Raw genomic sequence first — 57671 nt, forward strand, 5'->3', positions numbered from 1 at the left:
CTGTACCGCCCCGACTGCACCAACGGATCCGACTGGAACATCTACAGCACCCACACCAACACCCACCTCCGCTCCGGCCTCAAATACGGCGGCTGCAACGCCATCCCCGCCCCCGGCGACTACAACGCCGACGGCGCCACCGACCTGGCCCTGTACCGCCCCGACTGCACCAACGGATCCGACTGGAACATCTACAGCACCCACACCAACACCCACCTCCGCTCCGGCCTCAAATACGGCGGCTGCAACGCCATCCCCGCCCCCGGCGACTACAACGCCGACGGCGCCACCGACCTGGCCCTGTACCGCCCCGACTGCACCAACGGATCCGACTGGAACATCTACAGCACCCACACCAACACCCACCTCCGCTCCGCCCACAGGTACGGCGGCTGCGGCGACATCCCCGCCGCCAGCAACCCCGCCACCATCTGACAACGGCGAGTGGCGCCGGCCCCTTCGGGCCGGCGTCACCGCCGCCTCCACGGCGAACTCCTCGTCGTCCTGGGGGTGAAGGTCGCGTCCTCCACCGTCTGGGAGATCCTCCAGCAGGCCGGTATCGACCCGGCACCCCAGCGCACCGCCCCCAGCTGGGCGACGTTCCTGCGTTCGCAGGCGCAGCCCATCATCGCCGCCGACTCCTTCGAGACGTCAACGTTGGCCGGCGCCAGGCTGTACGTCCTTGCCCATGCGCGCCTCGACTTCATGTCCCAACGCGGGCCGGAGAGCGTGGATCTGGCGCATACCTCAGGCCCGAACGCCTGACGAAGAGGGCAACTTCTGAGGTGTATCCGGTGTCGAAGTCTGTACGCGGGTGCGACCGCGCAGCCGAAGCTCAGGCGGAGGCTGTCGACCTTCGCCGGTGCCGCGCATGTATCCGGCAACGAGGACGGCGCCGGGGGCGGCCCGAGGCCACGGTCGAGCTGCTATCGCCATGGCCTTTTCCCATGACGCACAGGAGGATTCGTGACACAGCCTGGACATCGAATCAGAAGAGGGGTGGCAGGCCTAGCCGCGCTCATCGTCGCGCTACCGCCCGCCGTCTCGGCGATGCCGGGGCACGCGGTGAAGCCTGTCGGCTCACTCGCGGGGGTCACCCGGGCGCTGCCGGGAGAACACTCCTGGCTGACACTGGTGACCGGTGACCGGGTACTCGTCGACCTGTCCGGGGGCCGCGAGCGGGTGGTCATGCCTCGGCCGGGCAAGGGCCGTGACGGGGTGCGGTTCGTTCGCCATGTGGAGGGCGGCGACACGTATGTCATCCCGAGCGACGCCCTGCCGCTGGTCGCGGCCCGTCGGGTGGACCGACGACTGTTCAACGTCTCGAAGCTGGTGCGGCTCGGATATGACGACCGCTCCGAGAACGTCGTGCCGCTGATCGTCACGTACCAGGAAGGGATGTCGGCGCGGTCGGCCGAAAGCCGGCTCACCGCTGCCGGTGGCCGAACGATCCGCGATCTGCCCAGTGTCGACGGTGGGGCGGTGACAGTGGTCAAGACCGACGCCGGTCGATTCTGGGAATCGGTGACCGGTGCGGCACCGCACGCGCTGTCGACCGGAATCACGCGCATCCTGCTCGACGCCAGGGTGACGGCAACCCTCGACAGGAGCGTGGCGCAGGTCGGCGCGCCGGCCGCGTGGGAAGCCGGGCATACCGGCAAAGGGGCTACCGTCGCGGTGCTGGACACCGGCATCGACGTCGACCATCCCGACCTTGCCGACGCGGTTGTCGGCGCGAAGGACTTCACCGACAGCGAGTCCGGCACCGATGATCTCTTCGGCCATGGCACTCACGTTGCCGGCACCATTACCGGCAACGGGGCGTCCGCGGCGAACAGGTACGTGGGCGTCGCCCCTGACAGCAAGCTGCTCAACGGCAAGGTGCTCGACGACTTCGGCGGTGGCGCAGAGTCCGGTGTCATCGCTGGCATGCAGTGGGCCGTCGAGCAGGGCGCCGACGTGGTCAACATGAGCCTCGGCAGTGACTTCCCGGGCGACGGCACCGATCCGCTGGACCAGGCCGTCAACGAGCTCAGCAAGGACTCCGGCACCCTCTTCGTCGTCGCGGCGGGCAACACCGGCCCGGAGAGCAAGTCGATCGGCAGTCCCGGCTCGGCGGACGAGGCGCTCACCGTTGGCGCGGTCGACGAGCAGGACGCCCTGGCCGACTTTTCCAGCCGAGGTCCCCGCTGGTACAGCTTCGGGCTGAAGCCCGACATCACCGCGCCGGGTGTCGGCATCGTCGCACCCCTGGCCGAGGGCTCGGTGATGGGCGAGGAGTACCCGCACGTCGACGGCAACTATGTGGCGTTGTCGGGTACCTCGATGGCGGCACCACACGTCGCCGGTGCGGCGGCGATCCTGGCCGGCCAGCACCCGGGCTGGGACGTCGACGAGCTCAAGCCCGCCCTGATGGGGAGCGCCAAGCCCCGCGACGACCTCGGCATCTACGAACAGGGCAGCGGCCGCCTGGACGTCGCCCGGGCCGTCAGCCAGACGGTCCTGGCATCTCCGGCCACAGTGAACAACGGCATCGTCCGCTGGCCGCACACCGACGACAAGCCGATCACCACCACGATCATGTACCGCAACCACGGCACGACACCGGTCACCCTGCGCCTCTCGGCCAGCGCGCGCGACCCGCAGGGCGAACCGGCCCCGGCCGGGATGTTCACCCTCGACCAGGCTCAGGTCACCGTGCCCGCCGCCGGAACCGCGACGGTCGCGCTCGTGACGAACACCGCGGTGCCGGCCCCCGACGGCAGCTACGGCGGTGTGGTCGTCGCCACCGACGAACAGACGACCGTGCGCACACCCTTCGGCGTCGTCCGCGAGGTGGAGAGCTACGACGTCACCGTCATCCACCTAGATCGGGATGGGCAGCCGACCCCCAACCACTTCAGCCGGTTCGTCGACGTCGACCACCCCGAGGTCGTCGGACAGTACGACCCGTCGGGCAAGGTGACCGTCCGGGTGCCGAAGGGCCGCCACTACTTCGACGCCAGTATTGACAGCCCGTCCGGAACTGCTATGGCGGTGGAGCCGGAACTGACCGTCACCCGGGACATGGAACTCGTCGTCGACGCGCGGCAGGCACAACCGGTCGGGGTCACGGTGGATCAACCGGACGCCAGGGTCGGTAGCGGACTCGTTCTGTTCGACCGGAAGACCGCCTGGGGTGACACCGGATTCGGCCTCTTCGACCGGAACTTCGACAAGATGTTCGTCCGGCCATCCAGCACCCGTACGCCGAAGGACCAGTCCACCTTTCTCTTGACCGCAGACCTGGGCCGGCCCGACGACGAGGACGGCTTCAGCGGTAGTCCGTACCTCTACCGTGTCCAGTGGTCCGAAGCCGGGCGGGTGCCGGCGGAACTGGTCCGCCGGATCCACGACCGGGACCTGGCAACGGTGGAGACCCGGATCGCCGCCGCGTCCCCCGGCCAGACCGTGCTGAAGGACTTCCTGGTGGAGCTCGTGGCGCCTGCCACGATCACGGAACGCTACACACCGGGGATCCCGTTCTCTCCCACCTTGGGTCTGCCGTCGAAGGAGGGCGACGGGGCCGAGTACGACGGGTTCATCATGTCGACGCCGGTGACCTACCAGCGCGGCCGACCGGTGGTCGAGTACTGGAATCGGGGGGTGTTCGGCCCTGGATTCCCCGACGATCCGTCGGCCGACGACCCGTACGTATGGCGAACCGGCGACACGATCACGGCTGACCTGCAGCTCTTCGGCGACCAGGCAAACAACCGCTACGGCTGGTCGAAGACCGACTCGCTACGGATGACCCTCTTCCGGGACGGCAAGCCGATAGGCGAGACGCAATCCGCCTACGGCGAATTCCGGGTGCCCGCCGAACCTGGTACGTACCGCCTGGAGGTGACCGCCAGTCGATCCGTCTCCACGCTGTCCACCCGGATCGACGCGGCGTGGACGTTCCGGTCAGCGCACACGCCCGAGGATGCGGCCACTCCGCTGCCAGCGATGGCAGTACGCTTCGCACCCGACCTGAGTACCCACAACCAGGCCCCGGGCGGCGGTCGGTTCGCCGTCCCGGTCCTCCTCCAGCGCCAGACCGGCGCGGGATACGGCTCGCCGCAGAAGGTGACGGTCCAGGTGTCGTACGACGACGGAAGGACCTGGCAGCCGGCGCGGATCACCGGCTCAGGGCCGAACCTGACGATGTTGGTTGACCATTCGCCCGAAGCCGATCACGTCTCACTGAGGGCGACCGCGACCGACAGCACCGGCAACTCCGTCGACCAGACCATCATCCGGGCGTACGCCATCGAGAACGCACGCTGAAAGTCCGGCCGCACGCCCACCCGGGGTGTGCGGCCGGCCCGGCCACCGCCTCGCCACGGCATGGACATCGATTTTCCCGGAGCTCCGGCAGCACAGCGTTGGTCGAGCAGCCCGCCCGTCAGTACGGTGATCCCGGCACGTTGGGGTTGACCGACGCCGTTGCGTTGCCGGTGGTGACGGCCGGCTGACGTACGGTCGGGCGTGCCTCGCCGTGCGTTCACCGCTCACGACGGTGACGTCGGCCCCGTCTTGCTTTGCGCTGACCGACGGTCAAAGGAAATCGCTGGGGCGGACAGCTGACTGGCTAGGGTGAAGTTGTGCGGTTCGGCGTGTTGGGCGAGATCGCCGTGTGGACATCAGACGGCGAACCCGTCACCGTGCCTGGCCTGAAGGTTCGTGGTCTGCTGGCTGACCTGCTGGTTCATGAAGGACTCCCGGTGACCGCCGACCGGCTGATCGAGGATCTCTGGGGTGACGAGCCGCCGGGCAACGCGCTTGGAGCTCTCCAGGCCAAGGTGTCGCAGTTGCGCCGCGCGCTGGAGACGGGCGAGGCGGGTGGGCGGGTGCTGGTCGAGTCCGGTGATGCGGGCTACCGGCTGCGGACGTCGCCGGAATCGGTCGACGCCGGTCGCTTCACCGCTCTGCTGGCACGTTCGCGCACGCAACGGGAGCCGGCGACGCGGGCGGCAACGCTGACGGAAGCGCTGTCGCTGTGGCGCGGTCCCCCGTACGCCGACTTCAGCGACGAGCGATTCGTACGCGAGGCTGCGCACCGGCTCGACGACCAGTATCTGGCGGCGACGGAGGAGCTGGCCGAGGCGCGGCTCGACCTCGGTGAGCACCACCTGCTCGCCGGTGAGCTGGCCGACCTGGTCGCACGGCATCCGTGGCGCGAGCGGCTGCGGGCCGCACAGCTGCGCGCCCTGTACGGCTCGGGACGCCAGCGTGACGCCCTGGCCGGCTACGAGCAGTTCCGCCGGCAACTGCGTGACGAGCTCGGTGTCGACCCCGGTCAGGAGCTGGCCGACCTGCATCGGGCGATGCTGCGCCAGGACCCGGCGTTACAGTCACCGCCGTCGACCCGGACTCGGACGAATCTGCCGGCGCCTCTGTCGCCCGGCCCGTACGGCGGACTGATCGGGCGCGACGAGGCCGTCGAGGCGGTACGGGAGCGCCTGGCGAACGAGCGGCTGGTGACCCTGACCGGTCTGGGCGGAGTCGGGAAGACCAGGTTGGCGATCGAGGCCGCTCGTCTCGTGACCGACAGGTTTCCCGCCGGGGTATGGCTCGTCGAGCTGGCCGGCCAGCCGCCCTCCGACGACCTGACGACCTGCACCGAAGTCGTCGACCTGGTGGCGGCGGCCCTCGAGATCCGGGACGACAGCCAACCTGGTGATCGCCCACGTGAGCCCATGGACCAGTTGGCGGCCGCCGTGCGAGATCGGCAGCAGCTGCTGCTGCTCGACAACTGCGAACACGTGGTAGCGCCGATCGCGCAGTTGGCCGAACGGCTCCTGGCCGCGGCGGCCGACCTGCGCATCCTGACGACGAGCCGGGAACCGCTCGGAATCCTCGGCGAGGTGATCTTTCCGGTACCGCCGCTGGCCCTGCCGCGACCCGGGGCTACCGCACAGGAGGTCGCCGAGGCTCCGGCGGTTCGGCTCTTCGCCGCTCGTGCCCGGGCCGTCGAGCCCGGATTCACCGTTGACCGGGCGAACACGGACACGATCGCGACTATCTGCCGGCGACTGGACGGGGTACCACTGGCACTGGAGCTGGCCGCGTCCCGGCTGCCGGTGCTGGATCCGGGAGAACTGGCGGCGCGGCTCGACGATCGCTTCCGACTGCTGTCCTCCGGCCGCCGCACCGCGCCCCCACGCCAGCAGGGGCTTCGCGCCATGATCGACTGGAGTTGGGAGCTCCTGTCGCCTCCCGAACGCGCCGTGCTGCGCCGGCTGGCGGTCTTCGCCGACGGTGCCACCCTCGCAGCCGCCGAGCAGGTGTGCGCTGGCGGGCAGCTGGTCTCGGACGAGGTCCTCGACGTGTTGGCACGCCTGATCGACCGGTCGCTGGTCATGGTGCGGCACGCGGAGCGCCCGCGACGCTATCGACTGCCGGAGACGTTGGCCGCTTACGGTCTCGAACAGCTCGACACGGCCGGTGAACTGCCCCCAACCCGTCGCCGATACGTCATGTGTCTCGCCCGTCTCGCCGAGCGGACCGCTGGGCGGCTACGCGGTCATGATCAAAGTCAAACGCTCCGCGAGCTGGACACCGAGAACGCGAACCTCCGCGCGGCACTCGACGTTGCCGCCGCTGATGGTCACGCCCGCACAGGCTTGACGCTCGCCGCGTCGTTGTCCTGGTACCGGCTGCTCCGAGGCCGGTTCGGAGAGATCGGCCGGTCACTACGAACGGCGTTGGACATCGTCCCGGCGAGCGCGGACGAGATCGCTCCGGACGCACTGCGGCGGCAAGCGGACATGTGGCTGGCCGCTCTCGCGACCCGCGACGGGGAGCCGGACGCTCCCCGGCAGCGGGTCCTGGAGCGGTACCAGGACGGCGACGGACCGGACAAGGCATTCGCGCAGTGGTTGTTCGCCTCCATGATGCTCGGCTCCGGGGATGCGAGCGAGGCCGCCGACCTGGTCAACGCGGCGTTGGAAGGGTTCCGCGCCTACGGGGACCGGTGGGGAGTCGCGGCCGCTTGCGCCACCCGAGCCGACCTCGCGCTCGTACTGCACAGCGACCTGTCCGCCGCCCAGCGCGACTGCGAGGTCAGCCGGTCGCTGTTCGGGCAACTGGGCGACCGCTGGGGTCAGGTGTACCCGACGAGCCTGTTGGGAAGTTTGGCGGAGATCCGTGGCGATTACGATCGCGCGGAGGCGTACCACCGCGAGGCGTTGCGTGTCGCCGAACATCTGCGGCTGTGGACGTTGGTCTCCCGTCAGCTGGCGAGCATCGGCCGGCTCGCCCTGCTGAGGGGCGACTACGACGAGGCCGTCGCCTGGCATGACCGCGCGCTACAGGTGGCGCAGGAGCAGTCGAGCCCTTCCGCTGTCGCGTTCGCCAGCACCGGACTCGCGATGATCGCCCGGCGTCGGGGGCACGTCGACGCCGCCGAGAGCCAGCAGCGGGATCTGCTCGCCTGGAACCGCCGCGCAGGATACCTGCCCGGCTGCGCACTCGCGCTGGCCGAGTTGGGGTTCATCGCCGAGCACCGGGGTGATGCTGCCCTCGCCGAACGCCGCCATCGTGAGTCGCTCCACGCGGCGCGAGCCACCGGAGATCACCGGGCAGTCGCCTTGGCCCTCGAGGGTCTGGCCGGCGCCACCAGTCTCGATGGCGACCATCGCCGCGCGGCGCGGCTGCTCGGCTCGGCCCGGAAGCTGCGTGCGGCAGCCGGAGCGCCGCTGCCCGCCGGCGAGCAGCAGGACGTACGGCGCATCACCCTGCGCGTCCGGGAGCATCTCGGCAGCGAGGAGCTCACTGCCGAGATGGACCTCGGCGGGCAGCTCGACCTCGACGAACCGGCTCTCGCCGGCGGCCGTAAGACGATGGTCAGTGAACGGTAAGGCCGTTCGGCACGGTTGACCGCAGAACCGAGCCGAACCAGGAGGTAACCATGCTGGCAGACGCCAGGCTTGCCGTCATCTACTACTCCGCCACCGGCACCGTGTACCGACTCGCGCAGGCGTTCGTCGACGGCGCCGCCGACGCCGGCGCGGAGGTCCGGCTGCGCAGGGTGGCAGAGCTGGCGCCGGAACACGTCATCGACGCCAAGCCGGCGTGGCGAGCCCACCTCGACGCCACCGCCGACGTTCCGCTCGCCACCCTCGACGACCTTCGCTGGGCTGACGGGTACGCCTTCGGCACACCGACCCGCTTCGGGAACGTCTGCGCTCAGCTGCGCCAGTTCCTCGACACCACGACTGCCCCGTGGCAGGCGGAGGAACTGGCCGACAAGCCGGCAACCGGCTTCACCGCCAGCTACGAGGAACACGGCGGTCAGGAGGCGACCCTGCTCAGCCTCTACCAGACCTTCCACCACTGGGGGTCCGTCATTCTGCCCACGGGCTACCTGAACTACGACGTCGCTCACGCTGCCGGCGGGAACCCGTACGGCGTGAGCCAGGTGGAGAGTCGCGCCAGCCGGGATCCCGAGTACGCCAAGGCCGTACTCGAAGCGGCCCGCCTCCAAGGCGCACGCCTCGCCCGCATGGCGGCAGCCGTCGCCGCCGTCCGCACGGACGGTCGACTCGGGTGACTCACTGCGGCTCGGCGCTCCCCCAGCGGTCGGCGCTGGCCGCCCTGCGGCGCACATTCCAGGCAGCCACTACGTCCCAGAACCCGGTCGCGGGCTTCTCCGGCCCGGAGTTCACCGCAGTGTCACCGAGCCCCACCCTGGCCGCGCGCCTGCGCGACCTGCACGACCAGCGCGAGGCAGCCCTCACCAAGGCGCTCGCCACAGCGACCGGGACCGCCCCCGACAACGTCACACCCCGGGCGACCGCCGCCCTGTTCGGCGCCGTCGCGCGCGTCCAGTTCCAGCGCATCCGGTAACTCACCCTCGCCGACACGACGACAACCAGATAGCCGACGTCGTGTCGGCGGAGGCCGGCCGTGCCTTCGACCTGCTGCAAGCTGTCAACGCCGATGTGACGCGTCCGGCTGACCAAGTGACCGCACTTCGTGTCTGACACCTCCGGTGGCAGGCGGGCAGGCCATGACGCTTGTGTTGGTCGATCGAATCGTCAGGTGGCGGATTGGCCTGGATGACCTGCTGGTGCGGTTCGCGCACCGGCTCGGCCGTGCCGAGCCGCATCAGCAGGGAGATACCGGTCCACGGGCTTGGCTGGCGGCGGAGGTGCACCGGAGGTCCCACCGTCGACGGGACCTCCGGAACCCCAAGCGGTCAGCCAGCCTCGGCGACGCTGAACGAGTACACGTTCCAGGTGGTGCTCTCGGACCCGTCGGCCCGCACGGCATACATGACGAGGTCGTGCCAGCCGCTGCGGGTCGGGGTGAAGGTGACGGTCGCCAGGCCGCCGGCACCGGGGGCCACCTCGGCCCAGTCTCCCTCGTTTATGAACCAGTAGCGGTAGGCCACCGTGTCGGTCCAGCCAGGCTCAGGAGAAAAAGTGAAGTCGCCGGGCACGCCGACCCCGCCACTGCCCGGTTCGTCACCGCTGACGCGCGGGTAGAGCTCGGAACGAATGCCCGGCCACGGATCGAAGGTGCAGGACCACTGCGCCCAGTCCGAGACAAACCCGTTGTCGCTGTGGCTGCGTACCCTGAGATTGTGGCAGCGCGGGCTGCGGGCCCAGAAGGAGATGAGCGCCGTACCGTCCGCCTCGGCGCGCACGGTCTCGGGCCGGTCACCATCCAGGATGTACTCGTACTCGGTGACCTGGACGCCCGGGGCCGGTGACACCTGCAGACGCACCTCCTGGTTCCACTCCGGCTGTCCGGTCAACTGGGTCAACCCGGGCCTCGACTCCGGGACGTACACCTCGTAAACGACGGTCGGCGAGGCGTTGCCGGCCGAGTCGATCGAGCTGACGGTCAGCCGCTGCGGACCACTGTTCGGCGGATTGAGGGTCACCGTGGCGGAGCCACCCGGCCTGTTGGCCTTGACCGCGCCGGGTCGGTCGAAGACCGGTTGGCAGACCAGTTGCCCGACGTCGCCACTCCACTCGCAGCCGTCGATGTCCAAACCGTTCCAGCTGTAGTGGAAGCCGGCGACGTCCCGGTCACCGTTGCTGGAGAAGGTGAAGACCCCAAGCTCGCCGGGCGGCACTTGCTGGCCGCCCTGGTGCGACGGATAGTTCGACGAGCCTACTGTCGGCGGCCCGGCCGGACGGGTGCGGTCGTAGGTGAAGTAGCACTTCTTCGACCAGCCGGAGACGTCGGCTCCGTCACCCACCCGCGCCTGCCAGACGTACGACGTACCGTCGACCAGCGCGCCCTCCGGCAACACCACTCCGTTGGCCCGGCCGGAGACACCGTCCTCACCGACGTATTCGGTCCGCGCCTCCGGTCGACCGGCTGGCCAGATGGCCGCGGTGGTCCGCAGGTTTCGCTCGTCGTCGTGGTCGGCATCGAACCCGCGGGCCTGAAGCAGATTGGCGAAGTCACCGATCCGGGGGTACGGCTTCAACGTGCTGCACGGAAAGCCACCGTTGTAGAGACTGCTGCTGTCGACAGTCGGCACCGAGTTGTACTCGACGTTCAGCTGCACGGTGCGATACCAGGAGAGCCGGCGAGCGTAGCTGGGGTCGCTCTCGTACTGCTCGGGGACCCGAACCTCGAAGCTGATCCGTCGCTGCCGCTTCTGCACGGCGTCGAGCAGTGCGGAGTCGACGTCGAAGGAAACGGTTCCGCCGGGGCAGTAGTCGGTTGTGTGAATCTCACTCACCTTGACCAGCGGTGTCGGCGCCTGCCGCCAGCTGGGGGTGGCCTCGATCGGCCGGGTCCGCCAGATCTCGATGGCCCGTTTCGAACAGTCGGCGACGGTGTCCTCCCGGAAGCGCAGGGCTCCGCCGTAGACCTTCTTGCCCTCGAATCCAGACAGGTCGAAGGTGGCGTAGACGCGGGAGGTGTGCGGTGTGCCGTCCCCGTCCGGCCAGGTGCCCAGCGGCAGCTCCGCTTCACCGGCGTCATACGCCTGCCCGGGATTGGCCGAATCGGTGTAGCCGACCTGCACCGACGGCGCGCCCCCGTAAGAGGGTGCCGCCTCAGCGGAGCCGGCAACAGCGACCACGCCCAGCATGCCCGCCACCAGCGAAAGCGCGAGTGTCGACGTCAGGACACGGAACGGCCCACGTCCGATCACGATTGATCCTCCCCGTTCACCTCCGCGCCGATGCGCGGGAACCGCGAGAATTGAAGCGGGTGGCCGGGGATTCGGCAAACGCCTTATCCGGCACATGGTTCGCCTCACCCTGGTCGTCATGGCCTGCACCGCCGGCATCCAGGACCGGGACGGCGTCGAGAGCCCCGTGCCGGTCGCCTTGCCACCTCAACCACGGTGCTCGTGGGCATGTCGGATTCGCGTAGGGCGGTGTACCGGTCGAGCAGGATCGGCACCCCGGTGCGGATCCTGTACCTGCCAGAACCTGTCGCACAGCCTGTGAACTGGGAAACCTCGGCACGGCCTGACGATCTCCCATATGGTCGTGCGGCTGCCGTACCTGGGAATGATCTACCTGCCTGGTGCTGCGGCTGGCCCGCGACAACCCGCGATAGGGCCACCGCAGGATCCAGGGCGAGCTCCAGCGGCTGGGCTATCGGATCGGAGCTGGCACGATCCGACGAATTCTGGCCCACCGCCGGATCGGCCCGCTCAACCTCCGGCTGTCCGACGACGAACTCGACGACCTGGCCGCCGCCGACCGCACCGGCGAACCGTGGCTGCGAGGCCGCGAGCGGGCGGGCCGACGAGGCGAGAGGATGGACCTCATGGCGGATCGCGATCCGGGACCCTGGCAGCTGGCCGGCGAGGTCGGCTTCACGGTCACGTTCGGCCGTGGCCTCGATCCGGGCGCGATGCTGGCCGCCTACGGGGCCGATCCGGCGAGCGCGCGAGCGCTGACCCACGCACAGGCCCGGGACGCCCTTCCGACCGAGTGGGGCCGGCCGCGGCTGCGCGCCGGGATGCTCGACGGCGCCGGGGCCGCGCCGGCACCCGTACCCCGTGGGCTTTTTGTCTTGAGGAGTGGGGCACGGAGGGTGGGCGTGCCGAGGTGCTGGCCGCCCTGTCCGCCGGCGGCGGCGCGGCCCTCGCGCTGGTGGTCGGCCCGGGGATGGGCAGCTTCCACGACTACCGCGACGGGGCGCGGGTCGAGATGTTCGAGCCGGGGATGTCCTACTCGCCGAGGGGGAGCGGCCGCACCGGTTCTACGAGCGGACCGAGGCGATCGCGCGGCACGAGGGGCTGCCCGCCGACCGGGCGTGCCTGCTGGCAATCGAGGAACACGTCGGCGTCGTCCTCCGCGCCGACCTGCTGGCGGGGCCGCTGGCCACGCTGGTGCTGGCCACCCCGCTGCCGCCGGCGCCACCCCCGGCCCGCCCCGGTCGCCCGCCGGGGCGGCTGATCGGCCGCCTGGACCTCTCGGCGACCCGACCGATCCCGCCACCGGGGAGCTGAGCCCCAGCCCTCGAGTCCGGCCCAGACCGGACATCGGGCGTTGCCGGCCGGATCTCCCGACCCCAGCGGGCCGGACGGCCACGAACCGTACAACCAATCCGCCGGCTCTGGTGCTGCGCCTGGCCCGCGAGAACGCCACCGGGGGTACCGCCGCATCCACGGCGAACCGCTCGTCCTGGGGGTGAAGGTCCCCGCTTCCACCGTCTGGGAGATCCTTCAACAGGCCGCGATCGACCGGGCACCCCAGCGCACCGCCACCACCTGGACAACGTTCCTTCGCCCCAGGCGCAGGCGCAGGCCATCATCGCCCCCGACTTCGTCGAAACCACCACCCTGACCGGCGCGGATGAGGTTTTCGGCATCCGCAGGGCCCAGTGGCGCCCGCAGGAGCGCGCGCACAACCGACAGTTACGTCACAAGTGTGCGTTTTACGCGTTCGGGTCCCAGTCTGCGAGCTGCTCCATCGGCTCGGTGTCGCCGGTGGTCTCCAGGCCGTCGAGCGGGACTCGCTCGTAGAAGTAGAGGACCAGTTCGCTCGCTGCGCCTCGCACCGCCATGTCGCCCGGCTCCGCGTCGGCGGCGAGGTCGTCGCAGCGGACGCCGTCGGCGTTGAGGGTCAGGCGCCAGGAGCGGCCCTCGGTCGCGTGCAGGTCGATGGTCGCCGGCTTGAACGGCCAGGGGACGGTCGTCGCCGAGACGGTCGTCAGGAACTCGTCGACGCCCTCTACCGCGACGTCCGTCGGCAGCGGCTGTGCGGCCCCCTGGGTGAGCTGGGCGTCGTAGGTGTGGACGGCGATCTCCTGGATCTGGTGCCGGGCCACGGCTCCGCTGGTCTCCGGGGCCTGCGAGCGGCCCCACCAGGTCCAGCAGCCGCGGTCCGGGCCGGCCTCGCGCAGCGCGTCGAGCATGAGCTCGGTCGACTCGGCGAGCCAGGCGTCCAGGGCTTCGCGGTCGCGGGGCGCGGTCGGGGCGCCCTTCGGGTCCGTCCTCGCCGGGGGCTCAGCGTCCGGGCCCGCCGCGACGATGGCGGCCTGGCGGCGGCGGCCGTCGCCGAGGTGCTGCGCCAGTTCGCGCAGCGTCCAGTCCGGGCAGGTCGGGACCTGGACGTCAAGGTCGGGGGCGGACGCGATCGCGGCGCGGAACGCGGCCGAGCGGTCTTCGATCAGCCGCAGGACCTCGGAGAACTCCAGAATGTTTTGCACGGCGGTTGTGTATCACGCGCTCCGGCCGCCGGGTAGCGAATTTGTCGGACGAACGCGTCGACAGCCGGGCGGAGCGCCGGCGCCGAAGCCGTCCTGAAAATCCGCGCACTGCTCGCCAGCAACGGCTTCGACCGCTACTGGACCTAACATCCGGGCCAGAAGCAGCAGCGCAACCACCAGGCCCGCTACCAACTCGCCGCTTGACCTACGAAGTCACTCCCAGCAACTCGCACCCCTGGCCGATGTCAGCGGCCTCAGTAGTGTGCGGCCCGGCGGCGCCAGCGCCAGCGGGGTGAAACCTCTGACCGGGATCGTTCACGGGATGGCCCGGGGTAGCCTGCGCCCGTGAAGGTCTATCCCCTCTGGCACATCAGCCACCAGAACGAAGCCGGCCCCAACGACGAGACGATTCACCTTGACGACGAGGGCGTATTCATCGACGAGCAGGACGGCGACGACGTCAAGCTGCTCGGCATCTACTCCTCCGAGGCCGTGGCCGGAGAGCGGATCCGCCGCGCGCGTTTTCTACCGGGCTTCGCCGACGAGCCAGACTGCTTCCAGATCGGAGAGTACGACCTCGATGAGGACCACTGGACCGAGGGCTTCGTCCGCGCGCCGGTGTAGGCCTTCGGGTGAGCGACCCTGCAGAGGGCAGATCGTTCACGTCGCTTCGGTGAATGTCTCTCCGCGAAGGCCGTTTCCGCTGCGGATGCGCGGGCGTTCCTTTGCGATGGGCGGCCAGGACGTCGGGATGGCGGGCGTTCGGGTTGCGCCAGCGCAGGTAAGCGTGCAGCGCGCGGGTCTGGACCGTGTGGTGCGGATAGTTCGAGTGGCAGGCGCGAACTGCCCAGCGGTCCGAAGTGCGCCTCGATCGAGGCCGGGACACTGCCTGTCTCGTCGCGGTGACGGATCCGCACTGCCGAGTGTGCACGTAAGAGCCTATGAGGTGTCGCCATGCGGCTGATCCTGGTCGCGGCGGCGTTGTTCATTGGTACTCGACATGCTGGCTTGACGGACCAACAGGGCTTCACGAGGACACGCACAACTGGCCCACTTAATGATGATCTTGCCTGCTTCAACTAACCGTTCGTGACGGCTGGGGTCGTCGGCGTTGCCGCCCGGAACTGCACGGATCTGCCGAGATGTGCGCACCTGATCACGGCGGCAGCGATGCCGACGACAGCGCGTGCGGGCCGTGGGGCACCCGGTCGCCGGGCTCGCCCTCGTGGCACCATGTTGCGCTATGGATCATCAGGAGCAGCTTCGTCGTGCGGCGCTCGCGTTGGGCATCCCGGACGACGAGGTCAGCCGTTTCATCCAGCACCTCCGTTTGTCGATCCGGTTGAGCGGAGGATCCAACGGTGCTCCGGTCGGGCAGTTCGGTGGGTTGCCCCGGCTGCCGGTGGGCATGGACTGGCCGTCGGACGGGGTCAGTCCGTTGCCGTTCATCTTCTCGGTCGACTGTGCGGCGCTGCCAAGAATCGACGGCTTCGGCCTGCCGGCAGACGGCTCGCTGCTGTTCTTCCTGAACCACGAGCAGGCCGCTGCCACCGGCGAGCGGAGGTACGGGCGAGTCGTGTATGTGCCGGCCGGCGCCGATACCGAGATGGCGGCAGGATCCACCGACCACGCGTTCGTCGACAAGCAGTACGACGTCGGCGCCACGCTGCGCGCGGAGTTCCCCGATTGGTTCGGGGCGGACGAGGACGACGACGAGGACGAGGACGAGGACGACCTGTCGCCCTTTCAGCAGCAGTTGGCCCGTGACCTCGAGCGTGATTTGCCGCACCTTGACGAACTCTGTGCTCTGGCCAACGATCTCTGGCCGCCTGACAACGGCTACGCCAGCGCCTATATCGGCGGGTACGCCGACGCGGAGGTAATCAAGGGTATCGCGGAGCAGACCCTCGCGTGGCGCGAGAAGACCGGCGAGATCGTCGTCCCGGTCGCAAAATGGTATTCCCATGTGGAGAAGGAAACGCACCGGCTGGCGAATGAGTGGGTGTCGCTCGCCCGCTTTCCCGTAGATAACGAGTTCTATTACCGGAGTGACGGGGGTTTCGTGATCCGTCACGACGACCTGGCCGCTGGTCGGCTGGACGAGGCGCTTTCCGTGGCTGAGTTGATCCCATAGAACACCGGCGGCGCCGGATACAGCCACGATCTGCGTTGCCAGCGGTGCCGACGTCAGATGCTGGGCATCCGCCACTGCCGAGGTGAGGGAGGCGTTGGCGAGTCACCGCAGTGCTGCTGCGAGTTCGGCGGCGTTGTCGAACGCGGGGGCCGCCCTTTCGGATTCGTCTTCCGTGAGCGTGACGGACTGGGCGCAGGCCAGCATCTCGGCCGCAGTCTTTGGATCGTGCAGCACCATCGCGAGTTCGGCGCGGTAGACGAGGACCTCTACCTGCTCGACCGGGTCGTCGTCGGCTTGCGGACGGGCCAACGCGCTGTCGAGGATCCGAACGGCCTGTCCCGCGCTTCCCCTGGAATCGGCCTGCACGACAGCATTCGCTAGGGCCTTGGCCAGCCGCCCGGCAGGCGTGGCGGCCGGCATGGGCGCGGTGGCGGCGTTCCGAAAGACGCGGATCCAGTTTCCGCCCGGATCGATGATGCTGAATCCACCCAACCCGCCGGCGTTCTTCCGCGCCCTGGGCCGGGTCATCCGCGGCGTTCCCGACACCAGTACCTTGCCGTACGCGGCGCGCATGCCGGCTGCGAATGCCCGGTGTAGTCCCTCGATGTCCGCGGTGAGTACGAGACAGGAGCCATAGGATTGCTCCGGGTCAAACCCGGGGATCTCGAAGAACTGCAGATGCAGGTCTTCCCGCTGCACGCCCACACACGCGTTGGGCTTGCGCTGCTTGTACGTGGTGCGGAAACCGAGAACTCCGTAGAAGGCTTCGATGTCGTCAATGGATGCGCACGGCAGCAGGGGAACGGTCCGCTCGTTGGTCATGCCTCCTTCCTAAGCGTCCCAGGGTGTCCGTCGCACATGGAAATAGCCGATCATCGCCTTCGGGCATCCGATCGGCTGATGACCCAGAACGCAACGCTGCCAAGCCGAGCCATCGGTGGCGCCTTCCTGCCTGCCATACGGCTCGCCAAGATCAGGCGCCGGATCTGCCGCTACCCGGGCGAGTCGAGCGAACTGCTACTGGTCTCCTCCGGCGCCTGCCCGTAGGACGCGGGCGAGCGCGGCTGATCCGCCGGCCAGGACCTCCGGTGCGTTGAGCCGAAGCCCGGTAGAGATCTGCTCCAGACGCTTTTGCAGGACGCCGCGCTTGGCGTTGCGGGGCAGTGGTCGCGTGGCCGCGGAAAGTTCCGGCAGCAGACGAGCGATGGGTAACCAGTCGGCACCGGCAACCTTGATCGCTACGGACAGCTCCCGGTCGTACCAGTCGGCGGTAACGATGATCGCCACGTCATCACTTCGCGCGAGGATGTGAGTCCCTCGACCGCCGCCGATCCGCAGTTGCTCGATCTGGAACCCGAACTCCTCCAGACTGCTGAACGCCGCCACGACCGCATTCAGCAGTCGCACCCCCTGGGGGTCGTCGCCTTGGCCCACGCCGCAACGGTATCGACGTACCTCAAGTCGACGCTTGCAACGAAGTACCAACGCGCGGATCTGCCGCCGATCGTGCGTGACTGCCAGGACGAACCGTCACTGTCCGCACGGCCTCCACGGCCGGGGTGGTGCACGGGCAGGTCCTGCCCGCCGTAGGAAGCCCTTGTGCGCCTCCATCGGGAGGGTGGCTGGTTACAACAAGCGGCTTTATGGAGTGTGGGTACGCGATTGTTCCACCAGTTACCCTTCCGATCATGATGGCGCGGCCAACGGCAGGGTGGCGGGAGTACGTGGCGGCTGAGGCCACCGAGACAGCGGCGGGCACGCTCGACCCGGATGACGCGAGCGCGGCAAGACTCTACCCCGCAGAAATGCTGGCCCAGACGGACGAGGTGTTGACGGGGTTCGAGGCGAACGTCGCCAGCTTGGTCAGTCATCGCTGGGAGCCGGCGACTGACGCGGAGATCTTGGAGGTGATCGAGCGGACCGTGAAGGCGCTTAACGTGGTCAACGCTCGGTACAACGGAGCAGCGTATGAAACCGACGAGCGGGATCGACTCTGCGAGTATATCGAGGGTGTGTTGGACAACGCCGGGATAGACCTGGACGCCTTCGCCGGACGCCATCGAATGACCCGCCACGAAATCACGGATGAGTGGCGGGACTGGTGACGTCTGGCTGAGAAACTTCGTCCGCCTGGCTCAGCAACGCGATCGCGGGTCGCAGTATGCATCTGCCGCAGTGCGCTCGCTACCGGACCAACACGTTCGAGTGACCGCGCGAAACGCCCGGCTGATCGCGGTGGCCGCGTTGGCGGGTCGCGGCCACGGCCTGAGCCCGCTCAGTGGTCGATGGCCTGTAACGCGGTCGCGATCGGCTCGAGCCCTGCGACCAGCTCGTCGAGCTCGTCCCCGGTGAGCACCTCGTACGCCGACGCCGCCAGCTCGTCGGTGAGGGCCTCGATCCGTTCCCTGGTCTCCCGGCCGGCGTCGGTGAACCCGCCGGCGGCGTCCACGAGGCCGCGACCGCGCAGCCCGTCGACGACGGCGGCCAGCTGTGCCTTGGGCAGGTGGTGGGTCCGGCCGAACTCCTCAGCCCGCATGCCGAGGGAGAGAGCGAGCAGGACGTGGGCCTCGGTGCCGCCGATGCCGTGGGCGAGCAGGGCGGCGTTGTGGCCGTCCCCGCGGTGCTCCCGCAGCAGCGTCGCCGCGTGCCAAAGCCGGGCAACCGGCTCCTCCGGCACGTCGAGCGCCCGGAGCCCGGCGTACAGCGCCCGGCCCTCGGTCGGCGCGCTGACCGAGGCCCGGGTGGCGAGGTCGGCGACCCGCACCAGACCGGGCGAGTCGGCGAGCTCCCCGATCATCTGCCGCAGCGCGGCGGCGCTGCTCCGCTCGCGCACGGCGATCGCCTCCTGAGGGGTGGTCTTCCCCCATACCCACGGGATGTGGCGCGCCACCTCACCGTCAGCGAAGTTGTAGAAGACCGCGTGCACCACCTCAGCCGGTGCCATCCCCAGCGGCGCGGCCCGGCCCGCGAAGTAGCCGTCCCAGTAGTCGCGCATACCCAGGGCCAGGAACGCCTGGTTCGGCACCTCGGAGAAGGTGACAGTGGCGATCGGCTCGACGAGCTCGAACATGCGGCGAACCTTGGCGTGCGAGTGCGGCATCCGTCATCATCTCCCGTGATCGCGACAGCGCCCTTACGGGCCGCCCCTCACCCTGGCTACGAACAATTCTGCCCGAATACGACACCTCCGGTCGACATCGATCCAGCCACGATCAGGCCTACTCTCGTAGCCGCGAGGCGTGTGCCGGCAGGGCGCGTTGCTCGCCGCTGGCGACTGACGTACGGGCAGAATTGACTACGAGTCTTGGACGAGGAAACACCCGTGCCGGCCGTCGGTGGAGATGAACGCGAACGCCACCGGTGAGGCACCGAGGTTGAGGTAGAACGGCTTCCCATCCGCCTCCAGGCGCAGTAGGGGCCGCCACGGCCCGCCCTCGGGCCAGTCGTCCCCGTTGAACAGCAGTGCCGTCCCGCCGATCTTGTCCTGATCCAGCGTCTGGAAGTAGCGGTCCCGATCGTGTGGGGGCAGCGCCATGTAGGCGTCGAACGGCAGGTGTTCAGGGTCCTCACCGCGGACCAGCTCGACAGTGCACTCCGCCGGCGACCCATCGCTGTCGTAAAGGGTTGGGCCGCTGGTCAGTGGGCTGGTGGGCCCGTCAAAGACGCCGCCGGGCTGGATGATGACGGCGTTCTCGCCGCCGTCGGGAAAGATGACGTCCGGGTCGAAGTCCTCCACGTCGCTGCCGTGGTCGCCGTGGGTGACGAACACGTAGGCCAGCCGCCCCGGACCGGCTCCGGCGAGCTCGGGCTCCAATGCGATCTGGCAGACAAACCGCATCGGGGTGTCCCAGCCTTCGCTGACCGGCCACTCGGGTCGGGTAAGCCAGACGGGCTGACCGCCGAACTTGGTGACCGGCTCAGTCACCGGCGCCTCGGCCCGGTGATAGTTCGCGATCCGCCATACCGCAGCCATGGCGGCGACCGTAGCAGACAGCCCCAGCACCCGGCCCACAGCCAATCGGGACAGCGCTGGTCGCGTGAGAGCGGGTCGACATCGAATGGTCGCCGGTAGATACAGCATCAAACCTGACCTGTTCCTGGATTCCTCGTCACCAACAACTCCGCCGACTACTGCGAGGAGACCTGTGTCCTCGCGCTCGAACTACGTGCCGAGGTCGAGAGAGTCGCCTGAGACCTGACCCGAGTAGCGGATCTCGAACAACCTCTCAAGCACGCCAGGCTCGCACCGAGGGACCGTGTGAACGCGCGCTTGATCAGGTGCTCGCTTATGCCGCGAGTCGCTCGCTACGCCGCGTTGGCGTACCAGGCTGGTCACACCACGGTGACCGGGTAACCGATCGCGACGACGTCCCTTCGCAGGTCGGCAACAGTGGCGTGCGGGTTCAGCGCCCGTACCACGGCGTCGCTGAGCGGCCGGTGTGCGACGACGTGCTCGACCACCGCACGGTCCACCTCCATCTCGTAGTAGTCGCCGGCTTGGCAAGTCGGGCGGGCGGGGAGTCAGGGTCGCTGCGCGGGTGACGGCCTCCGTACCTCGCAAGCATCGCCCCCGGCCTGCCCGAGTTACAGGGCGTGCCCGGTCGTCGCGTCGACGTGATCGGGCACGTTTCCGTGCCGGTCGCCCACGGTTACCGTCCCCGTCGGCTCCACCATGAGGATCGACGCGCCGCCCTCCGACGACGGCTTGTGCTCCGTTCCACGCGGCACCGTGCAGACGTCGCCCCGCCGCAGCACCACGGTACGGTCACGCAGAGAAATCGTCAGCTGCCCGTCGAGCACCAGGAAGAACTCGTCGGTGTGGTCATGCGTGTGCCAGACGTGCTCGCCGCGCACCTTGGCGACGCGGATGTCGTAGTCGTTCACCCGGGTCACGATGCGCGGGCTCCACAGCTCCGCGAAGGACGCCAGCGCCGCAGTCAGGGAGATCGGTTCAGTCACACCCCCATCGTGGGGGCTCTCCCGAGTACGACGTGAGTGCTAGGAATCGCACATGACGCAAGAATCCCTGCACCGCGTCGTGGCCCTGGTCGACGCCGGCTCCAACCCCTTCGAGCTCGGCTGCGCCACCGAGGTGTTCGGGCTGCACCGCCCCGAAGTCGGCGGCGACCGGTACGACTTCCGCCTCTGCTCCGCCACCCGCACCACCCGGATGCGTGACGGCTTCTTCAAGTTGACCGGTATCGCCCCGCTCGACGCGGTCGACGAGGCAGACACGGTCATCGTCCCGAACCGCCCCGACGTCGAGGTCCCGCGGCACCAAGCCGTCCTGGACGCGATCCGCCGGGCCCACGCCCGGGGCGCCCGGCTGATCGGCTTCTGCAGCGGGGCGTTCACGCTGGCCGAGGCCGGAGTGCTCAACGGGAGACGGGCCACCACCCACTGGCAGTGGGCCGCTCACTTCCGGTCGCGCTTCGCTCGCGTACACCTGCAGACCGATGTTCTTTTCGTCGACGACGGCGACATCCTCACGGCCGCGGGGAGCGCCGCGGCCCTCGATCTTGGCCCGCATGTGGTACGGCGCGACCACGGCGCCGAGATGGCCAACGCCGTCAGTCGCCGGCTCGTCTTCGGTCACCGCGACGGTGGCCAGCGACAGTTCGTCGAGCGCCCGATCCCGGACATGCCGGACGACTCGCTGGCGCCGCTGCTGGCCTGGGTCCGGGAGCACCTCGACCGCCCACTGACGGTCGCGGACCTGGCCGGCCACGTTGCGGTGAGCCCCGCGACGCTGCACCGGCGGTTCCGGGCCGAGCTGGGCACGACGCCGCTGGCCTGGCTGACCGGCGAGCGGGTCACCCTCGCCTGCCGCCTGCTCGAACGCGGCGAGTCCCGGCTGGAGGTGGTCGCTCGCCGCAGCGGCCTCGGCACAGCGGCGAACCTACGCACGCTCCTGCGTCGCGAGACAGGCTTGACCCCGACCGAGTACCGCCGCCGCTTCGGCCGCGGCTCCGATCGTCAACCGGACCGGGTCAAGTGATCCCGGCGGGGCGGACGAGGCCGCAGCAGCGCGATCAGGTTGTTTGCCGCGACCCGAACCGCCCGCCGCTGTGACCGAGTCCAATGGGTGGGCGAGGCTACGCGCGAAGTCAGCCATGGATAGGGTAGTCGCGAGGGCTATCGGCCATCCCACGCCAGACGAGACGACATTCGTCGATCAAAAGGGCTCCCATTCCTGCTGTTAGGGCAAATGCCTTCACTCAGCCGCGGCTGAATCTTGCTGGCCGTCAGCGTCAGTCGATGAGCAGTACCTTGGCGAGATCCCGCAGCATCGCCTCGTCGTTGTCGACACTTCCGAAGCGGCCACCCCGCCTGGGGCGGGCAAGCTCCGCGCGGATGTGCGGCAGTGCCGGTGCCGAGGCCGAGCCCATCCGCTTCAGGCAGGCCGCGACATGATTGCCCGTCGCCGAGTTCTCCTCCCAGGCTTGAAGCAGGGTACTCAGCACGGCTGGGGCTTCCGGCTCGCCGCCGATGTCCCAGATCGCTGCGGCGGCGTACACGCGGTTCCACCCGTAGTTGTCCACCACCAGTTCGCGCAGGCGGGGAAGCGCGGCTGCGGCAGGCGGACCGATCTGGCCGAGTACCTCGGCCGCGTCCCGGAGCGCGAAGGTGTCGAGTAGCGCAAGAGCGAGCGGCAGGACCTCGTCGCGGTCACCGCCGACTGCCCAGAGGGTGCTGACAGCCTCTGACCTGGTCCACGTATCGTCGACGGCGACCATTGGCCTAATCGCGGCGAGCGCGGGTGCGGCTGCCGGACCGAACGCCCGCAGGGCTGTCAGAGCGGCTTTCACCACGTCCCAGTTTCGCCGCTCGGCGGCGGCGGTGAGTGTCTCGGTGATCGTCGGCAGTGCGCTGAGGTCGCCGAGCTTGGCAAGAGCGGACAGGATGCCACTTGGGTTGGACGGCCACTCCTTGGACAGGTCAACGTTGCTCAGCCGATCACGCAGGCGCGGTACCAACTGTTCCGCGGCCTGCGGTAGCGCTCCGGCCACCTGAACGGCGAGCCACGCGTCAACGTCGCTGTCCAACGCCATCAGCAGGCTGGGGAGTGCCCGTACGTCCCCGAGCTGAGCCAAAGCCATGGCCGTCTTCTGGTGCACTCGGCGCAGATGCCGTCGCGTTGTGGCCCACCCGTCCGGGCCATGGTCGGTGAGTAGGGCGGCCATGGTTTCGCGGGCTGGCTCTGCGAGTGGGTGATGCTTCGCCAGCAGCGTTGCCGCTTCGGCAGCGACTTCCAGGTTGCCTCCGCCGAGTTGAGCGGCGATCAGCCGGATCAGGGCACTGTGGTCCCCACGCCAGGTACCGACAAGATCGTCTGCCATACGGATCGCGTCCAGGCGGACGCCGGCGTTTGGACTGGTTAGTTGCTCGACCAGTAGGTCGGTGCGCTGCGAGACCCGTGCGTTCAGCAGTGTGTGCAGCGCTTGCAACAGTTCTGTGGTCAGACTGTGCCGCTGGTTGACGCGGTCCAGATCCTCGAACGCGGCGGCGACGAACGGCGGCACGTCTGCGGCTGGTGGCGCGACTGGCGGCGGTTCTGGCCACGGCTGCTCTGGCGGTGCGGTGTCGGCGATCTCGCGTAGCAGCCGTATTACGGCTGGTACAAGAGCGTCGCTGATCGCATCCGGCGCACACCGGGCCTGGTGGACCATCGCGGCGAGCCGGAACTCGGGTTCGCCGGTCGGGTCCGCAGCCAGGCCGGCGAGCCACGCTCTCGCGGCCGGCATGATCACCGGCAGCCGTTGGGCCAACGTCACCGTTGTCTGCGTCACCAGGAGGCGCTCAAGCAGGCAGAATTCCGCCGCCGACCGGTCTTTGAGCAGTTCGAAGGCCCGGCTGGCGTCGTCGAGGAGCAAGCCGAGGCCGGGAATGGCAGCTTGGCGCACCCGGCAGGTGGCATCCCCGGCAAGGTCAACGATCGCCTCTGCGTGTGCCCGTAGGAACGCCGCAGCGCCGGCGAAGTCCGCGTCGACGTAGTCGACCTCGCATCGCTCGACCGCTATTTCGCTGATGCTGACCAGCAGTCCGACGATCGTGTCACGGTCTGGTGTGGCCGGGTCACGGGCGAGCTCGAGCAGGAACGGCAGGCTTGCCGTGGTACTCGGGTAGACGTCGCCTTGGTGGTGAACCTTGCCGTAAAAGTCGCTGAGTGCCAGGCTCCGTTCCTTGGCATCCGGAGAGCGCAGTGCTTCCAGAAGCGCCGGGACGTCTTCGGCTGAACCGTAGGCATGATGCATCGAGGCCCAGTCGACATCGTGGATTCCGCTGAACATGTGCGGCACTGTGCACGGACGCACCGACATTTTCGGTGAGTCGGCCACCGCCGGAGCTGCCCAGCGGCGGTAGCGTCGCCGAGGGCTGCCTCCGTCAACCGGCTCTGCCGCCGCCAGCCCGCCAGGTGTACCCAGCAGATGGAGGGATCAGCCGTTTGAACGTGGGCCGTCGTCAGTGGTTTCCCGCGCTCCGGAGTGGGCTGAGCTGGCCCGACTACTGGTGGTCGGCCACGGAGGCCGGCACGCCGGTTACGGAGGCTCCCGCCATCCGGGTGGGGACGCATCGATCATCGCCGTGGGCTGGACCAGTAGCGTCCCGGACCGTTCGGTGTCGATCGATGCCCTGGTGGGTTTCAGGCAGGTGGCGTACCTGGGCACCCAATTGGAGCCGCCGTGCCGTCGGACCGTCGCCCCAGTTGCATCACCGCACCTTTGGTGCGGAAGAATGCCCCCATGACCGAGGACCAGGAGTCCCCCCCAAGCTCCAAACTGGACACCACGGTCCCGCACTCGGCGCGGATCTGGAACTATTGGCTCGGCGGCAAGGATCACTTCGCGGTCGACCGGGCCGCCGGCGATGAGGTGATCAAACACATCCCGGACATCCCCATCGGGGCCAAGTCCGAGCGCGCGTTCCTCAAGCGGGTGGTCAGGTTTCTCGTCGAGAATGCCGGCATCCGTCAGTTCCTCGACGTCGGCACCGGCCTTCCCTCGGCGGACAACACCCACCAGGTCGCGCAGTCTCTCGACCCGCGCTGCCGGGTGGTCTACATCGACAACGACCCGCTCGTCATGGTGCATGCCCGTGCACTCCTGACCAGCGCGCCGGGAGGCATCTGCGACTACGTCGAAGCCGATCTGCGGCAGCCGGACACGATACTCGCGTCCGCGCGGCAGACGCTCGACTTCTCGCAGCCGATCGGGCTCATGCTCCTCGGCGTCGTCAACCACCTCATGGACGACGACGAGGCGCACGGCTCCGTCGCGCAGCTGGTGCAGGCGATGCCCACCGGTAGCTACCTGGTGCTCACCCACTCCACCGCGGAGATCCACGGCGAGCCGATGCTGCGTGTGATGCGGGAAACCACCGAGCGCGGCGGCACGCCGATCCGCGCCAGGACGAAGACGGAGCTCGAACGCTTCTTCGACGGGTTGGACCTGCTGGAGCCCGGCGTCGTCACGTGCTCGCGCTGGCGCCCCGACCCGGAGTCCGACGAGCCGGAGGTCTACCTGTTCGGCGGTGTCGGCCGCATCGGCTGAGCTGAGCTTTTCGACGCCGGTCACGCCACGAGGGCAGACTATTTGCGGGCACGGGGTGACCGCTGTTTCCCAGATGCCCAGCGAGCAGTCCGCTCCGGTGCTGCCCGGACTCACCGAAGCGCTGTGCTCGTCCTCGCCGGTTTCCCGGACTCCTCGACGTTGGTGTTGAACGACCCGGCGCCGCACTGCCCGTACAAGTTGACGCTCTACTCGAGGGTGTGCCGGTACGGTGTCAACACCTCGCGCCTGCTGTGAGCTGGGCTTCGTGATCGGCGGCGCACTGATCCGGGCCGGCGAGGGCGTCATCACGCTCGGCAACGCCGCGAACCGCGACCCCACCGCGTTCACCGACGGCCACACCTTCGACATCAGACGCGGCGCCCGCCACCACATCGCGTTCGGCTTCGGGCCGCACCAGTGCCTTGGCCAGAACCTCGAACCGACGCGCCTCGGGCACCTGCTGACGATGGCGGACCTCCACCGGCAGTGTCGCGCCGCCGGCCGCGAGGCAGAGGCAGAGGCGACGGACGGGGCAGTCCGCCAGCCTCCGGAGAACCGTGCCAGAACCGGTCGCACGTCCTGTGAGCTGGGCAATCTGGGTTCGGGCTGGGGATCTGCCGTATGGTCGTGCGGCTGCTGTACCTGGGGATGATCCGCCTGTTCGACGGTCCGGGACCGCTGATCCGCGGCGATAGGGCGTTGCTGGTCGAGGTCCTCGCGTTGAGGCATGAGGTAGCGGTGCCCCGCCGGCAGGCCCGGTCCTCACGTACCGTATCGGGCCTCGTTACGTAGCGTCCATGACCGCACCGCAGGACGCCGTGCGCACCGCGGCGCCTCGCCTCCGACGGCGTCCCACCCGAACCCGCGAGCCACGACCCCAGGTCAGCAAGAGCCTCACCCCAGCCATCGGTGAGCGTGCCTTCGAGACATTGGATTATACCAATTATGTGCTCTAAATCATGAAGCGTCTCTTATAAAGTATCCTGTATGCAGACTGCATGACGTTGCTGCTGGTCAGCTGCCATGGTGGCCTCGCCACCGCGCTCGTTGACACCGCTCGAATGATCGTTGGCGATGCAGGTGATGCGGTACCGGTCGCCTTCACGCCTGGCATGGGCCCCGACGACCTCACCGAAGCCATCGAAGCTGCACTGCGGTCGGAGGCTGCCGACGAGCCCGTTCCGCTGATCCTCACTGACCTGGCCGGCGGCACCCCCGCCCGGGTTGCGGCCACTATCGCCGCAGCCGGGCGCGCCGAGGTCGTCACCGGCGTCAACCTGCCGATGCTCGTCGAGGTGCTTCTCGCCGACCCGGCGCAACCCGCTTCACAGTTGGCCGCTGTCGCCGTACGAGCCGGTCAGGACGGCGTACGGGACCTCGGCCAAACCCTCCGTGATCAGGGAGTTCTCCCATGAGCCTGCTTCAGGCACTGTTAGTGGCCCTCGTTGTCGGCCTCGCCTATCTCGCCCGGCGCATCGGCGGCGATCCGCAGCTGGAGCGCCCCATCATCCTCGGCCCGATCATCGGCTTGATCCTCGGCGACCTGCACAGCGGCATCGTCGTCGGCGGCACGCTGGAACTGATCTTCATCGGTGCCGCGGCGATTGGCGGAACCGTGCCGCCGAACGTCGCGATCGCCACCGCCGTCGGCACCCAATTCGCCATCGTGAGCGGTCAGGGTGTCCAGGGCGCGCTGGTGGCCGCGGTACCCGCCGCCGTGGTGGGCACCCTCTTCGAGTTGTTCGCCAAGGGCAGCTGCTCGTTCCTGGTCCACCACGCGGATGCGGCTGCGGAGAAGGGATCGGCACGCCGCATCATGACGACCGTCTGGGTTGGCAACGCCATTCATTTCCTCGCCTACGCGATACCGACGTTCATCGCCCTGTACTTCGGCTCCGGCGCGATCAGCTCGATCAGCCACGCGCTGGGTGGCGACACCGGCAAGGGACTCAACGCGGCGGCGGCGCTCCTCCCCGCGGTCGGCTTCGGCATCCTGCTCTCGGTGCTCTACACCAAGAAACTGTTCCCGATCTTCCTGGTCGGTTTCGCCCTGGCCGCGTACACCGACTTCACCGTGATCGGCGTGGCCCTGCTCGCGCTGGCCCTGCTACTCGTGATCCAGCCGCGCACCCCGTCGACCCCACAGACGTCCTGACCGAAAGGCCTCCACGATGCCGACAACAACGGAGCGGGCGAGCGAGCCTACTGCCCAGTCCGATGCCAAAGAAATCCGCCAGCTCGTCCGACGGTCGCTGCTTCTGCAGGGCGCGTTCAACTACGAGCGGTTCCAGAACCTGGGCCTGTGGTGGGTCCTCCGCCCGATGCTCGACCGGCTTTACCCCGACCGCACCGAGCGGACCGCCGCCTACAAGCGGCACCTTGTCTACTTCAACACCCACCCGTGGACCGTGGGACCGGTCCTCGGCGTGGTGGCCGGCATGGAGCGCAAGCGCGCCGCGGGCGCCGAAGAACTCACCGACGAGACCATCAACTCGGTGAAGGTCGGGATGATGGCGCCGCTGGCCGGGATCGGCGACTCGATGGTCTTCGGCACCATTCGGCCGATCATGGGTGGTGTCTGCGCGGCGCTCGCGGTCAACGGCAACATCGCCGGACCGATCATCTTCTTCCTGGGTCTGCTCGTCATACAGTTCGCATTCCGCATCTACGGCACATCGCTGGGCTACCGGCACGGCACCCGGTTCTTCGAACACCTGGACCCGGCCCAGATCGAGCGGCTCAAGTCCAGCGCGACCATACTCGGCCTGGCCGTGACCGGAGCCCTGGTCGCCACGCTGTTGAAGGTCTCCACCCCGCTGAGCTATCACAACGGCGAGGCGACCCTGAAGCTGCAGGAGTCGCTGGACCAGGTGCTGCCGTTCGCGCTGCCGCTGGCGGCGACCCTGGTCGTCTTCATGCTGATGCGCCGCCGCGTCTCTCCCATCATCGTGCTGCTCGGAGCCGCCGTCGTCGGCTTCGTCGGCGGCTACTTCGGAGTGCTGGCGTGACCGCCGAGGCACCGCGGGCCGCGGACTACCTGACCCGCCTCGCCGAGGTGATCTCGTCGCGTCAGACGCAATGCGCGAAGCAGATCCAGGCGGCGGCGCGGGCGATCGGCGAGTGCGTCGCCGCCGACGGCATCATCCACCTGTTCGGCTCCGGACACTCCCGGCTCGTCGCCATCGACACCGCGGTACGCGCGGCGACCATGACGAACTCCGAGGCGATCTGTCCCGACGAGTGGGTCTGCGAGGTGGAGCGCGTCGAAGGCATCGGCGAGATCGTGCTGAAGCGCTCGGACATCCGCGCCGGCGAGGTCCTCGTCGTCATCTCCAACTCCGGCCTCAACCCGCTGCCGATCGACGTGGCGCTGGGCGGCAAGGCCCGGGGCGCCACGGTGATCGGGCTCGGCTCGGCGGCACACTCGCTGGCCGGTGAAAGCACGCACAGCAGCGGTCAGCGGCTGATGGAGGTCGTCGACATCTTCCTCGACACCGGGGTGCCCGCCGGTGACGCCCTGTTCCATCCGGCCGACACCCCGCCGGTCGGGCCGGCCTCCACGGTCGCGGCCTCGGCGTTGATGCACGCCACGCTCGTCGAGGCGACGCGGTGGCTGGTGGAGCACGGCCACCAACCACCGATCCGGCGCAGCCGCAACCTGCCCGGTGGCGACGAGCACAACGCCGCTGTCGCCGCCCGTTACCTGGATCGGTTGCCGGAGCTGCGGTGGATGTGACCACCTCGCCGGGGGCTCGCGCCGGGGCGGGTAGCGCGGTCGTGGCGCTGCCGCCGACCGTGCCGATGGCGGGGTACGGGACGCGCACCGAACCCAGTTCCGGAGTGCTGCGCCCGCTGGAGGTCAACGCCCTGGCGCTCGGGTACGCCGACCACCTGGTGCTGCTGCTGGCCGTGGACGCGGTGGGCGTCGACCGCGGCTTCGTCGCGGCGATCCGCGAATCCGTGGCGGATCGCGGCTTCGGCGCCGACCAGGTCCTCGTCGCCGCCTCGCACACCCACTCCGGGCCGGCCGGGTTGCGTACCGGAGGCGCCGAGGGGGCGGCGGCGGTCGACCCGGTGGTACGCGGCGCCTACCTCGACGCCACCCGGGCCGCGGTCGACGCGGCACTCGCCTCGGTCGGGCCCGCGGAGGTGTCGGTCCGCACCGGCCAGGTACCGGGCGTCGCCGCCCACCGGCACGACCCGACCCGGCCGGTGGACCAGAGCGCCACCCTGCTTCTGATCGCCGACCGGCGGGGAAACCCGCTCGCGTACCTGTGGAATTTCGCCTGCCATCCCACGGTGCTCGGCGCACGGAACACGCTGATCTCCCCGGACCTTCCCGGCGACGTCCGGGCCGCGCTGCGTGCGGACACCGACCTGCCGGTGTTGTACGTCAACGGCACGGCCGGTGACGTGAGCACCCGGTTCACCCGACAGGCCCAGACCCCGCAGGAGCTCCGCCGGCTCGCTGGCCTGGTCACCGAGGCATGGCACGGGCCGTGGCGCCCGGTGCGGGTGGCACCGACGAGAACATGCCGGGAGGTGGTCGAGTTGCCGGCCGCGTCCGACGATCCGTCCGCGGTGCGGCGGCGGCTGACCGCTGCCGAGGCACGGCTGGCGGACGAGGCCGACACGCCCCGGCGGCGAGTGCTGGAGACCGAGGTGCAGGGGCTGCGGCGGCGGCTCGACCGGGTGCGCTCCGGCGAGCCGACGCAACCGGTGATCGCGGAGGCGCACACCATCGTGCTGGGCGACCTCGCGTTGGCCGCCCTACCAGGCGAGCCGGTCACCGCGGTCGGCCGCACCGTACGGGCGGCCAGCCGATATCCGGTGACCCTGCCGATCGGGTACGCCGGCGACTACATCGGCTACCTGACCACCGCGGACATGACGACCGGATACGAGGCCGAGGTCGCGATCGCGGCGCCCGGAGCCGCCGAACTGGTCGCGGCCGCGCTCGCCCGGCAGCTGCGCACCTTGGAGGAAGCATGATTGACGACGGGCGTACCGAAGCGCCCGACCGGCTGGCGCTGACCGGCGGCCGCGTGTTGTGGCCGGACGGCCGCCTGGCCCGGGGCGAGCTGATCGTGCGCGGCGGACGGATCGAGGCGCTCCTGCCGGCCGGCGCCGCCCTCGATGGCGCGCAGATCATGGACGTCACCGGATGCGTCGTCGCCCCCGGGTTCATCGACACACACGTCCACGGCGGGCGGGGCGCCAACTTCATGTCCGCCGATCCCACCTGCCTCAGTCGGATCTCCGAATACCTGGCGGCCGGCGGGGTCACGTCCTGCCTGGCCGGAACCGCGACCCTCGACCCGCAGACGACCGCTGCCGCAATCGCCGGCCTTGCCGCGCTGACCGGCCCGATCGGCGGTGACGGCGTCGAGCTGCTCGGCATCCATCTGGAGGGCCCGTTCCTCAGCGAGTCCTTCCGCGGCGTGCACCGCCGCGAGCACCTGCGGGCGCCGATGACCGCCGAACTCGAACGACTGCTCGACCTCGCCGCCGGCGCCCTCCGGGTGGTGACCCTCGCCCCGGAACTCGCCGGCGGCATGGCCGCGGTACGGCGCCTCGCCAATGCCGGCGTCCGTGTGGCGCTCGGCCACTCCGCCGCCACCGACCGGGAGGCGACCGAAGCCGTCGACGCGGGCGTACGCCGCGTGACGCACCTGTTCAACGCGCTACCGCCGATCCACCACCGGGAACCGGGACCGATTCCGGTACTGCTCACCGACGAGCGGGTCAGCTGCGAGCTGGTCGCCGACGGACTGCATGTCGCACCCCGGATGCTCAGGTTCGCCGTCGATGTGGCCGGCCCCGACCGCGTCATGCTGGTCAGCGACGGCACCGATGTGGCCGGGCTGCCCGACGGGCGGCACCGCCGCTTCGAAGGTACCGAGGTGGTCGTCGAGAACGGGCGGGCCAACACGCTCTCCGGCGGGCTCGCCGGCAGCGTGCTCCGCCTCGCCGACATGGTGCGACTGATGGTGGATGTCGCCGGGGTGGATCCGGCCGACGCACTGCGGATGGCCGCGCAGACCCCAGCCCGCTCGCTCGGCCTGACCGATCGCGGCACCCTCTCCCCCGGCGCGCACGCCGACATCGTCGTGCTGCGTGCCGATCTGACCCTGCGACACACGATCGCGCGGGGCACCCCGCTATTCAGCAATGAGGAGGCAACAACATGACTGTGCAACTGATCCGGGTGGACGACCGGCTCATCCACGGCCAGGTGGTCGTTGGCTGGACCCGGTCGCTTGGTGTCGACCACATCGTTGTCGCTGACGACAAGGTGGGCGCCGACCCGTTGCAGTCAAGCCTGATGCGGATGGCAGCGCCGACCGGTGTAGGAGTCACCATCATGCCGGTCGAGGCGGCAGCGGCGGCCCTCACCGGCGGTGAGTTCGACCGGGCGAAGGTACTCGTCATCGTCCGCGGGCCGATCGAGCTGTCCCGCCTGCGCAGCGCCGGCCTGCCCTTCGACACGGTGAACGTGGGCAATGTGCACACCGGTCCCGGGCGAACCAAGCTCACCAAGGAGGTCTATGCCAGTCCCGAGGAGCTGGTCGTGTGGCAGGAGTTGGCGCAGGCCGGGGTGAGCCTGATCGCACAGTGGCTGCCCGACCAGAGCCGTACCGACCTCGGCGCCCTCGTGCTGCGCGGATGAGCGACGGTAGCGCCGCCTGGCGCCCGGTGAGCCGGCCCGGACCGCTGCGTGAAACGGTGCGCGAGACGCTGGAAGACATGATCGTGCACGGCGTGCTCGGTGCGGGCGAACGCCTGCGGGAGGAGACCATGGCCGAACGGCTGCAGGTCAGCCGTCAACCGATCCGGGAAGCCCTGCAGCACCTCGCGCAAGACGGCTTCGTCGACCTGCGCCAGGGTCGCGGCGCCTACGTGCACGTGCCGACCCGTCAGGAGATCGACGACGTGTTCCAGGTTCGTACGGTCCTGGAGGCGCAGGCCGCCCGGCTCGCCGCCCAGCGGATCACCGAACCGACCCTGCGCGAGCTGAACGAGATGTACGAGCGCGGTGCCGCCGCTGCCGGTGGCGTCGACACCCGCGTTCTGGTCGACCTCAACCACTCGTTCCACGCCCTGATCATCCGAAGCGCCGGGAACGCGGTGCTCACCGACGTACTGGCCGGGCTGCAGAAGCGGATCGACTGGTACTTCGCCGTGGTCGCCGTGAAGCGCGCACCCTCCAGCTGGGAACAGCACGAGGAGATCCTCAAGGCGCTGACCGATCGGGATGAGCGGCGCGCCGCCGAGCTGATGACCGACCACGTCAGTCAGACCGGGTCCGCCTTCGCCGAACGCTTCGTACCCATGGCGTGACCCGGCCGGACGATGACCGTGCTCGCGGTGGTCGCTGTGCGGGCAGCCACGCCGCGCGCGCCCGCGTTGGCGGAGGCGCCGGCGTGGCCTGGCCGCTGACGACCGACAGACAACTGATCACGAACAGAGGGAAGGCATACCGATGTCAGAACGCAACGTCACGATCGGCTCGCCGGTCGGGCTGCACGCCCGCCCGGCCGCGGCCTTTGTCAAGGCGGTCGCGGCCGCCGGGATCCCGGTGACCGTCGCGCGGGTCGGCGGCACTCCGGTCGACGCCCGCAGCATCCTGGCCGTGCTCTCGCTCAACGTCGGGCAGGGCGACCAGGTGGTGCTTGCCGCCGAGGGACCAACCGCCGACAGCGTGCTCGACGACCTCGCGACGCTGCTGGAGCAGGAATGAGCGAGTCCCCGACCGTCGAACGGGCCCGCCCCGAAACTGAGCTCTCCGGTGTCGGGATCGGCCTCGTCGCCGAAGTCGGTGTGGTCGCCCGCATGGCCGACCCGCCGCCACCGCCGTCCGCGGCGGCCAGTCAGGAACCGGCCGACGTGGAACGGAAACGGGCCCGGCAGGCGCTCGCCGCGGTGGCCGCCGATCTGCGCGACCGGGCTGCCCAGGCCGGCGGCGATGCGGCGGACGTGCTGGAGGCGCAGGCGCTGATGGCCGAGGACTTCAGCCTCGCCGCGGCCGTGGAGGAGGGCGTGAAGGCCGGCCGAACCGCCGCCCGGGCGATCTACGAGGCCTTCGCCGGCTACCGGGAGGCGCTTGCTGGCGCGGGAGAGTACCTCGCCGCCCGTGTCGCCGACCTCGACGACATACGCAACCGGGCGATCGCGGCCAGCCTGGGCCTGCCGCCGCCCGGGGTGCCTGAACTGCCCCACCCGTACGTGCTCGTCGCCACCGACCTGGCGCCAGCGGACACCGCCACGCTCGACCTGTCAAAGGTCGTCGCGCTGGTGACGGTGGAGGGCGGACCAACCAGCCACACCGCGATCCTCGCTCGTTCGCGCGGGATTCCGGCGATGGTCGGCTGTGCCGGTGCGGCCCGGCTGCGCGACGGCGACGAGGTTCTGGTCGATCCTGCCCACCACGTCGTCGTCCTGAACCCCGAGCCGGCCAGGGTCGGCGCGGCCCGTGCCGCCGCGGCCGCCGTGGTCGGGTCGGCCGGCGCCGTAGGGGCAGGCGCCACCGCCGATGGGAAAGCGGTGGCCCTGTTGGCGAACATCGGTGGTCCCGACGATGTCGCCGGGGCACTCGCTGCCGGCGCCGAGGGAGTCGGATTGCTGCGCACCGAGTTTCTCTACCTCGACGCGGAGCACGCGCCCTCCGTCGAGGAGCAGGAGGGGATCTACCGCAGGATCTTCACCGAGCTGGGCGACCGGCGGGTGGTGGTACGGGTGCTGGACGCCGGCGCCGACAAGCCGCTGGCCTTCCTTCCGGTGGGGAAGGAGCCCAACCCGGCTCTCGGTCTGCGCGGCATCCGAGCGCTTCGGGCGCACCCCGACATCCTGCGCGACCAGCTCGCCGCGATCGCTCGTGCCCAGTCCGGCACGTCCACCACGGTATGGGTGATGGCGCCCATGGTCGGCGAACCGGCCGAAGCGGAGTGGTTCGTCGCTCAGGCCCGGCGGGCCGGGCTGGCGACGGCCGGCGTGATGATCGAGGTGCCATCCGCGGCGCTGCTCACCGAGGAGATCCTGGTCTCGGCGGCCTTCGTCAGCCTCGGCACCAATGACCTGGCCCAGTACGCGCTGGCAGCCGATCGGCAACTCGGCACGCTCGCCCACCTGCTGGACCCGTGGCACCCTGCGGTGCTGCGTCTGATCGGCATCAGTGCCGGTGCCGCCGCAAGCGCCGGCAAACCGATCGGCGTGTGCGGTGAGTCTGCCGCCGATCCGCTGCTGGCCTGCGTGCTGGTCGGGCTGGGCGTGGGCTCACTGTCGATGGCCCCGACCGCGCTCGGCGCGGTACGCGCCACGCTGGGCCGGTACACCTACGACGAGTGCGTCCGGATGGCCGGCCTCGCGCGTAGCGCCGGCTCGGCGGCGCAGGCCCGCGCGGTGGTCCGGGAAGCCGCCGACGAGCTGTGAACCTGAGGACAGAAAAGATCCGCAGTGGAAAATCTTGACCATAGGACGATCACCAACGGGGGCGCCGCGGCTGCCGTACCTCTGCGTCGGCAACGCGGTCCCGAAGCCCAGCGAGACGACCGGACACACCACCGGCCCGGGGAGGCCCGACAGGTCGGCGATCTGCGCGCAGCCCACGTACGAATGGATCCAGGCGATCCCCGAACCGAGGCAGCGGATCGCCGACGCCGGAACATCTACGTCGTCATCCTGGCGATCTTCAGCGGCGCCATCGACGCGTTCGGCTTCCTCGGGCTCGGTGGTTCGTTCACCAGCGTGATGACCGGCAACATGGTGTTGCTGGGAGCGGCGGCGGCCGGCTGGGAGACCGCACTCGCGGGCCACGTGCTGACGGCGATTCTCGGATACGTCGCGGGCACGTTCGTCGGCGCGCGGATCGCCGGCGAGCACGTTGCGACCGACCCGGTGTGGCCCCCCAGGGTGACCGCCGCACTCGCCGTGGAGTTCGGACTGTTCCTCGCGACCGGAATCGTCTGGCTTGTCACTGGAGCCGCCCCGACGGCAGCAGTCCAGCTGGCACTCCTGGCCGCCAGCGCAGCCGGTCTCGGCATCCAGAGCGCCGCGATCGGTCGGTTCGGGGTCGCCGGCCTGTCGACGACCTACCTGACCGGCACACTGACAACACTCATCACCGGACTGGCAGCCAGACGACCGATCGGAGCGTTGCGCCGACCGGCCTTCATCCTGCTGGGGCTCGTGGCCGGAGCAGCCGTCGGCGCACTGCTCCTCACCCACGTCCGGCTCCTCGCCCCGCTCGTCCCCTCCGTTCTGCTCGCGACCGTCGTACTTGGGGCCTTCTTCAATACGCGCGACCGCAGCGGAGCCCGTGCCGCGTCGCCCCGAGAGGCAAGCGAGCTGTGAACCCTGTCTGCTGGTTCTACAAGTGCCGCCCGAACGGATCACCGATCACGCCGCGCTGGCATGTGCACCGTGTGCGTATCAGGTGACGGATGCTCAGTGATGGCTGGGCCGCGGGTCAGTCGATGCCTTCGATGATGCGGAAGTCGCGCTCGACGCCGTCGGGGAGGGCCACCAGCGCCTTCTGGTACGCCTCGCTCTCGTATGCCGCGACGGCCTGTTCAAAGCTGTCGAACTCGATCAGAACGACGCGTTGCGTGATTCCGGCCTCGTGGGCGACGACTCGACCGCCACGGGACAGGGTGCGCCCGCCCCCAGCGCCCGGATGCGCCGATTGGAGGCGGAACTCGGTACGGCCCTGCTGGTCCGCAACACGCGTAGCGTCGTATTGACCACGGCCGGTGCGGCTTTGGCGGAGTCCGCGCCGCCCGCGCTGGCGGCGCTGGACCGGGCATGGGACACCGCCCGGAGCGCGGCGGCCGGTGAACTGGGCACGCTGCGCATCGGATACAGCCTCAGCACCGGGGCCGAGACGGCACCGGCCCTGGTGGACAGGCTGATTCGCGGCAACAGCGGACTCGAGGTCGGCGCGGTCCCGATGGCGACACCGCAGATCTCCCCCACGGTCGCCGACGGCCGCATCGATGCCGGGATCACCCGCGGTGAACAGCCGGGCCGTGGCGTGCGCCGGTTCCTGCTGCGGCGTGCGCGCATCGGGGTCCAGATGGCGCAGCACCATCCGCTGGCCGAACACCCGGAGATCGAGATCGCCGACGCGGCCGCGTATCCGCTGCGACTCCCGGACCGTGCGGCCAACCCCGTGATCCACGATCAGCTGTCCGCGCTGTTCCGAGACACCCGAACACACCCCCGATTCCGCACGCCCGCAGTCTCTTTCGACATGTCTCAGCGCGACCTGCGCGACGGGGTCACCCTCGCCCCGGCCGGAGAAGCCGCGGCCACGGCACAACCGGCCGGTTTCACCTGGCGACCACTGCGAGGCGCGCCCAGCCTGACGATCCACCTGGTCCTCCCACGCGAGCAGTCGCCACTACACCGCCGCATCCGTGCGGTCGCCAAAGCCCTGGCGCACGAGATGCACTGGCTGCCGGACTGACGCGCAAGAGGTCAAGCGAGACGGACGCCTGCGGTGGCGAGGCCGAAGACCCTGCGCCCGGCGGACTTCGCGGTGATGACGACGACGGTGGTCTTGCCGAATGTCCGACACGACCTCGCTACGCCGGTGGATCAGCATCCGATGATGGCCCTGGGTCCGGTCCGAGTCGTACACCGCTCGTCGTGATCGACAACCTGGCGGATGGTGTCGAGCGGCGGGAGCTGGCGCAGCATCAGCAACCCGCCGACGGCGCCTACTATCTCTGCTTCGGCTGGTCACGAGCCCGATTCAAACAATCAGGACGTCTGCGTTATTTTCCCCACAGACCGGATCTATTGACACAGTGCCATCTATTGATCACTGTAGTCGCATGAAACCACGGCTGTTCCTCATCGCCGCACTCGCTGCTGTCGCCGCCACCCTCACGGTGCCCTCAGCCGCCCACGCCAGCCCCGACGACAGCAACCGCGCGAGCGTCGCCGGAATCTCCGCGCAGGCCATCCAGGTCGGGCCCGACGACAACAACAACGCGAGCGTTTCCGGAATCTCCTCACAGGCCGCCGGATCCTGTCCCTACACCGCCCTGTGCCTCTACACCGAGGGCGAATTCCGGGGACGCATGTTCGTGATCTACGCCTGCGGCAACTACGCGCTCTTCAACTGGAACGGCTGGGGGTCCGTCTACAACAACCAGACTCCGAGCACGTGGGCCTATCTGCTGGACCAGAATGGCAATGAAGCCCACGCCTTCGTCGAAGGGGCCGGCGCCAGCTGGGTGGAATTCGATCCGTACTGGTACGCCAAGCCCTGCTAAGAGCGTGTTTGAGAAGTGGGTCATGATTGGTCGGGCCAGTGCCAGCGTTGTTGGCGGGCTGCTGGTCCGCCTCTGAGGATTCGGCTGGTGATGGTGTTGATGCGGCCCAGCGGATGATGGCTTCGGAGGTGGCGGGGTCACGTTCGTAGTCGCGGGCGAGTTTGCCGGCAAATCCGGCGTCGGCGTAGACGTACCGGACCGGCGCGGTCAGGTACAGGCTCAGCAGGGTGGTTTTGGCGCCGTCGCGGTCCTGGACGCTGGCGGCGAGCACGACCACGACGATGAGGAGGCCGAGGGTGTCGGTGACGATGAAGCGTTTCCGTCCGTTGATCTTCTTGCCGGCGTCGTAGCCGCGGCTGTCGCGGCCGACGGTGTCGGCGCCCTTGACGCTTTGGGGGTCGATGATGCCTGCGCTGGGTTCAGGGTTGCGGCCTTGCTGGACGCGCACCTGAACCCGCAGCGCGGCGAGCATCGTCTCGGTGGCCCTGGCTTCCTCCCACTGCTTGAAGTGCCAGTACACCCTCTGCCACGGCGGGAAGTCGGATGGCAGGTACCGCCAGGCACCACAGGTACGCACGACGTACAAAATGCCATCCACAACAGACCCTCGCGGGTGCCTTTCCGGCCGCCCACCGCGTTTCGGTTGTGGCAACAACGGTGCGACCAGCGCCCATTGCTCATCGGTCAGGTCCGAAGGATACCGCCGCTGTCGAGACATTCGGACACCTTGACCGCATCGACGCCGGCAGTCACGCGGACGCACCGGGCAAGGCCCGAGCGCTTCTCAAGCAAGTTTTACGGCTTCCGTCTCCGGCACCAGGGTGGTGTTGGCGATGAGTTTGTGCAGCACTCTCAGCGCCGCAACGTAGTCCGCGTCGTCGATACCTCGATGGATCAGCGACCGGATCTCGGGAGCGGACTGCTTCATCTGTAGGCGAGCTGCCTCGCCGGCGTCGGTGATTCGTAGGCAGCCGTCGTGATCTGCGTGGATCCATCCGCGGCCAAGGAGCACCTCGGCTTCGCTCGCGAGGTCGTCGTCGTGGCGGATGTACTCCGTCATGGCTTGCTGAAGCTGGGGAATTGTCCTTGCTGCGCCGTCATCAGGTGCGAGGTCGTGAGGGGATAGGTGGCGCAGGATCCAGAACTGCGGCTGCGTGAAGCCGCGCTTGGCCTGCTCGTCACGGGTGAACCGGATGATGGACTCGTACGCCAGCCGCGTCCAGTACGCGGCCACCTGGTTGGCGTCGGCCTGCATCGGGAGGGCCATCACTGCTCCTTCGATATCGTTCGGGGTCATGCGTGCGCCGGGTAGGGCGATCTGGTACGAGCTTGGAGCAAGGCCGTGGCCCACCAGGCGAGCTGGTCCAGCAGCGCCTGCGCCGCCGCTGCGGACTCTTCTTCGTCGACCGGCCGACCGTCATCTCCGAAGGTCTCCCAGACCATCGGAAAGCTGACAGTGTCCCGAATGGTGACGGCATGCATCTCGGCAAGCACCAGCCGGAGGGCTTCAACCGCGCGCACGCCGCCCGATCGTCCGCCGTAGGAGACGAAGCCGACCGGCTTCGCGCGCCACTGGCTGAAGTGCCAGTCGATGAGGCTCTTGATGGACGCCGGAAAGCTGTGATTGTACTCGGGGGTGACGACGACGAACGCGTCGGCCGACTCCAGCCTCGACGTCACATCCATCAGCTCAGACGGGGGGTCGTTCGTGAGCCCCAGCGGGAGCGAGGCGGTTGCAAGGTCGATCAGATCGACATCAAATCGACCGTGCCTCTTCGCCTCGTCGGAAAACCACGAGGCGACCGCGGCGCCAAGACGGCCCTCGCGGACACTCGCAACTACGACTGCCAGCCTGAGAGCGCGCTCTGGAAGCACCTGCGCTTGCTCCGCCGACGGGCGGGACTGCGCGCCCGCGATCTCGCCGACCGGCACGATCACGGCCGTCGGGGCACCGCTGTCTCCTGGGATCTGCATACAGCTGATGCTGGACGTTCAACAAAGGTTGAAGTCAAGGGCGCGTTGCAGCATGTTAGGAACATGACCACCACGACGCAGGCCCCGCCATCGTTCACGCTCACCGTCAAAGACGTTGCCCACGCGAGCCACGTCGCTCCGTCCGCGGTGCGCTTCTACGAAGAGCACGGCCTGATCCACGCGCGCCGAACCACCGGGAACCAGCGCCGGTTCGACGAGAACGCCGCCTGCCGCATCCGGTTCGCCCGACTCGCTCGGCGAGTCGGGCTGACAGTCCGGGAGATCGCCGACATCTTCCAGGCGCTACCCGAGAAGCCGTCGGCGCAGGACTGGGCGCGGGTCTCCGACTCGCTGGTTGCTGAGGCGGAGGCGCGCGTGGCGGACCTGCGCCACGACCTCGACGCCCTCCAGACGGTCACAACCAGGTGCACTACCGGAATCGTACGGTGAGGAACGGGGCGATCCTCCTGCCACCGGCAGCGGCATGCCGCCCATCGACCGACACTTCTCAAACACGCTCCAAGACGTGTTTCGTCAGTCAGGCCGGCAGCGTCGAGGTCACGTGTGGCGGTGATCGACAACTGAAGAGGTCTCCGGTATCTGGTTCTGCGACCAAGCAAGAACTTCATACCGGAGACCTCGTGCCCAGCGTGGCGGTGACGAGGCGGCATGACCTGACCGACAGGCAGTGGGCTGTTCTGGCTCCGCTGCTACCTGCCGCGTCGACGACAGGTCGTCCGCCGAAGTGGGAGAAACGGCAGCTCATCGACGGGATCCGGTGGCGGATCCGGGTCGGTGCCCATGGCGCGATGTCCCGGCCGAATACGCGCCCTGGCCCACCGTCTACGGCCTGTTCCGCCGCTGGCAGCGCGACGGGACCTGGGGCAAGATCCTTGCCGGATTGCAGGCCGCCTGCGACGCGGCCGGCCGGATCGGCTGGATGGTGAGCGTGGACTCGATGACCAGCCGCGCCCACCAGCACGCCGCCGAAACCTCGTCCGTCCTGGTCACAATCCTCTTGATCACTGAGATCAGACCGCGGTCGCAGCCTCAAGCCGCACGGCCTGGATGCAGCGGGCGATCGACGTTGCGCGGTGCACGAAAATGATTTGTTGTGCTATTGCGACTGGCCTACCTCGGCGTGACCAACGCTCCCGTGCTCCTGCGGCTGCTGCAGATGAGCCACCGGGACAAAGACGCCGAGAGCCTCACGCTGCGCCACCAGATCACCGTCCTGCACGGCAGCTGCACGGCGAGAAGGGTCCGGTTCACCCCACCTGACCGGGCTGGCTGCTCTTCTACACCGGCTACCCCGCGACCCCTTCGCAACCTGCGGCTGCTGATCCGCCCGGAGACCGTGCTGCGCTGGCATCGAGACCCGATCGCCCGCCGGCCCGCCAGGCTCTCCCGCCCCCCGGCGGGCCGGACGGCGACGTACCGCCGGGTCAATCCGCCGGCTGGTGCTGCGCCTGGCCCGAGAGAGAACCACCTGGGGGTACCACCAGCCCATGTCCGAGAGGACCTCGCCGAAGCGTCTGGAGAGACGAGCTATGACGGCCGCGCGGTCGGGTCGGTTGGCGATCTCCCTGCGTTCGGCTCTTAGCTGGGCGGCCTGGCCGGGTGGCGGCGTCTGCGGCTGCTCGAACGCGTGCCCAGAGGCGCAGCCCGGCCTCCGCTGTCTGTTGCCGTAGCAGGGCGTCGGCACGGCGGCGTGAGAGGTCGTCGCGTCCGGCCAGGAATGGTGCGGGCAGCAGACTGAAAGTAGCGAGGGATCATGGCTGTCGCTCGGCGCTCAGGGCGATCCGGCTCTGCTGCCACTGCTGGATCACGTGCCGGAGGGATTGGCTCACGAGGAGGAGGAGTTCGGCGGAGGACCCGAAGCGGGCGCCGGCCGGGGTTGCCGCGCCGAGAACTTCGGCTCCGTACTGGGATGCGGCTGCCAGGGTGTCGTTCATCTGCACAGTTGCGAGGAGGGACTGGAGCAGGATCCCATCGTCGATGACATAGCGCTCGCGGCGCATGCCGGGGGTTCGTTCCCGCCTCAGCATTCCCTGCTGTTCGAGGTAGGCGACGGCGTGGGAGATCGACGCCGGGCTGATGCGGAGCCGCTGGATCAGGTCTGCGGCGGTGAGGGTGCCGGAGTCGGTGGTGTAAAGGCAGGCCAGCACCCTGGCCATCATTCGGGGCATCCCCTGCTGGACCAGGAGAGCGGTGAAGGACTCGGTGAAGTCTTGGACCGCTTGGGGGTCTCGCCCATGGCCGCTGTCGGGGGTCGGCGGCGCCGGAGGCTGGGCCTGCTTCCGTCGGTGCGCACGATGCTGTGTGGCCAGGTGCGCCCGGTCCGCCCGGTAATCGTTGGGTCCGCCGTTGCGGGTGACCTCCCGCATGATGGTCGAGGCGGGCCGACCCAGGCGCCGGCCGATTTCTGAGTATCCGAGTCCCTCGGCCAGACCTACAGCGATGTGCTGACGGTCCTCGTTGGTGAGTCTTCCGCCGGGCATCGGCGTTCGTCTCCTCTCTGCCGGGCTGCAACGAGGCGCCGCGCTCTTCCCGCCGCACAGTATGCCTTCACACAGAGCCCATTGCAATGCAAGATCTCGGTCGTCCCTTGCGTTCAGCTCGATCCCATTGCAATAGGGAACCTGTTACGGGGTATCGCTAGGCGCTATGGCGACTATCCTGTGTTGACGAATCAGTGAATGCAATGTAGCGTCGCAGCCATCATTCAGTGATCCCCAAACACTGGCCGAGGTTGTAGGCAAGGAGAATCATGACGGGAAACGGCAACAGCGGCTTCTCCGAACCAGCGCCCGACGGCGCGGCGGAGGCACCCGGGGTGGCCACCACGGACAGCGGGGACCTGCCGAAGGCCGCTGCCGGGCAGGATCGCCCGGAGCTGCAGAAGGCCATCCAGGAGATCGTCGATTCCGGTTTCGCCGGGGTGCAGCTGCGCGTGCATGACGAACGGGGCGAGTGGGTCGACAGTGCCGGGGTGCGCAAGTTGGGCGAGGCCGCCAAGCCGCCGACGAACGGGCACTTCCGGATCGGCAGCAACACCAAAACTTTCGCCGCGACCCTGGTGCTGCAGTTGGTGGCCGACGGCAAGATCGGGCTCGACGCCCCAGCGGCCGACTACCTGCCCGAGTTCAAGCTGGATCGCCGGATCACCGTGCGGATGCTGCTGCAGCACACCAGCGGGGTGTTCAACTTCACCGGCGAGTACTACCCCGACGGGACGATCGTGGCGGGAATCCCCTGGCAGGGTCAGGAGTGGGTGGACAATCGGTTCCACACCTACCGGCCGCAGGAGCTGGTAGAGCTGGCACTGTCCAAGCCGGCGCGGTTCGAGCCGGGGACGGACTGGAGCTACTCCAACACCAACTACGTGCTGGCCAGGCTGCTGGTCGAGCAGGTCACCGGCCGCTCGTTCGCCGAGGAGATGCAGCGGCGGATCATGAAGCCGCTCGGGCTGACGGGCACCGTCGTGCCCGAGACCTCGCCGGACATCCCCGAGCCACACGCCCACGGCTACTACACGTACCAGGACGCGGGCCAGTGGAAGACGGTCGACATCACCCGCATGAACCCCTCTTGGACCTCCACCGGCGGCGACATGATCTCGACCACGCGGGACCTCCACCTGTTCATCTCCGGGCTGATGGACGGCAAGCTGCTGCCGGCGCCGCTGCTGGCCGAGATGTGCACGCCGCACCCGACCGGCATCCCGAACATGGACTATGGCCTGGGAGTGTTCGTGCTGACCACGGACGACGGCGGCACCCTCATCACCCACAACGGCGGCTTCGCGGGCTGGGCGGCGCTGATGTACAGCACCCCCGACGGCAGCAAGACCCTGACCGCCTCGCTGACCACCGGGAACGCCGAGCTGGCCTTTGCGGAGTGGGCGGAGGCGTTCCAGAAGGCGCAGCACAGGCTCGTCAACGAGGTGTTCTGTGGCGGACAGGCCGGGTCGGACGACGAGGCCGCGCCGGCTCAATAGCCGGGGGCCGAACACCGCGCGGAAGCACGGCGGTTGCGCGGGCGGCGTCGAACTGCCGCAGCAGTACGCAAGGTGGATGCCCATCGCCGTCTCCATCTGGAACGGCTCGCGCGGGTTGTTGGCGTGAAAGATCTCCCGGAGACCTGACTTGGCTCACACTTCCCGGTGCGGTGTGATCGTGGGCCTGTTCACCTGTGTCCTCGATGAGGCGGGGCCAGGGTGCGCACCAAGCGCCCAGCCGGAAGTTGTCTCCGTGACTCGCCCGGATTGATGCACCTATCAAGGCGAATGCCTCGTCGGGGTCTGGATTCGGTTACCACACACGAACCAGACCACGACGAGGCCACAGCCAGTATGCGCCCCGCGCGTGTACGCCAACGTGACCGAGTCGCCGGACACGGGCGGGAGTGAGTCTTTCGGGCGGGCGGGGCGTTCCCAGGGCTGGCGTAAATCAGCGACGGCGCCTCGGGCGAGGCGTAGTTGGGTGTAGGCGGCCAACACGAGCCGTTTGTCCGGTCGCGGAGAGCACCCCCGCCTCCACCCAGGGCATCGCCGGAGGCTTTGCCACGATTTCGTCGACGCCCACGATGACATGTTCGGCGTACGGGGCGAGCATGGCCCAGCCGAGCTACGATGATCATTCTGTGCGGAGCTGCCAGCGGTCGAGGGCGAGGAGGCCCGCGCCGAGACAGCCTGCTTCGTCACCGAATGACGCGCGCAGGATCTGCGGTTCGCGGTGGAAGGTCAGTCGGTCGAGGACTTCGGTCCGTACCGGTCCGAGCAGGGCGTCACCCGCGTGGGAGAGTCCGCCTCCCAGGACGATGGCCTCCGGATCGAGCAGCGCCTGGGCGGTCAGCAAACCGTCGGCGAGCGCGCGAACGGCGTCACGCCAGATACCGGCTGCGGCGGGATCTCCGGCGGCCGTCCGAGCCACCACCTCGGGCGCTGGCATCCCGGCCCGACGTGCGATAGCAGCGGCGGACGCGACCGCTTCCAGACAGCCGCGCCCTCCACAAGCGCATTGTGGGCCAGCGGGTCGTACGACCACATGCCCGAATTCACCGGCCGCGCCGGCACCGGTCAGCACCGCACCACCCGTCACGTACGCGGCGGCGATGCCGGTGCCGATCGGTACGAAGAGCATGTGGGTCGTGTGCTGCCCGGCGCCGAGGCGAGCCTCGGCGAGACCGCCGGCACGCACGTCGTGGCCGAGCACGGTGGGCAGCCCAAGGTGTTCGGCGACCAGCTTCCGCAGGGGTACGTCACGCAGCGGCAGGTTGGCGGCGTACTGCGCGACCCCTTCAACCTCGTCCACCACGCCGGGTACCGCCACACCGACCGCCCGGGGCACCAGTCCCTGCTCGCGGGCGCGGTCGGCGAGCGTACGCACGATGTCGAGGATCGTGGCGACGACGGCCTGCGGTCCCCGCGCGGCACCGGTCGGGTGCCGCTCGCGGTGCCGCTGGTCGCCGCGGGCGTCGACGAGCGCGCACTTGATGTGAGTGCCGCCGACGTCCACAGCCACCACCACGTCCCCGGTATCGGTCACCGCAGTACCACCGAGCGGGTCAGGTTGCGTGGCGAGTCGGGGTCGAGGCCGTGGTGAGCGGCGGCCTCGACCGCGAAGCGCTGCGCCAGTACCAGGTCGGCGAACGGGTCGCGTCCGGTGTTCACGAACGTGGCGCCGGTCCGGCCGATCTGCTCGGCAAGCCCGGCGGGCGGCTCCCCGAACATCCACACCGCCCGGCGGGGGGCGGCGATCGCGACAGGCCCGTGCCGGTACTCCATCGCGGGATAGGACTCGGTCCACAACCCAGCCGCCTCCCGGCATTTGAGGGCCGCCTCGTGTGCCAGTCCCACCGTCCAACCGACGCCCAGGAAACTGACCTGCTCCACGGCGGACGGGTCGAGCGGCAGCGGGGCCACCACCGCGTTCGCCGCCGCCACCGTGTCGGGTGGTACGCCGACATGTGCGCTGAGCAGCGCGAGCGTGGTGGTCGCGAAGCGGGTCTGCACGATCGACCGCTCATCAGCCCACGGGAGTGCGATCATGCCCGCCGCAAGGTCGGCGGCCGGAGTCTGCGGATCGGCGACGATCACCGTGGCCGCATTGCCTCGGACAGCGTCCAACACCTCGGTGGTCGTACCCGAGCGGGTGATCGCCACGACGGCGTCGTAGCCGCGCTCGGCGGGGAACTCCGACGCGGTGAACGCGTCCGTCTCGCCGTGCCCGGCGGCTTCCCGCAGTCGGGCGTAGGCCTGGGCGACGAACCAGGACGTGCCGCAGCCGATGACGGCGCTCCGCTGGCCCGGTGCCGGGAGCAGGTGGCCGACCTCGGGGACGAGCGCGACGGCTCGCCGCCAGCAATCGGGTTGGCTGGCGATCTCCTGCCTGACGTGGCTCATCGGACGACCACCGAGTGCAGCAGGTCGTTGTAGCCGGTGCTGGGCTCCCACACGTTGGTGTTGGCCAGCCGGATGGCGTACTCGGGCCGGGTGGCGAGCCTCGGCTGCGGGTCGGGCAGGCTGAGCAGCAGCCGGTAGGTGCCCGACGGTACGCCCGCCAGCGACACGGACTGGTTGACCGTGGTGGACGTGCCTGCGGCCCACCGACGCGGGTCGGCATTGAGCGCCCTCGTGTGGATGGCGCCCGTCGCGGTGTTCCTCAGCACGAGGGTGAGACCGCGCGGGTTGAACGGCGCGGCCCAGCCCGCGTTCTGCACGGTGAACTGGACTGCCAGGCTGCCGCCGACCGTCGCGGTGGCCGGGTACGTGCCCTGGGTGAGGGTGAACCGGTGGCCGAGGTTGCGGCGCACACCGGTCATGCAACCACCGCTGGTCCAGCCGTTGAGCACCTCCGCGCGGTAGTCGGCGTTGAGGTAGTTCCAGTGGAACTGGCCGAGTTCCTGCAGCGCGGTCGGGCACTGTGAGCGCGGCGGGTTGGGCTGGCAGGTCTCGCCGCCCATGGGCACGAACTGTGTCTCGGCCGCCAGGTACGGGTACTCGACCGCGATGTTCTCGTAGGTGCCGAGATCGTCCGGGCTGGCGAGAAAGCAGTCGTTGTGGTGACCGAGGCGGGCGAGCGCGGTGCCGTTGTACGCCTGGCCGGACGTCAGTGCACCGGTGCCGTACATCGTGCGCTTGAACTTGGGGGTGCGCAGTTGGACCATGCGGTTCGCCGGCAGCACGCTGAGGAGCTTGTCCACCACGGCCTTGCGATTGGCCCAGTCGGCCTGCGTCACGTTGCCCTCGTTGCCGAAGTTCTGCGTGTACCACCACTCGCCCCATGCGCCGATGAAACCGGCCTGCATGACGTGGATGACGTCGCTGTTGGCGTTGAGGTACGGCGCGAGCTGGTCGAGGTGGGACAGCACTCGGCTGAGCGGGGCATCGTCGCCGCTGGTGGAGGTGGTGTACGCGAACCGCAGGATCATTTTCAGTCCGGCGGCGCGCACGGTGTCGGCCTGCTGCTGGAACTGGGCGAGTGCCGCCGCGCTGATCGGCGCGTTCTTGAACGCGGCGAGGTAGAACACGCACATCACGAGCGTGGTCTGCTGGCTGGTGCGGTAGCCCTGCAGGGTGGCGAGGTTGAAGTCGTTGACGTCGCAGTCGCCGGTGTGGTGGTAGAAGCCGCGCTCCGGGTTGGCGATGTCGGCGGTGTCCGGCTGGTACGTCACCGTGCCGCCGCCGTTGCCGGAGCCGCTGTAGACGTGGGTGTACCGGGCCGAGGTGTCCAGTGGGGCCTCGGTCTGGAAGACCAGGTCGGCGTCGTTGGGTGTCGCGGTCTCGCCGAGGTCGGCGCGGTTGACGGTCCAGCTCGCGGTGCCGCCGCCGGTGGTGTGGGTGACGGCGGTGACCGCGGCCCAGTTCCAGCCGCTGCCGGCGTGACGGTACAGGGTGCCGTTCTCCAGCAGGTAGTCCGCTCCGACGCCGGTGGTGGCGAACCCGGTGGCCGCGTTGCGGTCGGTGTCCACGTAGACGCGGCGCCACGCGGGTGCGCCGGTGTACTGGTATCGGTAGGTGACGGTGGTGGCGGTGTTGGATGCCGTCTGGCCGGTGATCGCGGCGTGTGCCGGGATCACGTTGAGGGTGACCGTGGCCAGCACGCCGACGAGGGCGGCGGCGATCAATCGTATCCGGGACATGGCTCTCTCTCAGGCGTGACGAGGGGAAGGGTTCGGGCTGACCGGGAGCCGTTCGTCGGTGGAGCTGTCCTTCAGGTGGCCGGGACGTTCGTGGCCGGAACGTTGCCGGTGACCGGCCGCACGGCGGGTGTACCGCCGGGAACGACGAACCGCACGGGCTGGCCACCGAAGTTGGCGACCCGGAACCACGTCCAGATCTCCCGGCCCGCCGTCGACGGCGGGAAGATGTGCCCGCGGTCGAATTCCAGCTCGACACGGGTGCCGGACTGCACGACCCGCACCGGCCAGCCCCGGTTGCCGGGCGAACTGGGGCTGCTGAACCGGAACACGTCGGCCTGGCCGGTCAGGTGCGGCAGCAGGTATGCCTGGTTGAGGTTCTCCAGGTAGACCCGGGCGTCGGGGGAGGTCGGCCAGAAGGGCTGCCAGCCGGACGAGCCGTCCCGGTCGTAGTCGAAGTAGATCATCTCCTGGGCCAGGCTGATCGTCTGCTTCGCCTCGATCATCATGAAGAACCGGTCCCCGGCGAACCGGGCGTACACCTTGGTGATGCCCTTGGCGTTGGCGCCGGCCGGATCCTGGTAGATCGGTGTCTCGGCCGTCCACTCCCCCGTGTTGCCGTCGGCGACGAACCCGCCGAACAGGTTGGTCGGGTGGGCGCCGGCCTGGCTGGGCGCGGCGCGTCCGTTGGCGTCGAGCCAGTTCTTCGCGTCGTCGTAGATCGCCGAGTTGAAGTGGTTGGCGCCGGAGACCGAGTAGCCGAGGTAGCCGGAGTTGACCACCACCTCGTTCATCCACTTCTGTGTGCCGCTGGCTGGCACCCGGAAGTCGATGATCGCGATGTTGAAGCCGTCGGCCTGGTTGGCCTGGGCGTTCATGTACGACTTCCAGAAGCCGCCGAAGTTGTCCCGGTGGCGGTAGCCGGCTGAGGCGGGATTGGTGTTCCAGTTGCTCTCGTAACCGGGGCTGCTGTCGTAGAAGCCGGGAATGTAGGTGTTGTAGTACCAGGACTCGGTGACAAAGACGTTGATGGCGCGGCGGTAGCGGTCGGCGAACCGCGAGGTGCCCTCGTCCGGGTTGAAGTACCAGTAGCCGCGGTTGGCGGCGACGACCTTGCTCGGGTCGACGGCCTTGATCTTCTCGACGAGGTCGATCATGCCGCCGGCGGTGAAGCCGAAGTTGCCGCGTGGTCCCCACGAGACACCCGGGCCGGCACCTCCGACCGGGTCGGGCGTGTCGACGGTGTCGAGGAAGACGCCGTCGTAGTCACCGTCGTGGACGATCTTGTCGACCTGGTACGTGACGAACCGCTGCCAGGCCGGGTCACCGGCGTTGATGTAGCCGCCGCCGTAGTTGCGGTTGACGTCGACATTGCCGTCACCGTCCCGCCAGTAGCCGCCGTAGAGGTATCGGCTGTCGCTGACCCAGGTGCCCTGCTGGTCGAGGTACCAGGGCATGACGCCGCGGTTGCGCCAGGTGAGCCGGTTGCCCCAGGAGGAGTAGCCGGCGGCGATGTTCAGACCGGTGTAGCCGGCATAGCCGTCGTCGTAGGTGCCGTCCGGGGTCGCGCCACCCTCCACGTTCAGGTAGCCACCCGCGGCGTCGTAGTTCCACGGGTTGGGCCCGTGCAGCGGACCCGACGGTCCGGTGTAGCCGGCTGGAAGGAGGCCGAGCTCGATGCCCTTCTGGATGGTCATGTGCCCGCTGTGCCCGGGAATGATGGTGGGCAGCATCTCCCCGACCGAGAGGTAGCCCAGCACGACGACGTCGTCGGCGCTGCCGAGCACACCGTCCAGCCCGCGCTTGATCTCCTGCACCTGTGCGCTGGTGACGGACTCGAAGTAGAAGTGGTCGGCGGTCAGGTTGAGCACCCGCAGGGTGGGTTCGAGCACGACCAGGTCGTACGCCTTGAGTTGGTTGGTCTTGGCCTGGTCGAGTTGCCCGTACCAGAACGCGGTGCGGCTGTTCTCGTTGAGCGTGGGCACCTTGCCGTAGAACGGGGTGCGGCCGATCTCGAACGCGGCCGCGTTCGCGGGCTGCGCGTGGGGCAGGACGATGGCGGCGGCGGTCAGGACGACCGCCCCGCAGAGCAGGCGGATGGCTTTACCGAACACGGCTTCTCCCCTTCAGTCAGGTGACCGTGGTGGTGTACTCGGGTGCACTGCCTGCGCCGTGTAACACCACCCGGTGGGGTGCCGGCGCGAGCGACCGCTGCCATGTCTGCGTCGGACCCGGTCGCTGGAGGTCCTCTCTGCGGCGGTGGGCCGTCAGCCCTTGTTGCCGCTGAGGGCGATTCCTTCGATGAAGTGCCGTTGCATCACGAAGAAGACCGCGATGACCGGCAGGGAGGCGAGTAGCGATCCGGCCATGAGCACCGGGTAGTCGGTCTGGAACTGGCCCTGCAGGGCTGCCAGTCCGGCGGACAGGGTCATCTTGTCCGGATCGGTGTTGACCACCAGCGGCCAGAAGAGGTCATTCCAGGACCAGAGCAGAGCCAGGATGGTGAGCGCCAGCAGGCCCGGCCTGGCCAGTGGCAACATCACGGACCAGTAGATGCGCAGTGGTGAGGCGCCGTCGAGCCGGGCCGCCTCGTCGAGTTCCCTGGGCAGGCCGAGGAAGAACTGCCGCAGCAGGAACACCCCGAAGGCGCTGAACAGGCCGGGCACGATCAGCGCCTGGAGCGAGTTGAGCCAGCCGAGCTTCGCCATGATCTCGTACTGGGGGATGACGAACAGGGGCGGCGGCACCATGAGCACGGACAGGAAGATGCCGAAAAGCAGGTTCCGGCCGGGAAATCGCAGTCGGGCGAAGGCGTACGCCGCCATCGAGCAGAACAGCAGCTGCCCGGCGGTACGCCCGACCGCCACGAGCACGGTGTTGAGGAACTGGTCGCCGAAGGGCAGCAGCTCGAACACCCGCCGGTAGTTGGACCAGTGCCAGTCCGGTTCGATCGTCGGTGGTACCCGGGTCGCGCTGGAAAGCGTTTTCAGTGAGGTGAGGAACTGCCAGGCGAACGGGACGACCATCAACGTCGTGCCGACGGCGAGGACCGCGTGGGTCCCGAGATGCCCGCGGCGTGCCGTGGACCCAGCCCGTGTCGTGGTCCTAGCCATAGTGGACCCACCTCCGTTGAAGCCGGAACTGCACGGCCGTCAGCGCGACGATCAACAGCAGCAGGCCCATCACGATCGCCGCCGCGTAGCCGCGGTCGTTGCTGGAGAACGCCTTTTCGTAGAAGAGCGCCACCACCGTCTGGATGCGCGGGTACGCCGGGTTGTTGCGTGCGGACTGGCCACTGCCGCCGATCACGTACACCAGGTCGAACAGCTGCAGCGAGCCGATGACCGACAGGACCGAGACGAAGAAGATGGACGGCGACAGCAGTGGCAGTGTGATCCTGCGGAACTGGACGAGCGGCCCCGCACCGTCGATCGAGGCGGCCTCGTAGTACTCCCGGGGGATCGACTGCATGCCGGCGAGGAAGATCACCAGGTTGTAGCCGAGGGTGGTCCAGATGCCGACGGCGGCCAGGGCGTAGAGGGCGGTGGCCGGTTCGGCGATCCAGTGCGGACCGTCGATCCCCACCACCGACAGGACGTGGTTGACCAGCCCGTACTCACCGTTGTAGAGCCACCGCCAGACCATCGCGACCGCCACCGGCATCGTCACCATCGGCAGGAAGAACAGCATCCGGTAGACGGACACCGCCCGCAGTCGGCGCCGGTTGAGCAGTGCGGCGAAGACGATGGCCACCGGGATGCCCGCCAGGCCCAGCGCCGTGTACAGCGTCGTGTTGCCCAGCGCCCGCAGCGCCTCCGGGTCGCGGACGAGGGTGCGGTAGTTGTCCAGGCCGATCCACTCGTGCCCACCGAACGGCCCCCACTCGCTGAACGAGAAGTACGCCGTCTGCAGTACCGGCCAGAGATAGAAGACAGCCAGGCCCAACCCCGTGGGGGCGATGAGCAGGTACGCCCAGAGCGCCTCGCTGCGCTGGTTCCGCCAGGGCCGGCGGCGCCGGGTCGGACCGGGGGGTACGGACGGAACGACGGGCTCGGCCCGGACGGCGCCCGGCTCGGTGAGCACCATGGCCGGCTACTCCTTCGCCAGCAGGGCGTTCATGTCCTTGGCAAGCGCCCTGGCCGCAGTCTCGACGTCGACCTCACCGCTGTACGCCTGGCTCAGGTGTTTGGCCTCGGCCTCGTTCCACGCGGCGGTGTTGCGGGAGACCGGGTACGGCACCGCGTACGTCACCGCGTCGAGCAGGTACTGCACCTTGAACCGGGCGTTGGCACTGGCCCACGCCGCCTGCGTGCCGGTGTACGCCGGGATCGGTCCGCCGCGCCCGAGGATCTCGGCCGCCGGCTGGGAGCCAAGGAACCGTACGAACTCCCACGCCTGCTCCGGGTGACTGGTCTTCGCCGCGACCACGTTGGAGACACCGTGGATGATCGTGGCCTTCTTGACGCCGGCCGGCAGCGGGCCCACGTCGACCCGGGTCCTCGTGTACTCGTTCTTGGAGAACTCCGACACGTTCCACGATCCGCCCCAGTACATGGCGAGCTTGCCGGACTCGAAGAGCTGCAGCGGCTGGGTGTCGGTCATCGTCTTCAGATCGGGCGACTGCCCGGCCTTGATCAGGTCGGTCCAGAAGCGCAGGCCCTCGATGGTGGCGGGCTGGTCGTAGCCGGAGGTCTTGCCGTCGGGCGAGATGACCTGGCCGCCGGCCTGGTAGATGGTGTTGTAGAAGTACTCCTGCCCGGAGGAGACGCTGGCGCCGACCGCGTACACGCCCTTGGCGGGATTGGTGAGCTTCGCGGCCGCCGCCTTGAAGTCGGCCCAGGTCCAGCCGTCGGCGGGGTAGGCGACCTTGGCCGCGTCGAAGAGCTCCTTGTTGTACCAGACCCCCACGGTGTCGAAGTCCTTGGGCAGGCCGTAGAGCTTGCCCTCGAAGCTGTGCAGGTCGACGAGCGCCTTGGGGTAGACGCCCAGGTCGATTCCGGCGTCGTTGACCCGGTCCGACAGCGGCATGATGACCTTGTTGTCGGCGTAGAGCTGGATGTTGGGACCGTTCATCCAGAACACGTCCGGGGCCGCTCCCCCGCTCACCGCCGCCCGCAGCTTGGTCCAGTAGTCGACCCAGGGGGTCATCTGCACGTCGACCGTGACGGTGGGGTGCTCCTTGGTGAACGCCGCGGCGAGTTCCTCCATCACCGGCACCTGATTGGTGTCCCACACCATGTAGGAGAGCGTCACCGGGCCGTCCGCAGGATCTTCGTCGCCGCCGCAGGCCGCGACGGAGAGGGTGAGTGCGGCAGCCAGCATCGCTGCCAGTCCCAACCGCAGGGGTCTCAACATGGGCGTCCCTTCAGACAGGAGACTCAGGTCACAGCACGCCCACTATTAATACTCTCCCTCATAAGTCTGTCAAGACCGGCGCAACAATGTGAAGACACGGCCCGGAAGCCGGAGGCGTCGGCGGGGTCAGCGCTTCGGGGCGGCCGGCGCCGCCAGGCCGCTGCCCGGATCGAAGATGTGCCGCTCCAGGTGGTCGAGGGCGTGCCGGACCGCGCCGAGGGCGACGGCATCGTCGGCAAGGGCCGACTGGAGCACCTCCGGGGTCCGGATGCACCGCTTGTCCAGCTCCCGCCGCAGCGGTTCCAGCAGCACGTCCGCCGACCGGGAGAAGCCGCCGCCGAGGACCACCATCTGCGGGTCGAGGGCGAGGACCAGCGCCGAGGCACCCAGTGCCAGGTCCTTGACGTACCGCCGGACCATGGCGAGCGCCCGGCGGTCACCCTCCCGGGCAGCGGCGAAGACGAGCGCCGCCACGTCTTCCGGGTCGGTCCCGGCCGGCGCGTCGGGCCAGACACGCAGGTGTTCCTGGGCGCGAATCCAGCCCATCTCCGGCAGCGCGCCGATCTCGCCCGCCGCACCCGCGAACCCCTGGTGCAGCTGGCCGTTGATGATCAGACCGGTGCCCGTGCGCAGGCCGGCAAGGAGGTAGACGACGTTCTGCGCGTACCGGGCAACACCCCGCCAGGTCTCCGCCAGGGCGGCGAGGCGGCTGTCGTTCTCCACCACCACGGGTCCCGCGACCAGGCGGCTGAGGTGCTCGGCCAGGTGCACACCGGTCCATTCGGGCAGCGCGACCGAGAGCACCACCCGTCCCGCCGCATCGGTCAGACCGCTCGTGGCGACCGTCGTGGCCCACATCTCCGCCCCGGTTCGTCCGGAGCCGGCCAGGCATTCGGCGACCACCTTGTCCACCACCGCCAGCCGCTCGACCCGCCCGGCGTCCGGCGAGACCGGTTGGCGCAACGCGTGCCGGATCTCACCGTCGAGGTCGGCAACCATCGCCCGGACCGTGTGTCCGCCGATGTCGACCCCGAGCACCCAGCCGGCATCCGAGCGGAACCGGTACCGCCGGGCCGGCCGCCCCATCGAACCCGCGGCCGGGTCGACCTGCTCGACCCACCCCTGCGCTTCGAGTTCGCGGACGACCTCCTCGCTGGCCGCGCGGGACAGACCGGCAGCCCGCGACACCTCGGTCAGGGTGCGCGGGGCCTGCTGGCGCAAAGCGTGCACCACCGCGAGGGTGTTGAGCTGCCGCAACCTCGACAGGTCCCCTCCGGCAAGTGGTCCGGTCACGTGCCCACCCCTTGACGTCCGCCACTGAGACACCTACTAATGATGGAGAGTCTAATAAGTAGCTCCAGGGAAGGCACGTACATGACTGTAAACCGGGTACGACTGGTCGTGGCGGGCGCCGGGCTGCGAGGACTCGGGTACGCCCGGCACGCGGTCGCGTCCGGGAGGGCTCGGGTGACGGCCGTGGCCGAACCGGACCCGAGCCGTCGTGCCCAGTTCGCCGCCGAGTTCGGCGTGCCACCGGAGCACGTCTACGCGGACTGGCGCGACCTCGCAGCGGCCGGCCGGGTCGGCGACGCGGTCGTGATCGCCACCCAGGACCAGATGCACACCGAACCGACCATCGCCTTCGCCGAACTCGGGTACCACATCCTGTTGGAGAAGCCGATGGCAACCACCGAAGCGGAGGCCGTACGCATCGCCGCCGCCGTGGAGAAGGCCGACGTCATCTTCGCGGTCTGCCACGTCATGCGGTATACGCCCTACTCCAAGGCGCTCAAGGAAGTACTCGACGATGGGGTGATCGGCCGGCTCGTCAGCGTGCAGCACCTCGAGCCGATCGGCTGGTGGCATTACGCGCACTCCTTCGTACGCGGCAACTGGAGCAACAGTCACACCTCCGGCCCGCTGCTGCTCACCAAGTCCTGCCACGACATCGACTGGCTGCTCCACCTCTTCGGTTCCGCACCGACCCAGGTCAGCTCGTTCGGCGGACTCAGCCACTTCCGTGCCGACCAACGACCCGAGGGCGCCACGAGCACCTGCCTCAACTGCCCGGTCGAAGCGTCCTGCCCGTACTCCGCCCCCCGCCTCTACCTCTCCTGCCTCGGCGACCCGGAGCGCGAGTTCTGGCCGCTGTCCGCGGTCACCACCGACCACACCCCGGCCGGGGTCGAGGCGGCCCTGCGGACCGGCCCGTACGGCCGCTGCGTCTACACCAGCACCAACGACGTCGTCGACCACCAGGTGGTCACCATGTCCTTCGCGGACGGCGCGACCTGCTCGTTCACCCTCACCGCCTTCACCCCGATGAGCGGACGCCACACCCGCCTGTTCGGCACCCACGGCTCCATCGAAGGCGACAGCAGCGCGCTGCACATCACCGACTTCCGCACCGACCGTCGGTGGACCGTCGACACCGGGGCCGGCGCCGGCAGCACCGCCGCCGAAGGCCACCACGGCGGCGACGCCGCCATGACGGACACCTTCCTGGCTGCCGTCGCCGAGGGCAACTCCTCGCTCATCCCCTCCGACGCAGCCTCCAGCCTGCTCAGCCACCGCGTCGTCTGGGCCGCCGAACACGCCCGGAACACCGGCAACGTGGTCCATCTAGCGGGTTAGCCGAGGTACGCACGGTTGTCGGGTCTGCATCGATACTCACACCGTCCGCGATCCAGGTCTTGACAGGAGGCCGAACGCTGGCTGGACCTGTACCGCGCCAGAACTCGTCGCACGTGCTGTGAGCAGGGAGTCCTTGGCTCGGTTTGATGATCGTCGGTATGGTTGTGCGGTTGCTGTACCTGGGAATGATCCACAGCGCTGCCAGAAGATGCGGCCCGGGCACTGCCACCCACTTTCCACGCCAGCGACCGTGGTCCGGGAGATCGGCACCCGCTGCGCCAAGACCAACTGGGTCAACCTACGGGCGCTGCGCCAGCGGGCAAGCTGGCACCCAGGGCTCGCTTCGCATCATCCACACGCTGCGGATCGATCATGAAGCCTGCCCTTCCAGAACCCTTCACACACCGATGACCGGATTGACGCATAGCGACGTCGCCGTAACCCGCCACCGCCGAAACCGGCCAGCCGTCCGTACGACAGTTCCACCACAGTGCCCACTCGGACCGGGCATGGTTGGCCGCCCTGCTGCACCCGTTGCCGCGAACCGCACTGAACCACCTGCGGCTACTGGTCCGCCCCGAAACGGTGTTGCGCTGGCACCGGGACCTGGTCGCCCGCCAACACGCCCAGACGTTCCCGCCCCCACCAGATCGGGCGACCACGAACAGTCCGGTCCATCCGTCGGCTCGTCCTGCGCCTGGCCTCGGGAACATCACCTGGGGATACCGCCGCATCCACGGCGAACTGCTCGTCCCGGGCGTCAAAGTCGCCGCCTCCACCGTCTGGAAGATCCTGAAGGATGCCGGAGTCGATCCGGCACCTCAGCGCACCAGCAGCACGTGGACGGCGTTCCTACGATCCCAGGCGCAGGCCCCCATCGCCGCCGGCTTCTTCGAAACGACCACCCTGACCGGCGCCCGCTCCTACGTCCTGGCGGTCATCGAACACTCCACCCGCCGCATCCGGATCCTCGGCGCCACCGCACATCCCACCGCAGCCTGGGTCACCCAGATCGCCCGGAGTCTGGCCATGGACCTCGAAGACGCGGACATGCCGCCTGACCTGCCTGGATGACAGTCTCGGCAGGTGCAGCGCTGTCATGCCGATGAGCGCGCACTGGATCATGGGCGTGGAAAGTATCCCGGCTCCCCGACGTCCGCGGGCCGTCAGCCGTTGAATCTGCTCCAGGCGGTGGTCCAATCGCGAGCGGCGCGCAGGCTTGCCCGCTGACGGCCGCCGACGAAGACGTGGGTGCCGTCGCCGTGCAAGCCGGCCGTGAGAGCGACGAGCCCGGGCGCGACGTAGAGATGCGTCGGGTCGGCGGGCACCGCTAGGGGCTGCAGCGGCACGGGGATGAGGTGTCGAGTAAAGCGTTCGAGCTGCTGGTTGTCGAGGATGGCGTGCCCGGTTACCGGCGAGGTGACCGCCGCCTCCGTGAGCGAGAACAGCAGCAGATAGGCGCCCAGGGATCCACGTTCGGCGACAACCGGGTCACCGCCGGCGCCATAGTGGTGGTAGACGGTCGGGTCGGGATCGTCGCGGCCGATGAGGATCTCCCACACGCCCTGGTTCTCCACGCCGATGATGATCCGGTCGTCGTCCTCGCCACCGATCTCCAACCTGTCAGGCGGGTAGATGGCGTCCTGCTGGCCGAGGATGTCGACGCGCCCCGCGGCAAGGTCGTAGAAGGCTTGCAGCGCGGGCGGGATCGGTACGGCCGGTACGGGGAACGGTGCGGCGGCGGGCAGGTCGGCGTACCAGCCGGTCAGGAAGTCCCGCAGGGCGGCGCCCGGGTCGTCGGGCAGGTGGGCCAGCCATTCGACGCCCGGCAAAGGCGTGTCCGCCACAGGCCGCACCCGGTCGAGCAACTCGGGTGGCAGCTTCGCGTCCCAGTTCAGCTCGCACCGAAGCCCGCCGCTTCCGCCCACGGAGAAGCTCTCC

Annotated in this window: 50 protein-coding genes and 5 pseudogenes (1 of these 55 running past the window's edge); 32 read left to right on the forward strand and 23 right to left on the reverse strand. The window is 69.0% G+C overall.

Annotated elements, in window-relative coordinates:
• The 6 genes and pseudogenes from V1633_RS30590 to V1633_RS30615 form a co-directional block, all read left to right on the forward strand.
• Nucleotides 1–435 (forward strand): annotated as a pseudogene (locus tag V1633_RS30590) (VCBS repeat domain-containing M23 family metallopeptidase); the annotation flags it as partial.
• Nucleotides 436–510: 75 nt separating this feature from the next.
• Nucleotides 511–765, forward strand: a complete 255-nt coding sequence (locus V1633_RS30595) for a hypothetical protein (RefSeq protein WP_331217780.1) — start codon at nucleotides 511–513, stop codon at nucleotides 763–765.
• A gap of 234 nt (nucleotides 766–999) precedes the next feature.
• A complete protein-coding gene (locus V1633_RS30600; RefSeq protein WP_331217781.1) occupies nucleotides 1000–4311 on the forward strand; it encodes a S8 family serine peptidase in 3312 nt (1103 codons plus the stop codon).
• Between the two features lie 437 nt (nucleotides 4312–4748).
• Complete coding sequence (locus tag V1633_RS30605; RefSeq protein WP_407952132.1) at nucleotides 4749–7886, forward strand: BTAD domain-containing putative transcriptional regulator; 3138 nt, start codon at nucleotides 4749–4751, stop codon at nucleotides 7884–7886.
• Between the two features lie 50 nt (nucleotides 7887–7936).
• Nucleotides 7937–8578: an NAD(P)H:quinone oxidoreductase gene (gene wrbA / locus V1633_RS30610; protein ID WP_331217782.1), complete on the forward strand. Its 642-nt coding sequence runs from the start codon at nucleotides 7937–7939 to the stop codon at nucleotides 8576–8578.
• Nucleotides 8575–8874, forward strand: a complete 300-nt coding sequence (locus V1633_RS30615; protein WP_331217783.1) for a hypothetical protein — start codon at nucleotides 8575–8577, stop codon at nucleotides 8872–8874. The genes wrbA and V1633_RS30615 overlap by 4 nt, the downstream gene beginning before the upstream one ends.
• Before the next feature lie 352 nt (nucleotides 8875–9226).
• Here V1633_RS30615 and V1633_RS30620 read toward each other — a convergent pair whose 3' ends face one another.
• Together V1633_RS30620 and V1633_RS30625 are read right to left on the reverse strand one after the other, a co-directional pair.
• Nucleotides 9227–11146 (reverse strand): hypothetical protein, encoded by a 1920-nt coding sequence (locus V1633_RS30620; protein WP_331217784.1) that lies wholly within the window; start codon nucleotides 11144–11146, stop codon nucleotides 9227–9229.
• Between the two features lie 1742 nt (nucleotides 11147–12888).
• The gene (locus tag V1633_RS30625; RefSeq protein ID WP_331217785.1) at nucleotides 12889–13662 is read right to left on the reverse strand and encodes a maleylpyruvate isomerase family mycothiol-dependent enzyme; all 774 of its coding nucleotides are present in this window, start codon (nucleotides 13660–13662) and stop codon (nucleotides 12889–12891) included.
• A gap of 345 nt (nucleotides 13663–14007) precedes the next feature.
• Between V1633_RS30625 and V1633_RS30630 the strand changes: the two genes are divergently transcribed.
• On the forward strand, nucleotides 14008–14286 hold the full coding sequence (locus V1633_RS30630; RefSeq protein ID WP_331217786.1) for a DUF7336 domain-containing protein: 279 nt from the start codon (nucleotides 14008–14010) through the stop codon (nucleotides 14284–14286).
• Nucleotides 14287–14905: 619 nt separating this feature from the next.
• On the forward strand, nucleotides 14906–15796 hold the full coding sequence (locus tag V1633_RS30635; protein WP_331217787.1) for a DUF1963 domain-containing protein: 891 nt from the start codon (nucleotides 14906–14908) through the stop codon (nucleotides 15794–15796).
• A 102-nt stretch (nucleotides 15797–15898) separates the two neighbouring features.
• Here V1633_RS30635 and V1633_RS30640 read toward each other — a convergent pair whose 3' ends face one another.
• Nucleotides 15899–16618, reverse strand: coding sequence for a VOC family protein (locus V1633_RS30640; protein ID WP_331217788.1), 720 nt, complete (start codon nucleotides 16616–16618; stop codon nucleotides 15899–15901).
• A 78-nt stretch (nucleotides 16619–16696) separates the two neighbouring features.
• Here V1633_RS30640 and V1633_RS30645 point away from each other — a divergent pair, with 78 nt between their 5' ends.
• Nucleotides 16697–16843, forward strand: a complete 147-nt coding sequence (locus tag V1633_RS30645; protein WP_331217789.1) for a hypothetical protein — start codon at nucleotides 16697–16699, stop codon at nucleotides 16841–16843.
• Here the strand turns inward: V1633_RS30645 and V1633_RS30650 are convergent.
• The gene (locus V1633_RS30650) at nucleotides 16814–17230 is read right to left on the reverse strand and encodes a hypothetical protein (protein ID WP_331217790.1); all 417 of its coding nucleotides are present in this window, start codon (nucleotides 17228–17230) and stop codon (nucleotides 16814–16816) included. The two genes, V1633_RS30645 and V1633_RS30650, sit on opposite strands and share 30 nt — an antisense overlap.
• 254 nt (nucleotides 17231–17484) lie before the next feature.
• Between V1633_RS30650 and V1633_RS30655 the strand changes: the two genes are divergently transcribed.
• Nucleotides 17485–17901, forward strand: a complete 417-nt coding sequence (locus V1633_RS30655) for a hypothetical protein (protein ID WP_331217791.1) — start codon at nucleotides 17485–17487, stop codon at nucleotides 17899–17901.
• A 170-nt stretch (nucleotides 17902–18071) separates the two neighbouring features.
• On the opposite strand, the gene V1633_RS30660 is transcribed toward V1633_RS30655, so the two are convergent.
• From V1633_RS30660 to V1633_RS30675, 4 genes are all read right to left on the reverse strand, one after another.
• On the reverse strand, nucleotides 18072–18866 hold the full coding sequence (locus V1633_RS30660) for a MarR family winged helix-turn-helix transcriptional regulator (RefSeq protein ID WP_331217792.1): 795 nt from the start codon (nucleotides 18864–18866) through the stop codon (nucleotides 18072–18074).
• A 225-nt stretch (nucleotides 18867–19091) separates the two neighbouring features.
• Entirely contained in the window at nucleotides 19092–19808 is a 717-nt protein-coding gene (locus V1633_RS30665) for a hypothetical protein (protein ID WP_331217793.1), read from the reverse strand.
• Nucleotides 19809–20128: 320 nt separating this feature from the next.
• Nucleotides 20129–20275, reverse strand: coding sequence for a hypothetical protein (locus tag V1633_RS30670; protein WP_331217794.1), 147 nt, complete (start codon nucleotides 20273–20275; stop codon nucleotides 20129–20131).
• A gap of 105 nt (nucleotides 20276–20380) precedes the next feature.
• Complete coding sequence (locus tag V1633_RS30675) at nucleotides 20381–20755, reverse strand: cupin domain-containing protein (protein WP_331217795.1); 375 nt, start codon at nucleotides 20753–20755, stop codon at nucleotides 20381–20383.
• 52 nt (nucleotides 20756–20807) lie between these two features.
• Between V1633_RS30675 and V1633_RS30680 the strand changes: the two genes are divergently transcribed.
• Nucleotides 20808–21794 carry a GlxA family transcriptional regulator gene (locus tag V1633_RS30680; protein WP_331217796.1) on the forward strand — a complete coding sequence of 329 codons (987 nt, stop codon included), beginning with the start codon at nucleotides 20808–20810 and terminating at the stop codon, nucleotides 21792–21794.
• A 253-nt stretch (nucleotides 21795–22047) separates the two neighbouring features.
• Here the strand turns inward: V1633_RS30680 and V1633_RS30685 are convergent, their stop codons facing one another.
• The gene (locus V1633_RS30685; protein WP_331217797.1) at nucleotides 22048–24087 is read right to left on the reverse strand and encodes a hypothetical protein; all 2040 of its coding nucleotides are present in this window, start codon (nucleotides 24085–24087) and stop codon (nucleotides 22048–22050) included.
• Nucleotides 24088–24540: 453 nt separating this feature from the next.
• Here V1633_RS30685 and V1633_RS30690 point away from each other — a divergent pair, with 453 nt between their 5' ends.
• The 13 genes and pseudogenes from V1633_RS30690 (at nucleotide 24541) to V1633_RS30750 (ending at nucleotide 35697) form a co-directional block, all read left to right on the forward strand.
• Complete coding sequence (locus V1633_RS30690; RefSeq protein ID WP_331217798.1) at nucleotides 24541–25347, forward strand: SAM-dependent methyltransferase; 807 nt, start codon at nucleotides 24541–24543, stop codon at nucleotides 25345–25347.
• 229 nt (nucleotides 25348–25576) lie between these two features.
• Nucleotides 25577–25783: pseudogene (locus V1633_RS30695) on the forward strand (cytochrome P450); the annotation flags it as partial.
• A gap of 562 nt (nucleotides 25784–26345) precedes the next feature.
• Complete coding sequence (locus V1633_RS30700) at nucleotides 26346–26762, forward strand: PTS sugar transporter subunit IIA (RefSeq protein WP_331217799.1); 417 nt, start codon at nucleotides 26346–26348, stop codon at nucleotides 26760–26762.
• Nucleotides 26759–27502: a PTS sugar transporter subunit IIC gene (locus V1633_RS30705; RefSeq protein ID WP_331217800.1), complete on the forward strand. Its 744-nt coding sequence runs from the start codon at nucleotides 26759–26761 to the stop codon at nucleotides 27500–27502. Before V1633_RS30700 ends, V1633_RS30705 begins: the two co-directional genes overlap by 4 nt.
• Before the next feature lie 16 nt (nucleotides 27503–27518).
• Nucleotides 27519–28355 carry a PTS system mannose/fructose/sorbose family transporter subunit IID gene (locus V1633_RS30710; protein ID WP_331217801.1) on the forward strand — a complete coding sequence of 279 codons (837 nt, stop codon included), beginning with the start codon at nucleotides 27519–27521 and terminating at the stop codon, nucleotides 28353–28355.
• Nucleotides 28352–29083, forward strand: a complete 732-nt coding sequence (locus V1633_RS30715) for a sugar isomerase domain-containing protein (protein ID WP_331217802.1) — start codon at nucleotides 28352–28354, stop codon at nucleotides 29081–29083. Before V1633_RS30710 ends, V1633_RS30715 begins: the two co-directional genes overlap by 4 nt.
• A complete protein-coding gene (locus tag V1633_RS30720; protein ID WP_331217803.1) occupies nucleotides 29074–30339 on the forward strand; it encodes a neutral/alkaline non-lysosomal ceramidase N-terminal domain-containing protein in 1266 nt (421 codons plus the stop codon). The genes V1633_RS30715 and V1633_RS30720 overlap by 10 nt, the downstream gene beginning before the upstream one ends.
• Nucleotides 30336–31538: an N-acetylglucosamine-6-phosphate deacetylase gene (nagA, locus tag V1633_RS30725; protein WP_331217804.1), complete on the forward strand. Its 1203-nt coding sequence runs from the start codon at nucleotides 30336–30338 to the stop codon at nucleotides 31536–31538. The genes V1633_RS30720 and nagA overlap by 4 nt, the downstream gene beginning before the upstream one ends.
• Nucleotides 31535–32017 carry a PTS system mannose/fructose/N-acetylgalactosamine-transporter subunit IIB gene (locus V1633_RS30730; protein WP_331217805.1) on the forward strand — a complete coding sequence of 161 codons (483 nt, stop codon included), beginning with the start codon at nucleotides 31535–31537 and terminating at the stop codon, nucleotides 32015–32017. Before nagA ends, V1633_RS30730 begins: the two co-directional genes overlap by 4 nt.
• Nucleotides 32014–32688 (forward strand): GntR family transcriptional regulator, encoded by a 675-nt coding sequence (locus tag V1633_RS30735; protein WP_331217806.1) that lies wholly within the window; start codon nucleotides 32014–32016, stop codon nucleotides 32686–32688. The genes V1633_RS30730 and V1633_RS30735 overlap by 4 nt, the downstream gene beginning before the upstream one ends.
• Nucleotides 32689–32830: 142 nt before the next feature.
• Nucleotides 32831–33088: an HPr family phosphocarrier protein gene (locus tag V1633_RS30740; RefSeq protein WP_331217807.1), complete on the forward strand. Its 258-nt coding sequence runs from the start codon at nucleotides 32831–32833 to the stop codon at nucleotides 33086–33088.
• Nucleotides 33085–34776, forward strand: coding sequence for a phosphoenolpyruvate--protein phosphotransferase (gene ptsP / locus V1633_RS30745; RefSeq protein WP_331217808.1), 1692 nt, complete (start codon nucleotides 33085–33087; stop codon nucleotides 34774–34776). Before V1633_RS30740 ends, ptsP begins: the two co-directional genes overlap by 4 nt.
• Nucleotides 34777–34800: 24 nt before the next feature.
• Nucleotides 34801–35697, forward strand: a complete 897-nt coding sequence (locus V1633_RS30750) for a YoaK family protein (RefSeq protein ID WP_331217809.1) — start codon at nucleotides 34801–34803, stop codon at nucleotides 35695–35697.
• A gap of 115 nt (nucleotides 35698–35812) precedes the next feature.
• On the opposite strand, the pseudogene V1633_RS30755 reads toward V1633_RS30750, so the two are convergent.
• Nucleotides 35813–36007: pseudogene (locus V1633_RS30755) on the reverse strand (DUF1330 domain-containing protein); the annotation flags it as partial.
• Between the two features lie 21 nt (nucleotides 36008–36028).
• Between V1633_RS30755 and V1633_RS30760 the strand changes: the two are divergent.
• The 3 genes and pseudogenes from V1633_RS30760 to V1633_RS30770 all read left to right on the forward strand — a co-directional run.
• Entirely contained in the window at nucleotides 36029–36811 is a 783-nt protein-coding gene (locus tag V1633_RS30760) for a LysR family transcriptional regulator (protein ID WP_331217810.1), read from the forward strand.
• Between the two features lie 182 nt (nucleotides 36812–36993).
• Nucleotides 36994–37185, forward strand: coding sequence for a hypothetical protein (locus tag V1633_RS30765; protein ID WP_331217811.1), 192 nt, complete (start codon nucleotides 36994–36996; stop codon nucleotides 37183–37185).
• Nucleotides 37182–37550, forward strand: a pseudogene (locus tag V1633_RS30770) (peptidase inhibitor family I36 protein); the annotation flags it as partial. The gene V1633_RS30765 and the pseudogene V1633_RS30770, both read left to right, overlap by 4 nt.
• On the opposite strand, the gene V1633_RS37085 reads toward V1633_RS30770, so the two are convergent.
• From V1633_RS37085 to V1633_RS30780, 3 genes are all read right to left on the reverse strand, one after another.
• Nucleotides 37468–38343, reverse strand: coding sequence for an IS5 family transposase (locus V1633_RS37085; RefSeq protein ID WP_456238651.1), 876 nt, complete (start codon nucleotides 38341–38343; stop codon nucleotides 37468–37470). The pseudogene V1633_RS30770 and the gene V1633_RS37085 overlap by 83 nt on opposite strands.
• Nucleotides 38344–38409: 66 nt before the next feature.
• Nucleotides 38410–38892: a MarR family transcriptional regulator gene (locus V1633_RS30775; RefSeq protein WP_331217813.1), complete on the reverse strand. Its 483-nt coding sequence runs from the start codon at nucleotides 38890–38892 to the stop codon at nucleotides 38410–38412.
• A 26-nt stretch (nucleotides 38893–38918) separates the two neighbouring features.
• The gene (locus V1633_RS30780) at nucleotides 38919–39599 is read right to left on the reverse strand and encodes an NADPH-dependent FMN reductase (RefSeq protein WP_331217814.1); all 681 of its coding nucleotides are present in this window, start codon (nucleotides 39597–39599) and stop codon (nucleotides 38919–38921) included.
• 63 nt (nucleotides 39600–39662) lie between these two features.
• On the opposite strand from V1633_RS30780, the gene V1633_RS30785 reads away from it, so the two are divergent.
• Together V1633_RS30785 and V1633_RS30790 are read left to right on the forward strand one after the other, a co-directional pair.
• On the forward strand, nucleotides 39663–40049 hold the full coding sequence (locus V1633_RS30785; protein ID WP_331217815.1) for a MerR family transcriptional regulator: 387 nt from the start codon (nucleotides 39663–39665) through the stop codon (nucleotides 40047–40049).
• Nucleotides 40050–40240: 191 nt separating this feature from the next.
• A pseudogene (locus V1633_RS30790) lies at nucleotides 40241–40587 on the forward strand (transposase); the annotation flags it as partial.
• A gap of 784 nt (nucleotides 40588–41371) precedes the next feature.
• On the opposite strand, the gene V1633_RS30795 reads toward V1633_RS30790, so the two are convergent.
• The gene (locus V1633_RS30795) at nucleotides 41372–42100 is read right to left on the reverse strand and encodes a GbsR/MarR family transcriptional regulator (RefSeq protein WP_331217816.1); all 729 of its coding nucleotides are present in this window, start codon (nucleotides 42098–42100) and stop codon (nucleotides 41372–41374) included.
• Between the two features lie 269 nt (nucleotides 42101–42369).
• On the opposite strand from V1633_RS30795, the gene V1633_RS30800 reads away from it, so the two are divergent.
• Nucleotides 42370–43599: a serine hydrolase domain-containing protein gene (locus tag V1633_RS30800; RefSeq protein WP_331217817.1), complete on the forward strand. Its 1230-nt coding sequence runs from the start codon at nucleotides 42370–42372 to the stop codon at nucleotides 43597–43599.
• Nucleotides 43600–44236: 637 nt separating this feature from the next.
• Here the strand turns inward: V1633_RS30800 and V1633_RS30805 are convergent.
• The 8 genes from V1633_RS30805 to V1633_RS30840 form a co-directional block, all read right to left on the reverse strand.
• On the reverse strand, nucleotides 44237–45148 hold the full coding sequence (locus V1633_RS30805; protein WP_331217818.1) for an ROK family protein: 912 nt from the start codon (nucleotides 45146–45148) through the stop codon (nucleotides 44237–44239).
• Nucleotides 45145–46005: an SIS domain-containing protein gene (locus tag V1633_RS30810; RefSeq protein ID WP_331217819.1), complete on the reverse strand. Its 861-nt coding sequence runs from the start codon at nucleotides 46003–46005 to the stop codon at nucleotides 45145–45147. The genes V1633_RS30805 and V1633_RS30810 overlap by 4 nt, the downstream gene beginning before the upstream one ends.
• The gene (locus V1633_RS30815) at nucleotides 46002–47744 is read right to left on the reverse strand and encodes a DUF4832 domain-containing protein (protein WP_331217820.1); all 1743 of its coding nucleotides are present in this window, start codon (nucleotides 47742–47744) and stop codon (nucleotides 46002–46004) included. Before V1633_RS30815 ends, V1633_RS30810 begins: the two co-directional genes overlap by 4 nt.
• A 71-nt stretch (nucleotides 47745–47815) precedes the next feature.
• The gene (locus V1633_RS30820; RefSeq protein ID WP_331217821.1) at nucleotides 47816–49855 is read right to left on the reverse strand and encodes a hypothetical protein; all 2040 of its coding nucleotides are present in this window, start codon (nucleotides 49853–49855) and stop codon (nucleotides 47816–47818) included.
• Between the two features lie 153 nt (nucleotides 49856–50008).
• Nucleotides 50009–50854 carry a carbohydrate ABC transporter permease gene (locus V1633_RS30825; protein ID WP_331217822.1) on the reverse strand — a complete coding sequence of 282 codons (846 nt, stop codon included), beginning with the start codon at nucleotides 50852–50854 and terminating at the stop codon, nucleotides 50009–50011.
• Nucleotides 50847–51827 carry a carbohydrate ABC transporter permease gene (locus V1633_RS30830; RefSeq protein ID WP_331217823.1) on the reverse strand — a complete coding sequence of 327 codons (981 nt, stop codon included), beginning with the start codon at nucleotides 51825–51827 and terminating at the stop codon, nucleotides 50847–50849. The genes V1633_RS30825 and V1633_RS30830 overlap by 8 nt, the downstream gene beginning before the upstream one ends.
• A gap of 6 nt (nucleotides 51828–51833) precedes the next feature.
• Nucleotides 51834–53096: an ABC transporter substrate-binding protein gene (locus V1633_RS30835; RefSeq protein ID WP_331217824.1), complete on the reverse strand. Its 1263-nt coding sequence runs from the start codon at nucleotides 53094–53096 to the stop codon at nucleotides 51834–51836.
• A gap of 126 nt (nucleotides 53097–53222) precedes the next feature.
• Nucleotides 53223–54389, reverse strand: coding sequence for an ROK family transcriptional regulator (locus V1633_RS30840; RefSeq protein ID WP_331217825.1), 1167 nt, complete (start codon nucleotides 54387–54389; stop codon nucleotides 53223–53225).
• An 81-nt stretch (nucleotides 54390–54470) separates the two neighbouring features.
• On the opposite strand from V1633_RS30840, the gene V1633_RS30845 reads away from it, so the two are divergent.
• Both V1633_RS30845 and V1633_RS30850 read left to right on the forward strand, forming a co-directional pair.
• Complete coding sequence (locus tag V1633_RS30845; RefSeq protein ID WP_331217826.1) at nucleotides 54471–55730, forward strand: Gfo/Idh/MocA family protein; 1260 nt, start codon at nucleotides 54471–54473, stop codon at nucleotides 55728–55730.
• Nucleotides 55731–56243: 513 nt separating this feature from the next.
• A complete protein-coding gene (locus tag V1633_RS30850) occupies nucleotides 56244–56804 on the forward strand; it encodes a hypothetical protein (RefSeq protein ID WP_331217827.1) in 561 nt (186 codons plus the stop codon).
• Between the two features lie 92 nt (nucleotides 56805–56896).
• On the opposite strand, the gene V1633_RS30855 is transcribed toward V1633_RS30850, so the two are convergent.
• On the reverse strand, nucleotides 56897–57671 hold the 3' portion of the coding sequence (locus V1633_RS30855) for a hypothetical protein (protein WP_331217828.1). It continues 302 nt past the right edge of the window; 775 of the gene's 1077 nt are visible here — the last part of the coding sequence; the start codon falls outside the window, past its right edge — the gene reads right to left on this strand; its stop codon occupies nucleotides 56897–56899.

The organism is Plantactinospora sonchi (genome assembly GCF_036422035.1).
Classification (GTDB): Bacteria; Actinomycetota; Actinomycetes; order Mycobacteriales; family Micromonosporaceae; genus Plantactinospora; species Plantactinospora sonchi.

Bases quoted from the DNA above. Each gene is read 5' to 3' on its own strand.
- wrbA (WP_331217782.1), top strand. From the start codon at position 7,937: ATGCTGGCAGACGCCAGGCTTGCCGTCATCTACTACTCCGCCACCGGC.
- V1633_RS30635 (WP_331217787.1), top strand. From the start codon at position 14,906: ATGGATCATCAGGAGCAGCTTCGTCGTGCGGCGCTCGCGTTGGGCATC.
- V1633_RS30640 (WP_331217788.1), bottom strand. From the start codon at position 16,618: ATGACCAACGAGCGGACCGTTCCCCTGCTGCCGTGCGCATCCATTGAC.
- V1633_RS30645 (WP_331217789.1), top strand. From the start codon at position 16,697: ATGACCCAGAACGCAACGCTGCCAAGCCGAGCCATCGGTGGCGCCTTC.
- V1633_RS30655 (WP_331217791.1), top strand. From the start codon at position 17,485: ATGATGGCGCGGCCAACGGCAGGGTGGCGGGAGTACGTGGCGGCTGAG.
- V1633_RS30660 (WP_331217792.1), bottom strand. From the start codon at position 18,866: ATGTTCGAGCTCGTCGAGCCGATCGCCACTGTCACCTTCTCCGAGGTG.
- V1633_RS30670 (WP_331217794.1), bottom strand. From the start codon at position 20,275: ATGGAGGTGGACCGTGCGGTGGTCGAGCACGTCGTCGCACACCGGCCG.
- V1633_RS30680 (WP_331217796.1), top strand. From the start codon at position 20,808: ATGACGCAAGAATCCCTGCACCGCGTCGTGGCCCTGGTCGACGCCGGC.
- V1633_RS30685 (WP_331217797.1), bottom strand. From the start codon at position 24,087: ATGTTCAGCGGAATCCACGATGTCGACTGGGCCTCGATGCATCATGCC.
- V1633_RS30690 (WP_331217798.1), top strand. From the start codon at position 24,541: ATGACCGAGGACCAGGAGTCCCCCCCAAGCTCCAAACTGGACACCACG.
- V1633_RS30700 (WP_331217799.1), top strand. From the start codon at position 26,346: ATGACGTTGCTGCTGGTCAGCTGCCATGGTGGCCTCGCCACCGCGCTC.
- V1633_RS30705 (WP_331217800.1), top strand. From the start codon at position 26,759: ATGAGCCTGCTTCAGGCACTGTTAGTGGCCCTCGTTGTCGGCCTCGCC.
- V1633_RS30710 (WP_331217801.1), top strand. From the start codon at position 27,519: ATGCCGACAACAACGGAGCGGGCGAGCGAGCCTACTGCCCAGTCCGAT.
- nagA (WP_331217804.1), top strand. From the start codon at position 30,336: ATGATTGACGACGGGCGTACCGAAGCGCCCGACCGGCTGGCGCTGACC.
- V1633_RS30730 (WP_331217805.1), top strand. From the start codon at position 31,535: ATGACTGTGCAACTGATCCGGGTGGACGACCGGCTCATCCACGGCCAG.
- V1633_RS30735 (WP_331217806.1), top strand. From the start codon at position 32,014: ATGAGCGACGGTAGCGCCGCCTGGCGCCCGGTGAGCCGGCCCGGACCG.
- V1633_RS30740 (WP_331217807.1), top strand. From the start codon at position 32,831: ATGTCAGAACGCAACGTCACGATCGGCTCGCCGGTCGGGCTGCACGCC.
- ptsP (WP_331217808.1), top strand. From the start codon at position 33,085: ATGAGCGAGTCCCCGACCGTCGAACGGGCCCGCCCCGAAACTGAGCTC.
- V1633_RS37085 (WP_456238651.1), bottom strand. From the start codon at position 38,343: ATGTCTCGACAGCGGCGGTATCCTTCGGACCTGACCGATGAGCAATGG.
- V1633_RS30775 (WP_331217813.1), bottom strand. From the start codon at position 38,892: ATGGCCCTCCCGATGCAGGCCGACGCCAACCAGGTGGCCGCGTACTGG.
- V1633_RS30780 (WP_331217814.1), bottom strand. From the start codon at position 39,599: ATGCAGATCCCAGGAGACAGCGGTGCCCCGACGGCCGTGATCGTGCCG.
- V1633_RS30785 (WP_331217815.1), top strand. From the start codon at position 39,663: ATGACCACCACGACGCAGGCCCCGCCATCGTTCACGCTCACCGTCAAA.
- V1633_RS30795 (WP_331217816.1), bottom strand. From the start codon at position 42,100: ATGCCCGGCGGAAGACTCACCAACGAGGACCGTCAGCACATCGCTGTA.
- V1633_RS30800 (WP_331217817.1), top strand. From the start codon at position 42,370: ATGACGGGAAACGGCAACAGCGGCTTCTCCGAACCAGCGCCCGACGGC.
- V1633_RS30810 (WP_331217819.1), bottom strand. From the start codon at position 46,005: ATGAGCCACGTCAGGCAGGAGATCGCCAGCCAACCCGATTGCTGGCGG.
- V1633_RS30815 (WP_331217820.1), bottom strand. From the start codon at position 47,744: ATGTCCCGGATACGATTGATCGCCGCCGCCCTCGTCGGCGTGCTGGCC.
- V1633_RS30825 (WP_331217822.1), bottom strand. From the start codon at position 50,854: ATGGCTAGGACCACGACACGGGCTGGGTCCACGGCACGCCGCGGGCAT.
- V1633_RS30830 (WP_331217823.1), bottom strand. From the start codon at position 51,827: ATGGTGCTCACCGAGCCGGGCGCCGTCCGGGCCGAGCCCGTCGTTCCG.
- V1633_RS30835 (WP_331217824.1), bottom strand. From the start codon at position 53,096: ATGTTGAGACCCCTGCGGTTGGGACTGGCAGCGATGCTGGCTGCCGCA.
- V1633_RS30845 (WP_331217826.1), top strand. From the start codon at position 54,471: ATGACTGTAAACCGGGTACGACTGGTCGTGGCGGGCGCCGGGCTGCGA.